The organism is Acinetobacter sp. OYA S30, assembly GCF_033599315.1.
Lineage (GTDB): Bacteria > Pseudomonadota > Gammaproteobacteria > Pseudomonadales > Moraxellaceae > Acinetobacter > Acinetobacter baumannii.
Genome location: NZ_JAWVAV010000002.1, coordinates 57,672 through 115,342, shown reverse-complemented (window position 1 = coordinate 115,342; position 57,671 = coordinate 57,672). Strand labels below are relative to the sequence as shown.

The following is a 57,671-nucleotide window of genomic DNA, read 5'->3' as shown; positions in this document are numbered from 1 at the left end:
GATTTTTTGTCCTTGTTGGGCACTTTTTACAGCAGCTTCAATATCTTGTTCAGATGCCTGTTGAAGAGTCGCGATAATTTCGCCGTTGGCAGGGTTAATACTATTAAATGTTTTACCACTGGTTGCTTCAACGTAGCGTCCATGGATATACAATTGATGAACTTGTACATCACTCATTTTGTCTCTCCTGCAAAGGCTTGTTCGCAAATTGCAATTGCGTTTTTACATAATCGTAAGCAATGGAACGGGCCAGTTCGCTGTCAAATTCATTGTGACGGCTTAAACTGCCACGTAGCCATAATCCATCAATCAATGCTGCCAGACCTCTTGCGGCAACACTGGCCTGTTGTTCATCCATTAACTTGAGAAAATAAAACTTCAAGTTGGAATACAGGCGTTGATCATTAATCTTTTGCAAACGGCTCAGGTCAGGTACATGCATGCTTGCAGACCAAAAGTCTAACCAGACCCGCATTGCTTTTTCATTTACCTGACTAATGTCAAAGTTAGAGTCAATAATTGCCTTAATCTGGCTTTCCGGATGCGAATCTGCTTCTGCTCTGTACTGTTCGGTTTTCCGACGCAAAACATTGAGCATTTCTTGCATACAGGTATTTATTAACCCTTGTTTGTCGCCAAAATAATGGCTGACAATACCGGTCGACAACTCGGCTTTTTTTGCAATTTGTGCAATGGTGGTATTGGATAACCCCACTTCATAAATTACGTCGAGTGCAGCGTTCATAATCTCTTCACGGCGCACATGCTCTGGTTTTACTCTGCGTTTTGTCATGATTGTCCACATCAGCACTTTTACGGGTGCTTTAAATTCAGCATGTTAACTTGCAGAGCATCATAGCACTTTTTTTATCATACTTGTTATTGATTGAACGTTCAATCAATAACAAGTATGATGTGTAAAAATCAATGAATTTTTGAATCTTACTTCGGGGTAGAAGAGATAGAATCAGAAGTTCTTACGGATAGGATGATGCGCATAAGTCCGGTACTTATCACGTTATTTTGGAAAAAATACACCGATTGCAAGGAGCAATAAGATGGTGTTGAAAAGTGATGGATATTCTTCAGACCATATTCGGTTAAATCGTTTTGTATTTTGGAGTTCGGCAGTCAGTATCGGCATTTTTGGCCTATTATTTGTGCTGTTTCCAGAAAAAAGTCAGTTTTGGCTGACCTATGTGCAAGAGCAGGTAAACCACTTTTTCGGGTGGTATTACATGTTGGTGATTGTGCTGTGTTTAGGCTTTGTGGCTTGGCTTGCCTTCTCAAAAGTGGGACAGATTCCTTTAGGAAAAGACCACGACAAACCTGAGTTTGGCTATTTGGCTTGGACCTCAATGCTGTTTTCGGCAGGTATTGGTATCGCGCTACTTTATTATGGTGTTGCTGAACCTGTTGACCATTTTCTAAGACCGCCAGAAGGTGAGGCAGGTACTATTCAGGCCGCCCGCAATGCCATGACCTATAGCTTTTTGCACTGGGGTATTCATGGCTGGGTGCTTTATGCCTTGCTGGGTGTGACATTAGGTTATTTTGCCTTTAGACAAGATTTACCACTCGCACTACGCTCGGCACTCTATCCAATTTTTGGAGAGCGAGTTCATGGCCTGGTAGGCGATTTTGTCGATGGCTTTGGTATTTTAGCAACCGTAATTTCTTTGGTGACCAACTTAGGTATTGGTGCTTTGGTATTGGTTTCAGGCATTTGTTATTTAATTCCTGAAATTCCCGATAACTCTGCAACTTTAATTACTGCAGTTTTAATCATGATGTTTGTGGCGACAGTTACTACAGTGGTCGGGATTGAAAAAGGCTTGGCATGGTTATCACGGATTAATTTACGTTTGCTCTATGCCTTACTTTTATTTGTATTTCTAACAGGACCGACGAACCATTTGTTAAATGGTCTTGTGCAAAATACGGGCGATTACCTTAATAATTTTATGGGTAAAAGTTTTGATATGTATTTATACAATCAAAAAGCCAGTGGCTGGTTGGGTTCATGGACTGTGTTTTATTGGGCATGGTGGATTGCTTGGGCACCTTTTGTAGGAATGTTTATTGCCCGCATTTCCAAAGGCCGAACTATTCGAGAAGTGGTTTTGGGTGTATGCCTCATTCCATTAGGTTTTACCTTGGCTTGGATCTCGATTTTTGGAAATACTGCAATTCATTTAATTCTCAATCAAAAACAGAAAGTTTTAGGTGATATGGTTTTAAGTGACCCTGCGTTGTCATTATTCAAATTACTCGAATATCTCCCGTTTAATCCGTATATTGCCGGGATTGTTGTTGTAATTTGTTTCGTTTTATTTTTGACACCGGTTGGGTCTGGTACACTAATGATCGCCAATTTGTCCTCGAAAGGGGGCACCAGTGATAGTGATTCACCGATCTGGTTACGCATCTTTTGGTCTGTGGTCATTACCATTGTAAGTATCGGCTTATTATTAGCAGGTAGTTTTAACTCCATGCAAAGTGCAGTGGTGTTATGTGGTTTACCATTTTCTGTGATTATTTTGCTTTATATGTTTGGTTTAGCCAAAGCCTTAAAGCAAGATGATTTTGACCCGAATGTTGCGAAAAAGCAGTTAGCTATTTCAAAAGACATTTCTATTCCATCGAATTGTGACCAGAACAAAGTGACCGAGGTTTTATAACCTTGGTTCATCACATTTATTTATATTTTTTGCGTTCAAAGCAGTCTTTTCATTATTGTTAAATAATGAAAAGACTAAATTGAATATTTTATTTTTCTTCTATTCCTTGAGGATTGTATGGCAACAGATAATCCAAGAGCAGTTGATGATTTAACATTATCTAAATCTAAAAAAGACCCGCTTAACCGTGTGGTTTTTTATATTTCAGCTCTAATCATTTTAATCTTTTCTCTCGTTACTTTTTTATTTAACGATTTCGCAAATCGAACCATTAACACCGTCCTTGCGTGGGTAACGTCAACCTTTGGCTGGTACTATTTACTGGCTGCAACGCTGTATATGGTGTTTGTAATTTTCATTGCCTGCTCACGGTATGGTGAGATTAAACTTGGCCCTAAACACTCAAAGCCTGAGTTTAGTTTACTGAGTTGGTCTGCCATGCTGTTTTCGGCAGGTATTGGTATCGATTTAATGTTCTTCTCGGTGGCTGAGCCATTATCTCATTATATGCAGCCGCCTGTCGGCGTAGGTCAGACCTATGAAGCGGCACGCCAAAGTATGGTGTGGACGCTGTTTCACTATGGTTTGACCGGTTGGTGTATGTATGCCTTGATTGGTATGGCACTTGGTTATTTCAGTTATCGTTATAACTTGCCGCTTACCATTCGTTCTGCACTTTACCCAATTTTTGGGAATAGGATTAATGGGGCCATTGGCCATAGTGTAGATACTGCCGCCGTCATTGGGACAATTTTTGGTATTGCGACCACCTGCGGGATTGGCGTGGTACAGCTGAATTATGGTTTACATGTTTTATTAGGACTGCCAGAGAATATCTGGATGCAGTTTGCACTCATTGCCATTGCAGTCGGTATTAGTATTATTTCAGTGACATCTGGGGTGAATAAAGGTCTTCGGATTTTGTCTGAAATCAATATTTATGTATCGATTGGTCTTTTACTGTTTATTTTGTTCTTGGGCAATACCGAGTTTTTACTCAATGCGCTAGTACAAAATATTGGTGATTATTTAACTCGCTTCCCAACCTTAGCCTTACAAAGTTTTGCTTTTGAGCAACCTAAAGATTGGATGAGCAGTTGGACCTTGTTCTTCTGGGCATGGTGGATTGCTTGGTCGCCATTTGTAGGTTTGTTTTTGGCCCGTATTTCTAGAGGCCGTACTATTCGTGAGTTTGTGTGCGGGACTTTAATTATTCCTCTATTATTTACCTTAACGTGGTTATCCATTTTTGGTAATAGCGCATTGCACAGTGTTATTTTTGAAGGCAACCAGACTTTAGCTGCAACGGTATTATCTAATCCGGCACATGGTTTTTATGACCTGTTAGCGCAGTACCCGGGTTTTACCTTTATTGCTTCAGTCGCAACAGTAACGGGCCTTTTATTCTATGTGACTTCTGCTGATTCGGGTGCATTGGTTTTAGGTAACTTCACGACCAAGCTTACCCATATTGATAATGATGCGCCGCGTTGGTTAAGCGTGTTTTGGGCAATTGCCATTGGGTTATTAACACTCGCTATGCTGATGACCAACGGGATTACCGCTTTGCAGAATGCAACCATTATTATGGGACTGCCGTTTAGTTTCGTGATGTTCCTTGTCATGGCGGGGCTTTATAAGTCGCTCAGACTTGAAGACTACAGGCATGCTAGTCGAAGTATGAACGCGGCACCTGTGGTGGGTAACGTCGACATTCTCAATTGGAAACAGCGTTTGACTCGGGTTATGCATCATCCGGGAACGACTGAAACCAGACGAATGCTCGATACCGTTTGCAAACCTGCCGTTCAAGCTGTTGCCGATGAACTCATTAAGCAAGGCATGAACGTAGATGTGCAACAAACACCACTTGAAGATGAAGAGGCGCTATATCACCTCGATATCACTATTCATTTGGAAGAAGAGCAAAACTTCGTTTATCAGATTTGGCCTGTCCGTTATAGCGCGCCTAACTTTAGTCAGCGTGTAAAACGAGGCAAACAGTTCTATTACCGTCTCGAAACCTATCTTTATGAAGGTTCTCAAGACAACGACCTTGTTGGTTACAGTAAAGAACAGGTTATTAATGACATTTTAGATAAATATGAAAGACATATGACGTTCTTGCATATTAATCGTATTAGCCCTGGGAACCGTCCATTATTCCCAGATCCACAAGCTTAAGGGGAATATGCATGGTTTCACCATATCTGCATTCTTTTGCTTTATTTTTCTCTTTGCTCAATCCTTTTTTAATGAGCATTTATATGATTGGCCTCATCCGCCATTCAGAAACCAAGGTATTTAACAAAGCTTTAATTCAGGGGAGCTTGATTGCTTATATCGTCTTTATGCTGTTTGCATGGGGCGGTGAAGCAATCTTTAGTAAATACCTGAATGTACGCTTTGAGGCTTTCCAGATTTTTGGTGGTCTTATCTTTTTGGTGATTGGTTACCGCTATGTGTTTCAGGGTGCAGATACCATTGGTGAAATGCGCGGTGCACCAGAACATTTGGCTGGCACCATCGCTATGCCTTTTATGATTGGGCCGGGTACCATTAGTGCAGCTGTGGTGACAGGTATTGAAATGTCGATTGGTGCTGCGGCACTTGTGATCGGGTTTACCATGTTTTTAACATGCAGTATTTTGATCTTGATGAAATTTTCACATGATCATTTGCGTTACAAACATGCAAAATATATCGATCGCTATTTCGATATTGTCGGGCGTTTATCTGCTTTATTAATCGGTACGATTGCTGTTGATATGATTATTAATGGTGTTACCGGACTGATCCATAAAGTATAAGGAACCTCATATAAAACGATGCTGTGTCATTTAAAATGGAACAAAATGGCATAGCATCTTTTGATTATTTTTGACCGCTCAATAACTGTTTATTTAAGAAAAACTAAAAAATTATTAAAAATAATAGCTTAAGAAATATTCGTTCAAAAAAAGAATTAACAATATTAAAAAATACGATGCTATGTTGTGGATTTAAGCATGTTTTTTTTGTGAATTATCAACCATAATGTTTTCTGAGCTTGTTTGAGACAGAGTTGAGTCATGCCTACATTAGATGAAATGACAACCGTAACTGATGATCAGTCAGAATTAACCATGTCAGTTTTAATGACACCGGACATGGCAAATTTTTCAGGTAATGTTCATGGTGGAACAATTCTAAAGTTGCTAGACCAAGTGGCCTATGCTTGTGCAAGTCGTTATTCAGGCAGCTATGTCGTAACGTTGTCTGTAGACAAAGTAAATTTTAAAGAACCTATTTATGTAGGTGAACTCGTTACATTTTTAGCGAGTGTGAACCATGTGGGACGTACTTCAATGGAAGTGGGTATCCGTGTGGAAGCTCAAAATATTCAAAAGCGTACCGTTCGTCATACCAATAGCTGTTATTTCACTATGGTTGCGGTTGATGAGCATGGTAAACCACGCGAAGTGCCTAAATTAAATTTAGATACCGAGTGGAAACGTTGCCGATTTGAAGCGGCTGAACATCGTAAGGTATTGCGCTTACAAGAGAATCATAACCCTTCTTGTAGCATGTATAAGAAAACTTCTTAAAAAAAAAGATCGAACCGCAGCATGGTTCGATCTTTTTTCTTCACCGAAATTTAACGTCCTGTTTCGTTTCAGTAAAATTATCTCTGAGCTTGGAGGAGAGTGCAGAGATAATTAACGAGTTGCAGGAGCAGCTTCAGAAGCAGAACCTACAGCGTCAGAAGCAGCATTTGCAGTGTTTGCTTGCTCTTGAGTTGAAACAACAACTTTTTCTTCACCAGCAGTGTTATGTGCTTGGTCGTGCTTAGAAGCAGCGAAAGTTGAAGCAGCAGTTAAAGCTAGTGTAGTAGCGAGTAAAGTTTTAGCTAATTTCATTTTATGGCATCCTTAAATTCATTAAAAAATAAATCAAACCTAATCGTTCTGACCTACATAGAACATATAGGGCTGAATGATTAAGCTAGGACACATGCTAAGCCGAGCTTGGGATTACATCAATTAACTTAACAATCTATTACGCCTATCTTAACAATATGAAATATAACGTCCGTTTATGTGCGTCTACTGTAAAATTAAAGCGCTACTTGAGCGCTAAAAATGTGAAAGAATATTTCGTATTGAGTAAAAAAAAAGCAAGTTAGTTACGTAAATAAAACACTCTGGCATGAATTGTGAATGTCCATAAATAGGATATTTCGTTTAATTATTATTTTTCTAAAGTTAATTTAGATAATTGATGAGATATATGTCACATATTTGGTGCTTTAGCCTGATAATTGAAAAGTATATCTTCAAAGTGAAAAATTATTTTCATGCTACTTAAACAGTGATATACCTTTCTTAGTTTTTAAACCTTGTTGATTTGAGCCGCTTGTGAAACTGATTGCCCAAAAAACTGTTCCTACCCATATTATTTCAGGGTTTTTAGGGGCAGGGAAAACGACATTATTGCAACATTTATTAAGTCAGAAACCGAAAGATGAAGTGTGGGCTGTCTTAATGAATGAATTTGGGCAAATCGGAGTCGATCAACAACTCCTACCTCAAGATCAAGGCTATGCAGTCAAAGAACTATTGGGTGGCTGTTTATGTTGTAGTAGCCAGCTCCCAATGCATATTGCTTTGGCTCGCTTGTTAAGTGAACAAAAGCCAGACCGACTCTTTATTGAACCTACAGGGCTTGGGCATCCTTCGCAATTATTTGATCAGTTAACGGAACCACATTGGCAAAACAGCTTAGCTATGCGTGCACTAGTGACTGTGGTTGATGGTAGTCGTCTGCATGACACCAATTGGGTCAAGCAAAACCTATATGAAGACCAATTAAAAGCTGCACAGATTGTGGTGGTCTCTCATGCCGATACCATGACTTTTGAAGATGAACAGGCACTTGTTGAGCTTAAAGAAGAGTACCAACCTTATCAACAACAATGGCTAAAGACTGAACATGGTCAACTTGAACTGTCGCAAATTGATGTGCCTGCGCGTTTAACTGCACGCTCTATACAGCCTTTACTCAAGCTGCAAAAGCAAATGGCTGAAGCCGAAGTTGCAAAAGAAATTCACCAACTGCCTTATCATTATGTCGAGTCGGCGCAGGGTTATATGGTCGCGGGTTGGAAATTTCCTAAGCGTTGGAAATTTGAGTTTTATGCTTTGCTCGATGTGTTGTGTGCACAGCAAGACTGGCTACGTATTAAGGGAATTTTTAATACAGATCAGGGATGGAAGACCTTTAACTTTAATCCTGAGCAGTTTAACTATAAGTCTGGTGAAGAGGGCATTGATAACCGCATTGAAATGATTAGCCAACATGAACATGACTGGCTGGCATTTGAAACTGAACTATTAGCTTGCAGAATTGAACAATAGAGAACATTAAAATACTTCAATATTCTCTATGAGAGATTTAATTTTTTATATTAAGTACTTGTTTCGCTTGTGCATGATCGATGTCTTTTTCCCAATGGGCAATGACTACGGTTGCGACACAGTTACCAATTAAGTTGGTGCAGGCACGGATAATTCCGATAAACCAGTCTACAGATAGTAAAAGTACCAAACCAATTGCAGGTAAACTTGGAATTACGGAAAGTGTTGCAGCAAGAATCACTAAGGCTGACCCCGGAATGCCGTGTGCGCCTTTCGATGTAATAAGCGAAACCAATAAAATAGCCAGTAAGTCGTGCATGGAGAGATTGATATTGCAGGCCTGTGCAATAAAGATCACGCCTAATGTTAAATAAATTGAAAAGCCATCTAAATTAAAAGAATAACCAGTAGGAATAACCAGACCGACTGTTGAATCTTTAATTCCCAAGTTTTTAAGCTTTTTCATGATTTGGGGTAAAACAGAATCAGAAGAGGCTGTCCCTAAAACAATAGCGAGTTCATCTTTAAAATAGCCGACAAATTTAAAGATATTCAGTCCGGTGAGTTTTAAAATTGAACCCAAAATAATGACAACAAATAAAATGCAAGTCGCATAAAAGAGTAAAACTAAATAACCGAGTTGCAGGAGTGAATCTAATCCAAATTTTGCAGTGGTATAAGCAACTGAACCAAATACACCAATTGGTGCCAAGCGAATAATGAGTCCCATAATTTTAAAGAAGACTTCCGAAAAAGCTTCAAGCGCTTGACGGACCAACTCTGCTAAATGTTTAGGAATTAACAGTAGAGAAACGCCAAATAAAATAGCGATGAGTAAAACTTGTAAAATATCTCCGTTAGCAAAAGCGGCAGTAAATGTTTTCGGAATAATATTGAGTAAAAACTCTGAACCTGTATGCATGTCATGAGCACGTTCGGTATAGGTACTTAAATCTTTAGCATCTAAATGAGTAATATCGATATTCATACCGACGCCCGGTTTAAAGACATAAGCAACAATAATTCCCAAAATTAAAGCAATACTCGTGGCCACTTCAAAATAAAGAATCGTTTTTGCACCGACTTTGCCCATTTTTTTAATATCGTTTGCACCATAGATTCCCAGTACCACTACACAGAATACAATCGGGGCAATCAACATTTTAATGAGGGAAATAAAACCATCACCAAGAGGTTTTAAAGCTAGGGAGAAATCATGAAAAGCAAGACCTACTGCAATACCGAGGAAGAGAGCGCAGAGGACTTGTAGAAATAAACTACGTTTAAGTTTTTGCCACATAAGTCATCAAATCAAGAGAGGAATACAACCCCTTTCAAGCAAAAAGCCCGCCAACTTTGAAAGTGGTTAGATGTTTTGAAATAAGATGCAAATGGAGAGGATAAGAAGTTTTACATTACTGAGTTTTTTCTATAATTTTTTAATTAAAATCGAGTATTCTTAGCGCCAAATTTTTGGACATATTAACTATGGCGCTTAAAGCAACAATTTATAAAGCAGATCTGAATATTGCCAATATGGATGACCATATTTATGGCGATTATCAACTGACGCTTGCCTTACATCCTTCTGAAACTTTAGAACGATTAATGGTTCGTGTCATAGCTTTTGCACGTTTCGCAAGTGATAGCCTTGAGTTTACCAAAGACCTTTTTGAAACCGATGAGCCTGCACTTTGGCAAAAAGACTTAACAGGACAGTTAGAAACCTGGATTGAAGTTGGTTTACCGTCTGAAGATAAAGTGAAAAAAGCCAGTGCCCGTTGTAAAACTGTGGCAATTGTCGCTTATGGTTCACAAGTTGAAGATTGGTGGAAGAGAAACAGTAAAATTAAAACATTGAGTAATGTTCAAGTTTGGCAGCTAGCACCTGAAAGTACAGCAGAGTTAGAGCAGCTTTGTGAACGTACCATGCAGCTTCAGTTAAATGTTATGGACAATGAATGGACTTTGTTAAGTGACAAGGGCCAAGCGAATGTCGTGTGGACCCAATTACAGTAAAACTGAAAAGCGCAACAAATTTTACAAATTCACTTGCTAGACTAAAGATCAAGTCTGAGCTGTGAAATTAAACGAACGGGAATATTATGATCACTGAATTAGAAATTATCGATTTAAAAGTAGGCGAAGGTAAAGAAGCGGTTAAAGGTGCCTTAATTACGACGCACTATACAGGTTGGTTAGAAGACGGCACTAAATTCGACTCTTCCCTTGACCGCGGAAATTATTTCGAGTGTGTCATTGGTACTGGCCGTGTGATTAAAGGTTGGGACCAAGGCATTATGGGAATGAAAGTTGGCGGAAAACGTAAACTTATGGTTCCTGCTCATTTGGCTTATGGTGAACGCAAAATGGGTAAAATTATTCCGGCAAACTCAAATTTGATTTTTGAAATTGAATTATTTGATGTAAAAACTCGCGATGATTGAAATCAAACCGTTTAGAGCTCGACTTTATCTATAAGCTTTAAATATAAATATATTCGATATTTATATTTTAGCTTTTTAAATATTTAAGATTATTTTCAGTTTATTTAATTATAAAGGTGAACTGAAAAACTGTTCTGTTAGGGCAGTTTGAACTTAAGGACTAAATAAATATGAATTTTAGTTCTTAAGTTTAAATTTCACATAAATAATCTATATTGCTATTGAGACGCTATTTCATGATTACCCGCTTTGCATCTCCTTTGTTGAACCTCACGCTTGGCTTGGCTCTAGCAGGCTTGTCAGGTATGGCATTAGCTAACCCACCTAAAATAGATGCTTCAACACTTACGGTCATTGGGTATCATGAAATTACCGATACTAAAAATGCCTTAATTCCTCAATATGCGGTCACCACTCAACAATTTACTGAACATGTCGATTGGTTGCAAAAAAATGGCTTCCATTTTATTACCGTAGACCAGTTGATCCGTGCTCATCAGGGCAAGGCGGCACTTCCAACCAAGCCCGTTTTATTAACTGTAGATGATGGTTATCAGTCTTTTTACCAAAATGCGTATCCTGTTATTAAGGCTAAAAAAATCCCAATGGTACTTGCGGTAGTGGGTTCATGGTTAGAGCCAAAAGCAGGGCAGAAAGTCGATTTTTCGGGTGAAGAAATTCCACGTGATAAAATCTTAAGCTGGGGTGAGCTCAAAGAAATGCAAGATAGCGGGTTTGTTGAAATCGCAAGCCATAGCTATCATTTACACCGCGGTATTACAGGCAACCCACAAGGGAACTCTGAACCAGCGGCAACGACACGTTTTTATGATGTAAAAACTAAAACTTATGAAAATGACAGCCAATATCAGGCTCGTATTTATAATGACTTAAAAAAGAATAATCAGCTACTTAAAGAGCATGGTATACGTTCACCACGTATTATGGTGTGGCCATATGGTCGCTATAATATGCAAACGGTCCAAATTGCTAAAAAGCTTGGTATGCCAATTACCATCACGCTTGATGATGGCGCAGATCATGCGAAACAATCTCTACAAAATATGAGCCGTATTTTGGTAGAGGGCGGAATGAGTACTAATGATTTGGCTCAAGAGATTAAGAACCGTGAATTAAACTTAACGGATAACAACCGTCCGCAAAAAATCATGCATATTGATCTCGACTATATTTATGATCCGGATCCGCAACAACAAGAACGAAATTTAGGTCACTTGTTAGATCGAATTAATGCGATGGGTGTAAATACAGTTTATTTGCAGGCATTTTCAGATCCGGATGCTAATGGTTCTGCCGATATGGTATATTTCCCGAACCGTCATATCCCAATGCGTGCGGACTTGTTTAACCGTGTAGCATGGCAAATTCAAACCCGTACGCCTGTAAGCCGTATTTATGCTTGGATGCCTTTATTGGCCTGGGAACTACCAAAAACTGATCCTGTTTCTAAGGATTTGGTGGTGACAGAGCAAGCAAAAACAGGTGAACACCTCAACATGGGGTATATCCGTTTAAGTCCGTTCTCACCTCAGGCTCGCCAAACTATTCGTGAGATTTATCAAGATTTGGCCAAGTCAGCGTCTTTCAATGGAATTTTATTCCATGACGATGTCACATTATCTGATTATGAAGATGCAAGCCCAGATGCATTAAAAGCTTATGCGAAACAAGGCTTACCAACAGATTTGGCAAAAATTCGTGAAAACGATCAAGATTTGCAAAAATGGACTGCATATAAGACAAAATATCTAGATGATTTTGCAATGCAACTTGTTGAAGACGTGCGACAATATGAACCGTTCTTGCTTACAGCTCGTAACTTATACGCGCAAGTTGCCTTAAAACCATATGCGGAAAACTGGTATTCACAATCGCTTGAAGAGTCATTAAGACGCTATGATTTTACGGCTATTATGGCAATGCCTTATATGGAACAGGTCGATAACGCCGATCAATTTTATAAAGACATGATTGATCGCGTGAAAAAATATCCAAATGGCATTAAGAAAACAGTTTTTGAGCTACAAGCAACAAACTGGCGTAACAACGAAAAGGTACCGTCAACTGAAATGGCAGCAACAATTCACTCACTCTATCAGCAAGGTGCAATGCACGTTGCATACTATCCAGATGACCCAATCAAAGATCATCCGGACGTGAACGTGATGCATAAAGCATTTGCTGAAAAATCATCTCGTCTTGTGCCATAGGCGAGGCTGAAACATGACAATCTTTGCTGCTATATGGTCGCATGCCTTAAAATTCGTTTTCTATTATCCATTATTCATGTCGTATTTATGGATGATTGGCGCGATCATTTTCTATTGGAAGGAACGTAAAGCTCCGCCTTATGATCAGCCAGCTCCATTAGAAAGCTATCCTAAAGTTGCTGTGCTTATTCCTTGTTTTAATGAAGGGGATAATGCAGAGGAAACGATTACTCATGCTTTAAAACTGGATTATCCTCATTTTGAAGTGATTGCGATTAATGATGGCAGTTCGGATAATACAGGTGAAGTGCTGGATCGGTTAGCTGAACAACATGAAAAACTCCGTGTTGTTCATCTTGCACAAAACCAAGGTAAAGCCATGGGGTTGCAAGCCGGAAGCTTAATGACCGATGCCGAGTTTTTAATTGGTATTGATGGTGATGCTTTACTTGACCCGCATGCAGCAAAGTGGATGGTTCGTCATTTTCTTCAAAATCCGACTGTTGCAGCCGTGACGGGTAACCCACGTATCCGTACCCGTTCAACTTTATTAGGTCGTATTCAGGTTGGTGAGTTTTCTTCGATTGTCGGCATGATTAAACGTGCTCAGCGTACCTTTGGCCGTTTATTCACCGTATCTGGTGTTATTACGGCTTTTCGTAAGAGCGCTGTTCACCAAGTGGACTATTGGTCACCTAATATGTTGACCGAAGACATCGATATTACTTGGAAATTGCAACGTGCCGGCTGGGACATTCGTTTTGAACCGAATGCCTTGGTTTGGATTTTAATGCCTGAAACTTTAAACGGTTTGTGGAAACAACGTTTACGTTGGGCAATGGGTGGAGCACAGGTATTAATTAAAAATATTGATGTGTTCACTAAACCAAAATTGAATTTTTTATGGCCTTTAATGTTTGAGCTTTGCTTAACTTTAGTCTGGTCATATTTAATGCTGGCGATGGCTTTGTTGTGGTTGGTACATTTTATTTTACCGGTCCCTGCATTAGCCGTTGTGAGCTCTCCATTTTTACCGTATGGTAGCGGTATTTTATTGGGGGCAACCTGTCTCATTCAGTTTGCTTTAAGCAAATGGATGGATAGTCGTTATGAACCGCATCTAGGAAAAAACTATTTCTGGATGATCTGGTATCCATTGGTCTTTTGGCTAATCACCATCTCGGCAACTATTGTGGCATTTCCAAAAGTCTTACGACGTGGAGATGAGAAACGTGCGCGTTGGGTGAGCCCGGATCGGGGCATTCGTGGATGAAATGCAAGAGTCATGAGATTTTAAAGATCGTGCTGTATTGATGTCTGGGGAAAACCACAGCACTTCGTTAGGTAAAGAGAAATGAAGACAAATTCGTTGATTATTGATTTACGCCGTCAATTGCCATGGCATAAACGCTATGCTTCTACAACAAGCACAGCCATGATGTGGGCGGCTTGGTTGTTGTTGTGGCGTCCATTCGTGTTTATCTGGGTATTGGCAGAGCTGCAAAAAACTCATTTAGTACATCGTTTGTTCAGTGCATTCGGTGTAGGAATTGAACATGGTATTACAGCGCTGATTGCTTGTGCAGTCGGGTTGCTACTCTGGAGTCATGTATTGCCTGAACGCCGTGTAGAAGGTAGTGAACTTAACATGAAACAGACAGATGACTATGCGCGCTATTTTGATTTGCCTGTGCAAGAAATTGAGCAGGGCCGTAGCCAAAAAATTACGGTCGTTCACCATAATGAATTTGGTAAAATCATTAGAGTTGAATAAAGTACATTTATAAAAGAAAGCCCCCATCGTGTGGGCTTTTTTTTACACTAATTTCGGTATATCCATAAGTTTTAAACTGTAGAGCGCAGTGCTTGAGTAGGACTTATTTACCTTTAAAAACAGGAGGTCTTTTTTGCAGCATGGCGAAAACACCTTCTTGAACATCTTCTGTTGTGAGTAAAGGTTGAAGATGGTTTTGCAGTTGGTTAAAAGCCACTTTGTAACCTTCATTGACTGCCTCACGAGCAGAGGCGAGGGTCGCTTTTACAGCAAGTGGTGCAGCTTGCGCGATATGTTCAGCAAGTTCTATGGCACGTTTAAGCTCTGTACCTTCTGGACATATTTCTGTAATAAGGTTCATGTCAAAAGCAGCTTTGGCATCGAAAGAGTCACCAGTGAGTAAATAGCGCATGGCTTTGGTCCAACCTGCGGCTTGAGTAAAACGTGCAGTTGCTCCGCCAAAAGGTAAGATGCCACGTTGAACTTCCATTTGAGCAAATTGGGTATTTTCACTCGCAATCGCAATATCAGCATTAAGAAAGAGTTCTATACCAGCGGTATAACAATAACCTTGTACTGCTACTATCAACGGTTTACTAAGCTTTCGGCCTACAGTGCCCCAAGGGTTAATTTCGTTTTCACTAAAGTCAAAAACACCTGTAGCGAGCTTGGGTTGTAACTCAACCAAATCTAAGCCAGCTGTAAAATGGTCACCGTGAGCAAAAACAATCGCACAGCGCAGGGCGTCATTATTTTCATATTCAGTGAGCGCTAGTGATAAGTCTTTGATCATGTGACTATCAAAAGCATTACGTTTTGCTGCCCGATCTAAGCCAATTAAAAAAATATGTCCGCGAGTTTCACGGCTGACTTTTCCTTCTTGATTTGACATATTTTCACGCTCTTTTATTTGTCTTTCATTATCTTTTAAACAATCATTGAAAAACTAGCAAATAGAAATTGTTAGCGACTCGATCAGTATTTCTTTTGTTTATCTATTGAAATAAATCAATTTCATGCGAAAAGGATAAATCCTTAGACATGTTATTTTCCATGATTTATTTAAATTAGCAGTTTGCTTCGCTTTATATTTTTCTCATAATACGCTGTCAAATTGATCTCAGTAAGCAGCTTCTATTATGTCACCTCTAGAAATTTTCGCGGTCTTAATTAGCCTCATTGGAGTTGGATTAACGGTAATCCGTAATATGTGGTGCTGGCTGTTTAATTTCTTTGCTTTTGTCCTATATGCTTATTTATTTTACGAATTTAAGCTTTATGGCGAAACGATTTTGCAATTCTTTTTTATGGCTGTAAATTTTTATGGTTTTTACTATTGGCTCAAAGGAAAGCAGCAAGATCATGACATTCGAATCGAGCCTATTGCAGTTCAAACAGCTATCATTCAAATGATTATTGCCGCGGTAGGTGGCTTAGTCTTTGGTTTGGTTCTTAAAAACTTTACCGATGCAGCGGTGCCGATGCTCGACTCACAGCTTGCAGCATTTAGCTTGCTTGCAACTTACTGGACCAGCCGAAAGCATATTGCGACATGGATCCTTTGGGTATTTGTCGATATTGTTTATGTCGGCATGTTTATCTATAAAGAGCTGTTTTTAACTTCAGCCTTATATGCAGCCTTTGTATTAATGGCAGCTTATGGTTGGTATCAATGGGAAAAGGTTAAAAGAAAGCAGAACTTAGGTGCTGGGCAGCTTTAATTGGGAGAATAAGCATGTTGTTGAGTTTAGATGCTTATAAACAACAACAGTTTGATCAAATTGCTGCAAAAATTATAGCTGAGCCTGCAAAATATATAGATTTTAATTCAGTATCGGATTTTTATAACGCTGCTTGGCTCAAGGACTTTCCGCAAGGGACCCAAGTCTCTGCGACAGGTTTAGATGATGGGGCTGAAGAGTTTTATGCCGTAGTACAGTTTAAACAGCAGTACTTAAAGTTTGATATTAAAGAAAATCATTCAACACTGAGTTTTCAGGATATGAATGGTGAAACTTTTGAGTGTAATTTTTAATTGAAGAAATAAGAGTACAAAAAAGCGACTTAACGTCGCTTTTTTTAATAGATAAATTTTGAAATTTTATCTGCCGTTGCGATGACTAGAGCGGCGATATCTTCTTTAAAGGTCTTCTCATCATAGGTGGTAATTGGACAACTGACTGAAAGGACAGCCACCATTTTTCCATTTGATTGTTTGAAAATCGGTGCAGCACAAGCAGCCATGTCATGGTTGTAATGCCCCCAGCTCACCATAGACTTTTGAGTTTTTACATAATTCAATTTTTGCAATAACGCTTTTAAACTGGTTGGGGTAAGTTCTGAGTAACTATCCCAGTCATTAAAATTGCGATAGCGTTGTCGTACTTCTGCCTCTGGTAAATCTGACAATAACATTTGACCAATAACTGTAGCATGGGCAGGCCAGCGAGTACCTAAACTAATATTGCTGGTAAACGTACCCATAGATTGAACGTTATTTACAAAAACAATGTGTGTACCTTCTAAAACGGTCAGGTGTACTGCAAGTTTGGTCTGGTCACGTAGTTCTTTCATTAAAGGCGTAGATAAATCAAGTAATGAAAGCTTTGATAAACTGTTAAAACCAAGCTCCATAACTTTTGAATCAAGCGCATATGTTTTTTGTGAAGCCTTTCTTAAGTAACCGCAAGCTTCAAGTGTATAGATAAGCCGAAATGCACTAGAACGGTTCACTTCCAAAATTTCGGCAATTTCTGTAATCGTCATTTCTTGTGCTTGTTGATTAAATGCTTGCAAGATGGCTAAACCACGCACAAGCCCTGGTACTAAATACCGATCATCATTTTTTGTTGTTTCTGATTCTTGCGAATCTTCTTCAATCTCTAGGCTCATTCGTGTCGTTTTCCTATAAATAAAACAGGGTTCGAATTGGGGCATTATGCTTTATTTTAGAACTATTGTAATTATAAAGATTACATAAAACAATTTTTATATTTAAAACATTGTTTCCAACTTGAAACGTAACAAATTATTTAAAAATAATTAATAAATTGATTTTACTATTTATTTTTACTTTGACAAAAATTAATCAAGAGGATTATGCTTAGCTTGTGTTTTGAAAATCAAATTATGTTTTGTATATAAAACAAAATGAGGACGCAAGGTATGAGTTGGATCTCAGTTTGTCAGCAGGGTGACGTTAGCGAAGATGAGCCGAAAGCCGTCGAAGTTGAAGGGAAAAAAATTGGTGTTTTTTTTGTCGATGAAAATTACTTCGCTATCGAAAATGTTTGCCCTCATGCGTATGCCTTATTAACGGAAGGATTTATCGAAGATCAAACTGTGGAATGTCCATTGCACGAAGCAATTTTTGACATTCAGACAGGTGAGCTAAAAAGTGGACCCGGGTGTAGAAACCTATGTACGTACCCAGTTCGTGTTGAAGGACAGGATATTCAAATTCAACTCTAGTCCTCACATGTACAAGGAAGCAGAACAATGAAGACATTTAATGAAAAGTTGGCAAGCTGGATTCATGCAACGCCAGCAACCGAAGCAGGTATCAACAATATTCAAGTTCCAGGTCAATCTGAATTGTTGGTTTGGCAAACACGTTATAAAGAACCGACTCTCTACGAACAAGACTTTGTAAAGAACTTGATTCAGGCATTTTCTGCGGGCGCAACAGAATTAGATGAGGTTGTTTCTGCACTTAATCAACAGGGTTTCCGTTGTGAATCTGGTGATGAATGGACTTCTGAGAGCTTTACAGAAGAAATGCAACGTTTAGGTTATTGATTCAGGGAAGAATAAAATGAACGCAATCGTATCAACTTCACAAAGCGCTGAAGAATATTTAGAACTTGGTTTACGTGACCAATGGCATCCGGTTTTAGCAAGTTGGGAAGTCGCTGCTAATCCGGTTGGGATTACCCGTTTAGGTGAAAACATTGTGGTTTGGCGTGATGCCGAAGGTCAGGTACATGCGCTTGAAGATCGCTGTCCACACCGCGGTGCTCGTCTTTCACTCGGCTGGAACTTGGGTGATCGAGTTGCTTGCTGGTATCACGGTGTTGAAGTTCGTGCTGATGGTGTGGTTGCCGATGTGCCAGCCGTTCATGAATGTCCAATGACTGGAACCAAGTGTTTAAAAAGCTATCCGGTCATTGAACAGCATGGTGCAATCTTCATCTGGTTTGGTATCGATGCAAATGAACAACCCGCACCGCTTGAGTTCCCAGAACAACTGGCAAGCGAAGAGTGGAGTTCATTCCTTTGCCAAGCAGACTGGAAAGTAAACCATCAATATGCCATTGATAACGTGATGGACCCAATGCACGGTACATATTTGCACTGTACTTCACACTCTATGGCAGAAGGTGAACGTACCGCAGAGATGAAACACCGCACAACTGAAAATGGTTTTGTTTTTGAAAAAGAAGGCCAAACAGGTGTGAACTTTGACTGGGTTGAATATGGTTCGACTGGTGCAAGTTGGTTACGTCTTTCAATTCCTTACCGTAAACAGTTTGGTCCGGGTGGTGAATTCTGGATTGTGGGTTACGCAACGCCAATTGATGCCAACAATACCCGTGTATTTTTCTGGCGCTGCCGTAAGGTGAGTGGTTGGCAACGTAATGTATGGCGCTTCTTATATCGCAATCATTTAGAACAATTGCATTGGGATGTATTGGAACAAGACCGCATTATTTTAGAAAACCTTGCGCCAAATGCACGTGCACGAGAATTCTTATATCAACACGATGTTGGACTTGCACGTTTACGCCGTTTAATGAAGAAAGAAGCTGAGAAGCAATTAAAGAAAATTGCTGCACTAAATGCATCAAACCGTATCGAGATGCAGGAAGAAGCTCATGGCTAATGTAGCGTTGTTGCAAGGCAAAAAAGTTTTAGTGACTGGTGCTGCACGTGGTTTAGGGCGGGATTTCGCTCAAGCCATTGCTGAGGCAGGCGCTGAAGTTGTAATGGCAGATATTTTATCTGACCTCGTGCAACAAGAAGCGCAAGTGTTACAGCAACAAGGGCTAAACGTTCATGCAGTAACAGTTGACCTTGCCAATGCAGACTCTATTGAAAATGCGGTTGCAAAAAGCGTGGAAGCATTACAAGGACTAGATGGCCTTGTGAACTGTGCAGCGCTTGCAACCAATGTCGGTGGAAAAAATATGATTGATTACGATCCTGAACTTTGGGATCGAGTCATGAATATTAATGTAAAAGGCACATGGTTAATTACAAAAGCGTGTATTCCACATTTAAAACAATCGGCTGCCGGCAAGATTATTAATGTTGCGTCAGATACAGCACTTTGGGGCGCACCGAACCTGATGGCTTATGTGGCGAGTAAAGGTGCAATTGTTGCCATGACGCGTTCAATGGCAAGAGAGTTGGGGCAGTTCAATATTTGTGTCAACACATTGTCTCCGGGGCTGACACTGGTTGAAGCAACCGAGTATGTGCCACAGGAACGTCATGATTTATATGTCAACGGAAGAGCGATTCAACGTCAGCAACTTCCACAAGATTTAAATGGAACAGCATTGTATCTACTGTCGGATTTGTCCTCTTTTGTGACAGGTCAAAATATTCCGGTCAATGGCGGTTTTGTCTTTAACTAAGGAGTAGTCAAATGATTACAGGGATCGAGATTTTAAAGTTTGGAGTTGAAGATAGAGCCGCTTCAAACAAGTTTTTGGTAGATTTTGGTTTAAGCCAAAGTACTTCTGATATTGAAGGTGCAGATTTATACCAGACTCAAAACGGCAGCAAAATTTATTTATTTAATTGTGATGATGACCGTTTGCCTGCTGCCATTGAACAAGGTTCAACTTTACGTGAAGTGACTTGGGGTGTTGAAAGCACACAAGATCTTGATGACTTGGCAGCTCGTTTGGCCGATGTAGAGGGTTTTAAACGTTCTGAAAATACAGTTCAGTGTCTTGACCCAAATGGCATGACCATTCGTTTTGAACAAAGTTTTGTAAAAGAAGTACCTGAACTTAAAACGGAAGGCATTAACCAATACGGCAATATTCAGCGTGTGAATGCAGCAAGTCCTGTTTATGAAAAAGGTCAACCTGTTGCGATTGGACATGTGGTGTTTTTCACACCGGATTTGGCAGCTACTGAAAACTTCTATATTGAAAAAGTAGGCTTTCATTTATCTGATGCTTACAAAAATCGCGGTGCATTCTTACGTTGCCGCGGTGAAGGTTATCACCACGATTTATTCTTACTTAGCGTTCCAAATAAACCTGCTGGTCTAAATCACGTTGCATTTGTTGTTCGTGATATTCATGAGGTGATTGGAGGCGGTTTACATATGAACCGTTCAGAGTGGTCAACCTTTATTGGACCGGGACGTCATCCAATTTCTTCTGCTTATTTCTGGTACGTCAACTCACCATTGGGTGGTGCATTTGAATATTACACCAACGATGATTATTTGACCGAAGAATGGCAGCCACGTGTAGAAGAACATCGTCTAGAGCTTTTCACCGAGTGGGCGATTGAAGGTGGTCTTGATGACAAAACCCGCCGTCAGGTGAAGCCTGTTTAACAGGCATTGCTTTACAAGGAAGAAAGGCTATGGAAAAGATTGTAATTGTAGGGGCGGGGCAGGCTGCAGGTTGGGCAGTTAGTACCTTACGTCAAAATGGATATGTGGGTGAAATTCATGTGGTCTCAAATGAAGATCAGGTGTTTTATGAGCGTCCGCCACTGTCTAAGCAAGTACTTTCAAAAGAAGCAACTTATGAAAGTTTGAATCTGTTCTCTCCAGAACAGGTTCAAGAGTTCAACATTCAATGGCACAAACCAGAAATTGCAACAAAAGTCGATCGCGAGCAAAAGCAGGTTCATTTAGAAAGTGGTCAGATTTTGCCGTATGACAAATTGTTGATTGCAACAGGAAGCCGCGCCCGTGTACCCGTCAATACATGGCAGTTCATTCCAAATGTTGTGACTTTACGAAATGTACGTGACTGTGAACGTCTGGCTGAAATTTTAAAGAATGCAAAAAATGTGGCTGTGATTGGCGGTGGCTGGATTGGTTTGGAAATCGCTGCAACTGCGCGTAAGCAAGGGAAAGATGTTCATATTTTTGAATATGGCGACCGCTTATGTGCAAGAAGTGTGAGTCCGGAAGTTTCTGCATTTTTAAAAAATATGCATGAGGCTCAAGGCACAAAAATTCATTTAGACAGCAAGAGCCTTCACTTAGTGGAAGCACCAGATCAAAAAGTTGAAGTGGTGAACCATCCTCAACATAGCCAGTTATTTGATTGTGTTGTAGTGGGTGCAGGTGCCGAAATTGCTAAAGAATTAGGCGTGCATGCTGGGCTTGATGTGAAAGATGGCATTGTGGTGAATTGTTTTGGGCAAACCTCAGATCAAGACATTTATGCCGCAGGTGATGTCGCGATTCATCCGGGTTTGGGGTATTGCATTCAGTCTTGGGCAAATGCACAAAATCAGGCGATTGCAGCTGCGAAATCAATGCTCGGAATTGAAACTGAATATACCGATATTCCTTGGCTTTGGTCTGATCAATATCACTTTAATATCCAGATTTTAGGAACATATCAACCTGAAAAAACCAAAGAAGTGGTGATTCGCCAAGGTGGTGAAGATCAGGTGAGCTATTTATATCTGGACCATGAAAATCGCTTGCTGAATATGATTGCCATTAATGACTCGAAGTTAATCAAGCTGGCAAAGCGTTGGATGCAAGCCAACACCGTTTTAGATCCAAAATTATTAGCAGATGCTGAATTTAATGTCATGAAGTTAAAACCGTAAACATTAAATCTGGTTCTCATTACCAAATCGAAGGAATGACACATGAGTAATGAAGAAAAAAGTGGATTAAAGCATTGGGTACCTGCTTTTGTCCTTATGGTGTGTGTAGTACTGGCATTTTTCGACAAGATCAGTATTGCGGTTTTATTTTCAGACCCACATTTTCAAAGCTCGATGGGAATTGCTGAAGATAAAGCCAAGCTCGGATGGCTCATGACAAGTTTTTTACTTGCTTATGGTTTTTCATCAGTCTTCCTAAGCTTTTTAGGCGACATTTTTAACCCAAAGAAAATGCTGTTCAGGAGTGTGACCTCTTGGGGCTTACTCATGCTTTGCATGGGCTTTACCACCAGCTACTCAGGCATGTTGATTTTACGGGTTCTACTCGGTTTGGCAGAAGGTCCGCTATTTGCTTTGGCGTACACCATTGTTAAGCAGACTTATACAGACCGTCAGCAGGCACGTGCCTCAACCATGTTCTTACTGGGTACACCGATTGGTGCATTCCTTGGGTTCCCAATTACGGCGGCCGTTCTGGCACACCACGACTGGCATACCACTTTTTTTGTGATGGCTGCGCTCACACTCATTGCAATTTTAAGCATTGTTTGTGGTCTGCGTAACTTACAACTCAAGAAAACTGTTGAGCTTGAAGGTGAAAGTAAACGTACTAACTTCAAAGGCCATATCGCCAACACCAAAGTACTTGTGAGCAATAGCGCGTTCTGGTTGGTGTGCTTATTCAATATTGCCTTAATGACTTATTTGTGGGGCCTAAACAGTTGGGTTCCTTCTTATCTCATGCAAGACAAAGGATTCAACCTCAAGGAGTTTGGGGTGTATTCAAGCTTTCCATTCATTGCCATGTTAATTGGCGAAGTGGTTGGTGCGTTTTTATCTGACAAATTAGGCCGCCGCGCAATTCAAGTATTCAGCGGTTTATTTCTCGCGGGCATCTTCATGTATGTGATGGTCATTATGACTGAGCCATTATTGATTATTGCTGCCATGTCTTTAAGTGCTATGGCGTGGGGCTTTGGAGTAGCTGCGGTATTTGCTCTGCTTGCCCGAGTAACCACCTCAAATGTAGGTGCGACAGCGGGTGGAATATTTAACGGTTTAGGTAATTTTGCAAGTGCAATTGCACCTGTACTGATCGGTTACATCGTGATGCAAACACATAGTTTTAATTTGGGAATTACCTTCTTGGCTGCAGTCGCTGTCATTGGGTCGTTGTTCTTGGTTCCTCTTTTAAAACGTTATTAATTCACTGTATAGGAGTTTAAAAAATGACTACACAACAATTCGAATCGTGGAAACAGCCGGAAGGCGCTTCTTTAGAAGATTGGTTAAACACACGTATTGCTCGCTTTGAGACTCGTAAATATGACTTTGAGGCTTTGAAGTTCCAAGCCGATTACGACCCGAAATATCGCCGTGCTCAAATGCGCTATATGGGTACGGGTGCAACTGGTGTTGCAAATGACAGCAATACTGTACCTGCAGAGAACTTTACGTTTTCGACTATGGTGCTACCACCACAGTGTGAAGGTCCTTTGCACATTCACCACGACGTTGAAGAAGTTTTCTTTATGCTCCGCGGCGAAATTGATTTGTTTATTGAGCACAACGGCGAGAAATTCCAGACCCGCTTAAAAGAGCGTGACCTGATTTCAATTCCACCGGGTATCTACCGTGGTTTATTTAACCCAGGTCAAGAAGATGCCTTGATGTGCGTGATGTTGGGAACAGGTAAACCAACAATTCCTAACTATCCACCAGAGCATCCATTGTCTCAAATCAAACGTTAATTGTTTGATGAAGTGAATGAAGGGAAGAATTAAAAATGATGACACTCATTGAAAAGTTAGCAGAATTTCCGGTGAAAACGGTCAATGTTCAAGGCCAGCAGCAAGCTTATCGGGAAGCTGGTCAGGGCGAATACCTTGTGCTGTTGCATGGCATCAGTTCCGGTTCTGCTTCATGGGTAAACCAACTTGAAGTGCTGTCTCATCATTTTCATGTCATTGCCTGGGACGCACCGGGCTATGGCAAATCAGATGAACTTTTAACGGATCAACCGAATGCGGCCGACTACGCAAAGCGTTTGGCAGGGTTGTTCGATGTTTTAAAAATTGAAAAAGCAATTGTCGTGGGACACTCCTTAGGTGCCTTACAGGGCAGTGCATTTGCTGCACTTTACCCAGAGCGAGTGAAACATTTGGTGGTCGCTAACTTGGCGCAAGGCTACCAACGCCACGATGAACAAACACAAATTCAGGTTTTTGAAAAAAGACCAAAAATGTTGAAAGAACTCGGCGCTAAAGGAATGGCCCAAAGTCGTGGACCTCATTTGATTTATAAACAAGAGCCACAGGCCTTAGCTTTAGTTTCAGAAGTGATGCAGCAGTTGACCTTACAAGGTTTCACACATGCATCGTACTTACTGGCATATGACGAAATACGTAATTATTTAACCGATTTAAAAGTCCCATGCACAGTCATTGCAGGGCAGCAAGATCAAATCACTCCTGCGTTAGGTATACAAGAGCTTGCTCAGGAATTGCAGTTGGAACAGCGCTTCGTCATAGAAGATGCAGGACATTTAAGTTATGTCGACCAACCGCAAGCATTTAACCAAATTATGTTGACGATTCAGGAACAATCGTAAGAGAGATTAAGGATTATGAGCTTCCAAGTTGAAGGAAAAGTTGCAGTTGTTACCGGTGGCTCATCTGGGATTGGGCTGGCTGCTGTTGAAATACTGGTTGCAGAGGGTGCAAAAGTTGCTTGGTGTGGTCGCGATGAAGAACGTTTAAATGCTTCTAAGCACTATATTTTAGAAAAATTTCCACATGCCAATATTTTTACCAAAGCATGTAATGTTTTGAAAAAAGAAGAAGTTCAGCAATTTGCCAAAGAGGTCAAACTCAATTTGGGCAATGTGGACATGCTTATTAACAATGCTGGACAAGGCCGTGTTTCAAATTTTGAAAATACGCAAGATGAAGACTGGATGAAAGAGATTGAGCTGAAATATTTCAGTGTTTTACATCCGGTACGGGCTTTTCTTGACGACTTAAAACAGTCGGCAAATGCCTCAATTACCAATGTGAACTCGTTACTGGCATTGCAACCGGAACCGCACATGATTGCGACTTCATCTGCACGCGCTGCACTGTTGAATTTAACTCATTCATTAGCGCATGAGTTTACTCAGTATGGCGTTCGTGTGAACTCGATTTTACTCGGAATGGTGGAATCTGCGCAGTGGAAACGCCGTTATGAAACCCGTTCAGATTTAAATCTGTCATGGGAAGAGTGGACCGGCAATATCGCAAAAAATCGTGGCATTCCTATGCAGCGTTTAGGCCGTCCAGAAGAGCCTGCACGTGCTTTAGTTTTCTTGGCATCACCATTGGCATCTTACACCACAGGTTCGGCAATAGATGTCTCGGGTGGTTTTAACAAACATTTATAAATATCAGGTGCTGTCATGAAAAAGTTGATGATGATTGGTTTTGGCGCAATGGCAGCAGAAGTGTATGCCCACTTGCCCCAAGATCTGCAACTCAAGTGGATTGTAGTGCCATCTCGCAGCATTGAAAAAGTGCAGTCACAAGTCTCTTCTGACATTCAAGTGATTTCAGATATTGAGCAATGTGATGGTACCCCAGACTATGTCATTGAGGTGGCAGGTCAAGCAGCAGTAAAAGAGCATGCTCAAAAAGTTTTAGCGAAAGGCTGGACCATTGGTCTGATTTCGGTGGGTACTTTGGCTGATAGTGAATTTTTGGTTCAGCTTAAGCAAACTGCCGAAAAAAATGATGCCCATCTGCATTTACTGGCAGGGGCTATCGCAGGCATTGACGGTATTTCTGCTGCTAAAGAAGGTGGCTTGCAAAAGGTCACTTATAAAGGCTGTAAAAGTCCAAAAAGCTGGAAGGGTAGTTATGCAGAGCAATTGGTCGATTTAGACCATGTTTCAGAACCTACGGTCTTTTTTACTGGAACTGCCCGTGAAGCTGCCATGAAATTTCCGGCCAATGCCAACGTTGCAGCAACGATTGCACTTGCAGGGCTTGGAATGGATGAAACCATGGTTGAGTTAACTGTTGATCCAACTATCAACAAGAACAAACACACCATTGTGGCGGAAGGTGGCTTTGGACAAATGACAATTGAACTGGTGGGTGTGCCGCTGCCAAGTAACCCGAAAACATCAACTTTGGCTGCGCTTAGCGTGATTCGTGCTTGTCGCAACAGTGTAGAAGCAATACAGATTTAAGAAGGATTTGATCATGGCAAAGGAAATTTATATTGCGGGTGAATGGCGATTAGGCCGTGGTGCAGTCATTCAAAGCCTGTTTCCGGCAGATCAGTCGGTAAACGCTGAGCTTTCAACAGCAACGCTTGAAGATGTAAATGAAGCAATTGAAAAAGCAGATCAGGCTTGGCGTCAATCGAGCTGGAGAAACAGCTTGCCGCATGAGCGCGCACGTATTCTCAACAAAGTTGCAGACATTATTGAAGCGCGTGTAGATGAATTATCAAAACTACAAACCCGCGATAATGGTAAGCCTTTAACCGAAACTCGTGGCTTGGTGATGAGTGCTGCGGCAACTGCACGTTATGTTGCAGCTGCATGTGAAACACTAAATGATGAACTCACCACTCAACGTGCTCCAGACTTTATGACCATGAGTGTGCATGAACCTGTAGGGGTTGTGGCAGCTATTACTCCTTGGAACTCTCCAATTGCGAGTGAAGTTCAAAAGCTTGCTCCAGCTTTGGCAGCAGGAAATGCCGTAGTGTTAAAACCAGCAGAAGCAACTTTACTCATTGCTTTAGAGCTTGCCAAAATTTTTGAAGAGGCTGGTTTACCAAAAGGCTTACTTAGTGTGTTAGTGGGGCGTGGTTCTATCATTGGTGATGCCATTGCTCAGCACCCATTGGTTCGTAAAATTTCTTTTACAGGTGGAACAACCACGGGTCGTCATTTGGCACATATTGCTGCAGATAAACTGATTACCACTTCGCTTGAGTTAGGTGGTAAGTCACCAACCATCGTTTTACCGGATGCAGATGTCGAACTGGCTGCTAAAGGTGTGGCTTACGGTATTTTTAGCTCGGCAGGCCAAGCGTGTATTGCAGGTTCTCGCTTGTTTATTCATAGCAGTCTTTACGATCAGTTTTTAACGCGTTTGGTTGAAATTACCAAAGGTTTACGTGTGGGCCATCCGGAACAGGCAGGCGTGCATTTAGGACCACTGGTCAATGACAAACATTTGCAGTCAGTTGATCGCTATGTGCAACTTGCTAAAAGCGAAGGTGGTCAGGTTCTGATTGGTGGTGAGGCACTTACGACTGGTGACTATGCCAAAGGAAGCTATTACTTACCGACCATTATTACGGGCTTAAATAACAGTGCTCAAACCTGTCAGGAAGAAATTTTTGGTCCTGTTTTAGTCGTTATGAAATACGACAACGAGCAAGATTTAATTGCCCAAGCCAATGACAGTTGTTTTGGTCTTGCTGCAGGTATCTGGACTGAAAGCTATCGCAAAGCTTGGCGCATCGCACGTGCCTTAGAAGTAGGAACAGTATGGATTAATACCTACAAAAAATTCTCGATTAGTGCACCGTTTGGTGGCTTTAAAGACAGTGGGATTGGGCGCGAAAAAGGCCGTTTGGGCATTTTATCGTACATGCAACAAAAGAGTATTTATATGGGGCTGAATGAACAGCCTAACCCTTGGTGCGATTAATAAATTCAAGGACTGAAAACAAATTTTGAGGAACAGACATGACTGAACGTGTAAATGTAGGCGAAGCAATCGCAAGAGTTTTAGAAGCGCACCAAGTTGATAGTATTTATGGTGTTATTTCCATCCACAATTTACCTATTGCCGATGCGGTAGGGCGCCGTGAAAAAATGCGCTTTGTTGCAGCACGTGGTGAAGCGGGTGCGGTTACTATGGCAGATGCACACTCACGCTTTAAAGGCTTAGGTGTAGCGTTGACCAGTACAGGTGCTGGCGCTGGTAATGCAGTGGGTTCACTGATTGAAGCAATGAATGCGGGTAGCCCTGTATTGCATTTAACGGGTCAAGTTGAGCGTGAATATCTCGACCGTGATGCAAGCTTCATCCATGAAACCAAAGACCAACTTACATTCTTGCGCGCATCAAGCAAAGCAGCGTTCCGTATCACCAGTCCAGACAATGCTGTTGGCGTGATTCGTGAAGCTATTCGTGTTGCAACCACAGTTCCAATGGGACCTGTCAGTGTTGAATTACCCATTGATGTACAAGCAGCAGAAATTGATTTACCACTTAATCTTGGGCCAGTGAAAGCACTTGAATTGCCACAGGCAGAGCAAGCTGAAATTGATCTTCTTGTAAGCGAGATCAAAAAAGCAAAACGCCCGATTTTCTGGATTGGTGGTGGAACTTTAAATAGCATTGCCGAAGTTAAAGCAATTGCAGATTTAGGTATTCCGGTTGTTTCATCGACTCATGCTCGTGGGGTGTTGCCAGATGACCATCCACGTAGCTTAGGTGCGTTCCATAACTCGGCAGGTGTTGAGCAATTATTAAAAGATGCCGACCTGATGGTGGTAGTGGGTTCTCGTTTACGTAGTAATGAAACCAAAACTTATTCGGTTGAATTCCCTGAAAACATTATTCAGGTAGATGCAAACCCGGTAGCTCAGCAACGTAATTACAAAATCCGTAACTTCATTTGTGGCGATGCCAAAGATGTCTTAACACGTGTGTTAGAACAGCTTCAAGGGACTTCAAAAATCGATGCCGATTACGATGCTGCTGTAGTGGCTGCTAAACAGGCTGCAATTGATGCACTGCGTAAACAAATCGACCAATACGCTTTAATTTGTGACTACTTACGTGCAGCTTTACCTCAAGACGGTATTTTTGTACGTGACATCACCATGTCGGGTAGTACATGGGGCAGTCGTTTATTCCCGGTACAAGCGCCAAACCAAAACATCCACTCACTTGCGGGTGCAATTGGTTTAGGCCTTGCAACAGCAATCGGTGCTTCGGTTGCTAACCCTGACAAAAAAGTAATTGGTTTAGTCGGTGATGGCGGCTTAATGCTTGGTATTGGTGAGATTGCAACTATGGTGCAAGAAAACACTAATATGGTCCTAATGATTATGAATGACGGTGGTTATGGCGTAATGCGTGGCATTCAAAATAATTACTTCGGTGGTCGTCAGTATTTCAATGAATTACATACACCTGACTACAAACTTCTTGGCGAATCAATGGGTGTGAAAAGCTGGAAAGTGGGTAGTGCAGAAGAGTTTAAAACGGTTATTCAAGAGGCTGTCGCTTTTGAAGGGCCAACCGTGATCGAGCTCGATATGAAATCGATTGGACCATTAAACTTCGCGGGTCCACCGCAAAAGAAACTGTATTAACCAGTTTGGATGGTTTAGTACATATGCGATGGGAGCTGCTAAGCCATCCTTTTTTTAGATAAATTTTTTTGTCTAAAAAACAATAAAAACGAAGTTTTACAGGTAAAACAAATAAAGTTCCAGCAGGATGCTGGAACTCAATCAAGGATGTAGAGATGAAAAAGACTTCATTGATCGTGGCATTCATTGCACCGCTTACGCTAGGGGTAAGCGTCAATGCATTTGCAAAAGACTCATTGCTTGAATGGAAAAGTGATGATGGCACGGATTCATTAAAGTTAGGTGGGGTGGTTCGGTTAAATCAACGTTATGAAGATTGGGAAGGGCCAAACCGGGGTTTCGGTAAGCTCTATTTTGATATTTTCAGGGTAGATCTCAAAGGTAAGTTTGATGATGCCTATATCAACGCCAGCTATCTATTTCAAGACCAACAGAAAACGTCCATTGAAAAAGCGTATGTGGGCTATAACCTAGATGCCAATAACAGCATTGAAGCGGGCCTGGTTTATAAACCATTTACGATTTATCCCTATCCGCAAAATGGCTGGACCTATCACATTCCATTCTTTTTAGGATATGGCAATAACATTGCACCGGGGCTTAACTGGAATTATCACGACAAAGATTGGGATGTAAAACTCGGTTATTACCCGCAAATGTTAGAAACCAACTTGCGTTATTCACCTGAAAGTGCAACTTATGATGACTTGCAAGAAAATGCATTTCCATCTCAAAAAGCTTATCAGAATGAAAAACGTCATCAGTTTAATACCCGCATTGTGCGCAAGTTAGAAACTGATTTCGGTAAGCAAGAGTTTGGTGTCTCGGGTGCAATCGCTCAGCTACATAACAAAGTGACTGATAAAGACGGTAAATATTATGCAGTCGGTTTGCATACCGAAAACAACTACAAACGCTTTAACTTACAAAGTTCGGTCATCCACTATCAGTACGATGCTAAAAATCCGGATGGTGTAAATAGTGACATGACCTTAATGGGCAATAATGGTTTTACACCTGCTTATTTCATTGCTTCGGAAGGAACCATTGCCAGTTTAAACCTTGCCTATACGTTGCCTGTGACCAATATGGGCAAGCTAAAAGCCATTAAGTTTTATAATGACTATAGTTATCTCGATAAAAAACGTGATGATTGGTCAGATTCGCAAATGAACACTACAGGAATGATGTTTATTGCTTCACCATTTATGGTTTGGGCAGATTATACCTGGGGTAAAAACTCTAACATTATTGGTGGGGCAACCAACTCAACAGGGTATACCTCTGCAACTTCACCAAACAGTGATAAATGGCTATACCGTATTAACTTTAATATTGGGTTTACTTTCTAAAATAAGCAGCATTAAAAAAACCACGCAATCGGCGTGGTTTTTTATTTAATAAGTGAAAATTTTTAATACCTGTTTTTTTCAAACTTATTCCAAAACACAAAGGCAGTTACAAAGGCCAAAATGGTTAGCGCGAAAATATAATACATCGCACCAATATCACTATATTGACTGAGCCAATGCACTAAAGGCAGCGTCATACCGCCAACAATTGCATACGATAAATTATAAGAAAATGAAATGCCTGAGAAGCGAACAGGCGCGGGGAACATTTTAACCATACTGCTCGACACCATGCCGACGGTACCAGAGCATAGACCCAACAACATATATAAACCAAAAATGGTTGAATGTGCCGCGTGCCCCAAACTGTTATAAAAAACTGCTGCTGTAAGTGCCACAGCAAGCGCACCGACCATCATGACTTTGCCACAGCCAAAACGGTCAGCAAAATAGCCTGCCAAAATACAGCCCACCATTTGCATGACAATGGCTGCACTTTGCATTTCAAAAGTCTGTGCGCGCTCAAAGCCAAATGAACCAATCAACAAATTTGGCATGGCTAAAATCACCACCACCACACATCCCGTTAAAAACCATGTAAATAACATGCCAGTTGCAACGGCTGTTTTATGTGTTTTTAAGACTTGCTTCACTGGCATTTCTTTAGAAATTTCTTTACGGGCCTGCATGGCTTTAAACACAGGGGTTTCTTTCAAATACGTTCTTAAATAAAGTGCAACGAGTCCAAAAATACCACCCACAATGAAAGGAATACGCCATGCCCAGTCATGGATTTGTCCTTCACTAAAATTCAGTGAAATCCATAGAGACATCAGTGCGCCTAGTAAAATTCCTAAAGACAGCCCAGCGGTGAGTAAACCATTTGCCAGTCCGATTTTTCTTTCAGGTACATGTTCAGACACAAATGTCCACGCGGCTGGAATTTCCCCCCCAATTGCAATACCTTGCACCACACGCATGAGTAATAAAAGTAGCGGTGCCAAATATCCGATATTTTCAAAAGTGGGCAAAATCCCGATAAACAGGGTAGGCAGCGCCATCAGCAAAATAGAAAGTGAAAATAGTTTTTTACGCCCCACCAAATCACCAAAATGGGCCATGACAACCCCGCCTAAGGGCCTAAAAAAATAACCTGCTGCAAAAATGCCGTAAGTATTGAGCATGGCCCAAAACGGACTAAGCGTACTTGGGAAAAAGAGGTCGGAAATGATCTTGGCGTAAAACACATAAATCACAAAATCGTAAAACTCTAAAGCTCCACCCAATGAAGAAAGGGCAAGGGTTCGTTTATCTTCTTTATTAAGATAGTTCGCGTCCTGCAAAGTTAATTCCTGATCCATTTTTTACTTAATTGTTGTAATTGAAGTTTGGATATTAATGGAAAAGTGAAATAAAAGTAAATGGAGGAAATTTGTTCTATAGGGTAACGCCGATTGGGCTTACTCAGATGAAAAAGCTTTAAAACAAAAAACACTTTAGATAAAACAAAAACAGATGTAGGAATGACTTTTCTTTTGGGGCGTTCAGCGACACAATAAAACTAGTCATAGCCAGTTTAATAAGAGATTCAAAGGATGAGTGTGGTTTTACCTGTCGCGAAGCGTGGTGAAGATATTTTAAAATTAATTGCGGCTCCCGTTTCGGCAAATGAGTTAAACAGTAATTGGCTTTATCAGCTTGCTGATGCTATGCATGCAACCATGCTTGAGCGCAATGGAGTAGGGATTGCTGCACCGCAAGTTTATATCTCTAAACGCGTTATTATTGTGGCTTCTCGACCAAATCCACGCTATCCGGATGCGCCTGAAATGAATGCTGTGGTCATGGTAAATCCAGAAATTTTAGAATTTTCGAGTGAAACGTGTTTGGGCGAAGAAGGCTGCTTAAGTGTACCGGATGAGCGTGGACAAGTTGAACGTGCAGAAATGGTTAAGGTGAAATACTTAACACTTCAAGGTGAAACAGTTGAAACAATTTTTCAAGGTTTTCCTGCTCGTATTGTTCAACACGAGGTCGATCATTTAAATGGAATCTTGTTTGTAGAAAGAATAAGCTAATCTTCAGTTTAAAGTTTTGAAAAACCTATAATGAGCTTGAAATAAATAAGAGAACAGAATTAAAATATTTATATCGTGATTTTTAACTCATTACAAAAGATATAATTTTAATATTATCAGCAGGTTGTGCTGAAATTTTGCGCGATGTTGTAAATCTCCTCATTTAAGGTTACTGACCATGAAAACCCCTCTCCCAGATTATTTGGCAAATGTTATAGAAGCCTGTGACATCGATATCAGCGGTCATCTCGCCGATTATATTCCTGAGTTGGCCAATGCAAACCCAAATCGATTAGCTCTAGCAATGTCTATGGTAGATGGTGAAATTTATTCGGTCGGCGATGATGATGTTGAATTCACCATACAATCGATTTCTAAACCTTTTGTGTATGCTTATGTTTTACAACAACTTGGCATTGATGCGGTACTTGCGAAAGTAGGGGTAGAGCCTTCGGGAGAAGCCTTCAATGAAATTTCATTAGGTAAAGACGGACGTCCGAAAAACCCGATGATTAACTCTGGCGCAATTACTGTACATTCCTTGATTCAGGTCAAGCATGGTTTACATAGCGCAGAAATTCTACGCCGTTTTATGAGCGAGCTTGCTGGTCGTGAATTAAGTTTTGATGAGTCTGTTTATGATTCGGAAGTCAAAACCGCCTACCGTAATCTTTCGATCGGTTATATGTTGCGAACGGTGGGGATTTTAGAAACTGACCCAGTCGATATTGTGAATGGTTACATTCGTCAATGTGCGATCATGGTTACAGTTAAAGATTTGGTACGTATGGGCAGTGTACTTGCCAACGGCGGCGTCGACCCTAAAACTGGAAAGCGTTTGTTAAACCGATCTGTAGTTAGACAAGTACTCAGTGTTATGATGAGCTGTGGTATGTATGATGCCGCGGGTGACTGGCTTTCAACTGTCGGTATTCCTGCTAAAAGTGGTGTAGCAGGCGGTATTTTGGGTGTGCTGCCGGGGCAGGTCAGTATTGCTGCTTTTTCACCTCGACTAGATGAGCACGGTCATAGCGTTCGAGGAATCGATATTTTAGAGCGATTATCTCGTGACATGGGATTACATCTCATGGAAGGTACGCCTTCTGCACAAACGATTGTACAAAGTCATTACCGTACAGGAAAAGATGCATCGTTAAGTGTGTATGTGCTTCGAGGGGTATTGAAATTTACCGAAGCTGAAATGTTGTTGCGTATTTTACAAGACGAGACCACTGACCAAAGCACAATCGTGATTGATTTAACCCAGATTTCACTTATACACGATGTGGGTAAACGTATGTTCTTAGAAGGTGTAGATCGTCTGATTGATGATGGCCATACTCTTGTTTTAGTCGATCCTGAACAACGATTAGATCATGCAAGAACAGCTAAAGATCGAGAACTTCATGTTTATCATGATTTCGATGATTTGCTTGAAAAGCATGAGATCCCTGCAAAAAAAAAGACTTATAGCGACATCGCAGCACTTCTAAACTGCTGAGGTGTTTTACCTAGATGTCGCTTAAACATCGCACTGAACGCGCTGGGGTTGGTATACCCCAGTGACTCTGAAATTTGAGCAATAGATTCGCCATTCGCAATTTTACTCAAGGCAAGTGCAATATGCATTTGCTGTACCCATGCCCGATAAGATAGCCCCGTTTCTTTCTGGAACATACGCATTAAAGTTCTAGAACTCGCGCCAATATCATCAGCCCAATCTGTTAAATCTCTTGAATGGTTAGGCGTATGTAATAACTCTTGGCAAATTTTTAAGAGTCTTTTGTCTTTCGGCCACGGTATCTGGATAGGCAATAAATTGGCTCGCTGTATTTCTTCAAAGATCAAAATTTGTAAAGAACGGGAAAGCTCTTGAGAGGTTGCTGTATTTGGCGTTTCCTCTCGTTCAATTTCATTTAAACGTATTAAAAGTTCATGCAGCAGGTTACTCACCCGAATAATAAAGCAATGTTGTCCCATTCGAGCGGCTGCATTTACTTCAACCAGTGCCGTATTTAACTTAACGTGACTCAGTGAAATCACACTGTGCTCTACATTTGCCGGAATCCATAACGCACACATGGGTGGCACAATCCACACATGATTAGGTGTAAACACCTGAATGTTGCCAGTGGACGCATATAAAAACTGAGCACGCGTATGTGTATGAGTAGGCGTGATTTCTCGGTAAGAATGTTCGGAAGAGAGTCCAATTACTAGTTCAGACAAATCGGACTGAATAAGAGAATCGGACATAAACTATCCTAAAAATTGTCACTTATACAATGATTATTGGAAGATAACTTTATAAGCGACAATTTACAATAAGCATCTCATTTAAAAATATTGGAGTTTTTCAGGTATGACGTCTTCAATACAATTGAAAGATGGTATTGCCAATACCGTTGCAAATGATCAGTCTCAAGGAATGATTATTAAAATTGTAGGCGCCGTGGCGGTTGCACATTTACTGAACGATTTAATTCAGGCAGTGTTACCAGCCATCTATCCAATGCTAAAAGCAAACTTTTCGCTGAGTTTTGCGGAGGTTGGCCTGATTTCGTTTGTATATCAAATTACAGGTTCGCTGCTACAGCCTTGGATTGGACTTTATACCGATAAACATCCAAAACCGTATCTTCTCCCACTTGGAATGGTCGTCACATTCTGCGGCATTATCTTGTTAGCCTTTTCACCAAGTTTTGCCGTGTTGTTATGTGCATCTGCACTGATTGGGGTAGGGTCTGCCACCTTTCATCCAGAAGCTTCGCGTGTGGCGCGTATGGCATCGGGTGGGCGCTTCGGTACAGCTCAGTCGACTTTCCAAGTGGGCGGAAACACAGGTACTGCCATTGGCCCATTATTAGCAGCGTTATTAATTGTTCCATTTGGACAGCATGCAGTTGCGGGCTTGGTGATATTTGCACTTTTAGCGATTTGGGTTTTATTTGGTGTAAGCCGCTGGACAGTAAACCATGCTAAAAGTCAGGTGGTTACACATGCTACGCAAGCACATACCAAATTGCATGGCCGTAAGCTCATTATCGCCTTAGGCACAATTAGTGTATTAATGTTTGCTAAATTTACTTACATTGCCAGCATTAGTAACTATTTTACTTTTTATTTAATTCAAAAGTTCCATATCAGCATTCAAACAGCTCAATTACACTTATTTGCCTTTTTGGCAGCTGTGGCTGTAGGTACATTTGCGGGTGGCCCAATTGGCGATAAGATTGGCCGTAAAGCTGTGATCTGGGTTTCATTTGTTGGCATGGCGCCGTTTGCATTAATGATGCCGTATGCAAACTTGTTTTGGACGACGGTTTTCTCAATTATTGCAGGTTTGGTGTTGTCATCTGCTTTTGCAGCGATGGTGGTTTATGCACAAGAAGCTGTTCCGGGCCGTGTAGGCATGATTGCAGGTTTAATGTTTGGCCTTATGTTTGGGGTAAGTGGTATTGCCGCAGCGGGGCTAGGGCATTTAGCGGATATTAACGGCATTGAATGGGTATTTAGTTTATGTTCATTGTTGCCATTACTTGGTTTTGCAACGGCACTTTTACCAAACACAAAAGTTAAATAAATGAAAAGACTCTCAGCCATATTCAGCTGAGAGTCTTTTTAATATGAACATAGCCTCATTAGAAAGACTATTTTTGAACACCAAACTTAAATACGGTAACACTGTTATAAGTTTGATTTGGGTTTAAACGTGTAGACGGGAAAGCTGGTTGATTCGGGCTGTCTGGAAAATGCTGTGTTTCTAACGCTAGTGCGTCTGCTTGTCGGTAGAGTACGCCATTTGCGCCAACAATATTTCCTAATAAATGATTGGCTGTATACATTTGGACACTTGGTTCAGTGGTTAAAACCTGCATTGTTCGTTTAGATTTTGGATCAACTACAACAGCCGCAAGATTGAGTTTCCCTTGAGACTTTTGATTAATTACCCAAGTTTGGTCATAGCCATATCCATAGGCCAATTGCTGATTATTCGCTCGAATATCTTTCACAATCGCCTTAGGCGTCCGAAAATCAAAAGGTGTACCTGCAACTGAAGCAATTTCACCTGTTGGTAAAGAGTTTTGATCGGTCACCAATACACGGTCTGAATTGAGTTGTACCACATGATCCAGCACACCATAAGGATTATTACCAGCTCCTGACAAGTTGAAATAACTGTGGTTGGTGAGGTTGACGACTGTAGGCTGATCAGTTTCGGCTTTATATTCAATCTTAAATTCATTTTGATCTGAAAGACTGTAGATTACTTCCACATCTAACTTTCCGGGAAAACCTTGATCACCATTTGGACTGGTTAACTTAAGAGAAGCTTTAACGGTTTCACCTTGAGAAACGAGGGGCTTAACTTGCCAAACACGTTTATCAAAACCAGGATTGCCGCTATGTAATGAGTTCGGGCCATTATTTTTTTCGAGGTTATACGTTTTTCCATCTAAGCTAAATTTAGCATTGCCAATCCGGTTCGCATAACGACCAATTAATCCGCCAAAATGAATACCTTCCTTGGTATCAGTGACTTCATAGCCTTTTAGGTCATCAAAGCCCAAAACAATATTATTTTGTTTGCCTTGGGCATCGGGAGTCAAGATTTGTGTAATTACACCACCAAAACTAATAAAAGATACCGAGACTCCATTGTTATTACTCATGGTGTATAGATCAACTTTTTGGCCATTTTGAGTCGTACCATATGGTTTTACATTTAACGTTGCTGCATTTGCCAGTTGTGCAAAGCTATAAACCGTAACACCTAAAATTGCTAATTTTTTCATGCTTATACTCTATTTTGTAATAGTAAGACTGGATGAATATAAGATTGATTTTTCATCTTTTTAAAGAGGTTTTTATTATATATAGTGTTAATAATATTCGATCAGTTAATGCTGAGTATTGAACAGCCGATACCATTTAGGGTTATAAACAAATTAACTTTATTAGCAAACTTCAGCAGTAAGCTATTTTTATGAATCATCCTAATTCAATTTTAAAATTTTCACTTGGTCTAAATAGTCTCTGGTTTGATGTAGACAGCCAACATATTCACCTTGAGCAGGGCCTAGGTTTTATTAATTCAAAAAGTATCAGCAAGGGTGTGATTGATGAGCTGGCTATCGAAAAGATGATCTATTTCATTGAAGAAATCATCGAGTCTCAGCCACTCAGAAATTTAAATATAGGTGGTGTAGCGGTTACGGCTGATACCGCCATGGCACAACTCAGTGAGTTATTTTTTAGTGCTAAAAAGCAAATCAGCCGTATCGAGCTTGAGCATGGATTTAATGATTTTATTGAGCGTTTGAGCTACTACACAAATCAAATGGCTCCAAATCAGCTTTATGTTTTTACCTACTTTGTATTTGTTCGAGAGATGATGCATCACTTAAGAGTTGAAGAAATTCAAATCATTTAAGAAATGATTTCTCAGCCTGCCAATTCATCATGAATCCAGTTTAAAAATAGCTCAATTTTAGGAATAAATTGGTGGGTTCGTGGATATACCAAATGATGAGCAGAGATAGGAATCGATAGCTCATCTGCAAAAACTCTAACCAACTTTCCGGATTCCAAATAATTTTGAGTAAGCAAATTACTTTCTAAAACAAAACCTAGCCCGTGTGTGGCCGCCTCAAGTGACATATAAGAGCGGTCAAAACTCAAAGTGTAGGGAAACTCAGGAATGCTTAAACCCTGATGGGCAAACCATTGGGGCCAAGTAACTAAAGTTGAACGCGATAAAATTAGTTCTTTCTTTAATAAATCTTGAGGTTTATTTACTGGACTACGTTCCAGTAGCTTAGGGGACGCAAGCACTTCAAGCTTTTCATTACGAATGGTTCTGATTTCTACCCCTGTCCAGTTGGGTAAACCATGACGAATATCAATGTCGATCTTATCGCGGGTAAAGTGCAAATTTTCATACGAACACGATAGGTTAACCTGAATCATGGGGAAATTTTCTTTAAATGATTCAAGGCGAGGGAGTAACCAAAGTAAACCAAAACTTGGGGATGAATGAATATATAAACTGTCTTTAGGGCTTTTATCGGCAGCTTTTTCTGTGGCTAACATCAGATTATGCAAAATGGTGGTGACATCTTGAAAATAGCGTTCACCTGAAGGAGTAAGTGTCACACCACGGGCACCACGAATAAATAAACTTTGCCCAATCATTTCTTCAAGCTTAGCAATTTGATGGCTCACTGCCGAAGGGGTGAGATTTAAATTCTCTGCTGCCTTAGCAACATTGCCGAAACGGGCGGTTTGTTCAAAAGCCTGTAATGTTTTAATTGAGGGCATTTGGTTGAAATTGTTTTCACTACTATCCATGAAATGATCCGTTTTTATCCCTAAAACTTATTTGAAAATAGCATAGGCATGAATTTTTTTCATGCCTTGTTGAATTCGACATGATTGCTGGGCTTTGTGAAAAAAGGGATTCTAAGTCAGAACTCAGGAAATAAAGGGTAAAAGAGGATTGAACATGTTACTACAAGGAAAAGTGGCATTAATTACCGGTGCAGCATCAGAACGTGGAATTGGGCGAGCAACCGCAGAAACCTTTGCACAACAAGGTGCCAAAGTCATTATTGTTGATTTAGATCTTGTTCAAAGCCAAAACGCTGCAAAGGCACTTGGTGAAGGACATTTAGGTCTTGCTGCCAATGTTGCAAATGAAGAGCAGGTCAAAGCTGCTGTTGAACAAGCGCTACAGCACTATGGAAAGATTGATATTTTAATTAACAATGCGGGCATTACTCAGCCTATCAAAACACTTGATATTCAACGCAATGACTATGACCGTGTTTTAGATGTCAGCCTGCGCGGAACACTGATTATGTCGCAAGCGGTTATTCCATCTATGAAAGCAAACGGTGGTGGAAGCATTGTGTGCCTATCTTCAGTTTCAGCACAACGCGGCGGTGGTATTTTTGGCGGGCCACACTATAGCGCTGCTAAAGCAGGCGTGTTAGGTCTGGCAAAAGCGATGGCTCGTGAGTTTGGTGGTGACCAGATTCGTGTAAATTCTCTTACTCCTGGTCTAATTCAGACTGATATTACTGGCGGTTTAATGAATGATGACCGTCGTCACGACATTCTGGCTGGTATTCCGCTTGGCCGTTTAGGTAAAGCACAAGACGTTGCAAATGCAGCACTATTTTTGGCAAGTGACCTGTCAGCTTATTTGACTGGTGTAACACTCGATGTAAATGGTGGCATGCTTATTCATTAATCGCTCACCATTTAAATAAAAATAGAATGATGGTCACAAGAGGATACTGTGGCCAAATGTAAAGGGATTCGCATGATGGATACAGTATTTTCATCTGAAGTAGATACAACGATTCGTAAATCGGCGTATCGAAAAATTGCATTTCGGCTCATGCCATTTTTAATGCTTTGTTATTTTTGTGCCTATTTAGATCGAGTAAATGTGGGTTTTGCCAAACTCCAAATGATGAGCGATTTACAGTTTAGTGAAGCTGTATATGGGCTAGGCGCAGGGATTTTCTTTATTGGTTATTTTCTTTGTGAAGTACCAAGTAACATTGTACTTCACAAGGTAGGCGCAAGACGTTGGGTTGCCCGTATCATGATTACATGGGGCATTTTGTCAGGCTGTTTTGCCTTTGTTCAAACCGAATGGCAATTTTACACCTTACGTTTTTTGCTTGGTGTTGCTGAAGCCGGCTTGGCTCCGGGATTATTGCTTTACCTCACTTATTGGTTCCCATCTTACCGCCGCGCGCGCATGACCGTACTTTGGTTTATCGCGATTCCAATTTCAGGAATGATTGGTGGACCACTTTCAGGCTTAATCATGGACCGAATGAGCGGTGTACATGGCTGGTTTGGCTGGCAGTGGATGTTTGTGATCGAAGCTATTCCCACAGTGATTGTCGGCTTACTTGTACTAGCTGTTTTAAAAGATTCAGTTCAAGACGCCAACTGGTTAACCCAAGACGAAAAGAACTTGGTGAAGCAAGAGCTTGCTCAGGATAACCAGCACAAAGAAGGTCATGCTAGCGTCAAAGAGTTCATCGCGGATAAACGCTTATGGCTACTGGCAGGTATTTACTTTTGTGTCGTGATGGGGCAATACGCCATTACATTTTGGCTACCAACTCTTATTCGTAATTCGGGCATTAGTGATAACTGGCATATCGGTTTGCTCACAAGCCTGCCTTATATGTGTGCCATTGTGGTCATGATTTTGGCGGGGCGTAGTGGTGACCATTTTCAAGAGCGCCGCTGGCACTTAATTATTCCGATGTGTGCAGGCGCTATAGCACTCACATTTGCGACTTTATTCGCTTCAAATCTAACGCTCTCTTTAATTTGCCTTTGCATCGCAGCCTCAGGTGTGCTGACGGCATCCTCTTTATTCTGGATGTTACCGACCAACTTTTTGGGTGGTGTTTCCGCAGCGGCAGGTATTGCAGCAGTGAATAGCTTCGCCAATCTTGCAGGATTTTGCTCACCTTATTTAATTGGTTGGGTCACTACCAACACAGGTTCAAATGCAATCGGCATGTTCTTAATTACAGCAGTATTAATTTTCGGTGCCAGTCTGGTTCTGCGTGTTCCGGCAAAACTGGTCAATCGTTAATAAGGAATAGTAAATGACAATGTTAAATATTGATAAAGCAGGCCAAATTGCCGAGTTGCAACAACGTGCCTACCACATTCGCCAACATGCTTTACGTATGGGGCAAGTACAAGGCCAAGGCTATGTTGGACAAGCCTTGGGTGCAGCAGATTTGCTCGCAGTATCTTATTTCCATGCCATGAAATATCAGCCAGAAAACCCTGAATGGGAAGGCCGTGACCGTTTTTATCTTTCTATTGGACACTATGCAATTGCACTCTATGCAGCCTTAATTGAAGCAAAAATTATCCCACTTGAAGAACTTGAAACCTATGGTGCAGATGACAGTCGTCTACCGATGTCGGGTATGGCTTCTTACACACCGGGTATGGAAATTACAGGTGGCTCATTGGGTCATGGTCTTGGAATTGCAGTCGGTGCATGTCTAGGGCTGAAACAGAAAAAATTAGATGCTTTTGTCTATAACTTACTTTCTGATGGAGAGTTAAATGAAGGTTCAACATGGGAGGCAGTGATGTCTGCTTCGCATTGGAAACTAGATAACTTGATTGCCATTATTGATGTGAATAATCAGCAGGCAGATGGGCACTCCAGCGAAATTTTAGCATTTGAGCCAATTGTTGATCGTTGGCAGTCATTTGGTTGGTACACCCAGCGTGTAGATGGCAACAACATGGAAGCTCTGCTTGAGGCATTCGATCAGGCACGAAACCATGAGGGAGCATGCCCAAGAGTCATTATTTGTGACACCAAAATGGGTAAAGGCGTGTCGTTCTTGGAAAGCCGCGAAAAAACACACTTCATTCGTGTTGATGAACATGAATGGGACGACGCTTTAAATATTTTGACCCACTACGGACAGTAAGGAATACACCATGAGCCAGTTAGCCAATCCCCCTAAGAAAAAACTAACCACTTCGGCAATGATTGCTTCTATTGCTGCCGAAGGCCAACCGACCAAACCAGCTCCATTTGGACATGCACTCAATGCCTTGGCAAAAGAGCGTGATGATATTGTGGGCTTATCAGCAGATTTATCAAAATATACAGACCTGCATATTTTTGCTAAAGAAAATCCAGACAAGTTTTTCCAAATGGGCATGGCAGAACAACTTTTGATGAGCGCAGCAGCAGGACTTGCTCGTGAAGGATTTGTTCCTTTTGCGACCACCTATGCCGTGTTTGCATCACGTCGTGCCTATGACTTTATTTGTATGGCAATTGCAGAGGATAACCTGAATGTCAAAATTGTGGCGGCACTTCCGGGGTTAACCACGGGCTACGGCCCAAGTCATCAAGCGACAGATGATATTGCGATTTTCCGCGCTATGCCGAACTTGATGGTTATTGATCCATGTGATGCCTTGGAAATAGAACAGGCGATTCCTCAGATTGCCGCGCATAATGGTCCGGTATATATGCGTTTATTACGCGGTCAGGTTCCATTAGTACTCGATAAATACAATTATCAGTTTAAATTGGGTAAGGCACAGGTGATTAAACCGGGTAAAGACTTGCTCATTATCTCGACTGGTCTATTGACCATGCGTGCGCTTGAGGCAGCTGAAGAACTTGAAAAAGAGGGCATTGAGGTTTCAGTGCTGCATGTGCCTACCATTAAGCCTTTAGATGAACAAACTATTTTGGATGAAGTCGCAAAAGGTGGCCGACCTGTTTTAACTGCCGAAAATCATTCAGTCATTGGTGGGTTAGGAGAAGCTGTCGGCTCACTACTTTTAAGAAATGGTCAACATCCTCGTTTTGATATGATTGGTTTGCCAGATGCATTTTTAGATGCAGGCGCATTACCCACTTTGCATGATCGATATGGTATTTCAACTGAAGCAGTTAAAGAGAAGATTAAGGCACATTTGAAGTAGAAAGATTAAACTTTCAAATTGAAAAGGGCGTGATGGGGAATTCCTTCACGCCCTATTTTTAAACAGGTTTATTTAAGAACTTAAGCAATCGAATCATCTAAATTTGGTGCTAACCAACGCTTCGCTTCATCCAGTGTCCAACCTTTACGTTTCGCATAATCTTCAAGTTGGTCTTGAGAGATTTTACCCACGTTAAAGTATTCACTTTGAGGATGAGAATAATAGAAACCACTTACCGAAGATGGTGGCATCATTGCAAAGTGTTCAGTGAGTTTAGTACCGATTTTGTCGGTAGAACCTAACCAGTCGAACAACACTGCTTTTTCAGAGTGCTCTGGGCAAGCAGGGTAACCTGGTGCAGGACGAATACCGACGTATTTCTCTTTAATCAGTTCTTCATTGCTGAGCTGCTCATCCGCTTTATAGCCCCAGAACTCTTTACGAATACGTTCATGTAAATGTTCTGCAAAGGCTTCAGCAAAACGGTCAGCTAATGACTGCACTAAAATTGCAGAGTAGTCATCACCTTTGGCTTTGTATTCATTGGCCAGTTCTTCTGCACCAAAAATCGATACAGTGAATCCGCCCAAGTAGTCTTGCTGCTCGCGGTCAGCACGAATGTAATCTGCCAAGGATAAATTTGGTTTGCCTGTCACCTTGTCAGATTGCTGGCGTAAGTGCTCAAAAGTATGCGTAACATTTTGACCAGCTTCATCAAATACGCTGACGGTATCTGCATCTGTACGCTGAGCAGGGAACATACCAAATACAGCACGAGCATCAAAACGGTTGTTGTCGATAATATCTTTCAACATTGCTTGTGCTTGGTTGTACAGGTCAGTTGCTGCTTCGCCGACCACTTCATCTTCTAAAATTTTCGGGAATTTGCCAGTTAAACTCCAAGAAATAAAGAATGGCGTCCAGTCAAAATAATCCACGAGTGTAGCAAGCGGATAATTCTTTAAAACTTGTGTTCCCAAAAGATTTGGTTTTGGTGGCACGTAGCTTTCATCAATTTTAAAACCATTTTTAACCGACTCTTTATAAGTCAGTTTGGCCGCTTTTGGTTGTTTGTTGGCTAAACGCTCACGAATTTTGGCATATTCAGCACGATGCTCTTCAATAAATGCACCACGCATTTCTTTCGAAAGCAAGGTTGTCGCTACACCAACAGCACGTGAAGCATCGGCAACATAAATTACTGCATCGTTTTGATACTGAGGGTCAATTTTTACTGCTGTGTGGGCTTTAGAAGTGGTTGCACCACCAATCAATAAAGGAATGTTAAAGCCTTTACGCTGCATTTCTTTAGCAACAAATACCATTTCATCTAAAGATGGGGTGATCAGACCAGACAATCCGATGATGTCACATTTTTCATCAATCGCAGTTTGCAAGATTTTCTCGCAAGGGACCATTACGCCAAGGTCAACAATGTCATAGCCATTACAGCCAAGTACTACGCCTACAATATTTTTACCAATATCGTGTACGTCACCTTTAACCGTTGCCATTAGGACTTTACCTTTAGACTGTCCTTCGGTCTTTTCAGCTTCGATGTACGGGTTGAGCCATGCCACTGCTTGTTTCATGACACGGGCAGATTTTACAACTTGTGGCAAGAACATTTTGCCTGAACCGAATAAGTCACCGACGACGTTCATGCCGTCCATTAGTGGTCCTTCAATCACATCTAAAGGACGTTTTGATTTTAAGCGGGCTTCTTCGGTGTCTTGGTCAATATAAGTCGTAATACCTTTAACCAAGGCATATTCAAGACGTTTTTCAACTGACTCATTACGCCATTCAAGGTTTTCGGCTTCTTTTGTTGCACCACCTTGTCCACGGTATTTTTCTGCAACTTCAAGTAATTTTTCAGTCGCAGCCTGACCAGACTCACCTTGATTCTGATTTAAAATGACATCTTCAACCGCTTCTTTTAGCTCGGTAGGAATATCATCATAAATAGCCATTTGACCTGCGTTCACAATACCCATGGTCATGCCTTGCTTGATGGCATGGTACAAGAATACAGAGTGAATGGCTTCACGAACTGGCTCATTACCACGGAATGAGAACGAAACGTTAGACACACCACCAGAAATCATGGCGTGCGGTAAGTTCTGTTTAATCCAGCCCGTTGCTTCAATAAAATCGACTGCGTAGTTGTTGTGTTCTTCAATACCAGTCGCAACTGCAAACACGTTCGGGTCAAAAATAATATCTTCAGCAGGGAAGCCTACTTCGTTTACTAAAATGTCATAAGAGCGCTTACAGATTTCACGTTTACGTTCAGCAGTGTCGGCCTGACCTACTTCGTCAAAGGCCATCACAATGATTGCAGCACCATATTGACGGCAGAGGCGGGCCTTTTCAACAAACTCGTCATAACCTTCTTTTAAGGAAATTGAGTTAACAACCGGTTTACCTTGTACGCATTTTAAGCCGGCTTCAATGATTTCCCATTTCGATGAGTCAATCATGATCGGTACACGTGAAATGTCAGGTTCGGATGCTACAAGGTTTAAGAAATGCACCATCGCATTTTGCGAATCGAGCATCCCTTCATCCATGTTAATGTCAATAATCTGTGCGCCAGCTTCAACCTGTTGCTGTGCAACTTCTAAAGCTTCGGCAAAGTTCTCTTCACGAATGAGACGTAAGAATTTTTTAGAACCGGTAACGTTAGTACGTTCACCAACATTTACAAACAATGAATCATCATAAATATTAAATGGTTCTAAACCACTTAAGCGACAAGCAGGTACCGTTTCAGGCACTTGGCGAGGCGCAATGTCTTTTACCGCATTGGCAATAGCTCGAATATGGTCTGGTGTCGTACCACAGCAGCCACCCGTAATGTTAATCAAACCGCTTTCAGCAAACTCTTTTAAGAAAGCTGCAGTTTGCTCTGGAGTTTCGTCATATTCACCAAATGCGTTTGGTAAGCCTGCATTTGGGTGCGCTGAAACAAAGGTATCTGCGACATCGGAAATAGTTTTTACGTGAGGGCGCATGGCATCTGCACCAAGGGCACAGTTAAAACCGATTGAAAGCAAATCGCCATGACGAACCGAGTTCCAGAAAGCTTCCGCTGTCTGTCCTGTTAAAGTACGGCCTGATGCATCGGTAATGGTCCCTGAAATCATAATTGGTAATTCGCGACCAATTTGTTTGAATACTTCTTTGACTGCAAAAATCGCTGCTTTACAATTTAAAGTATCAAATACAGTTTCAATCAGGATAATGTCTGCACCACCTTCAATTAGTGCATGAGTCGCTTCAATATAATTTTCTTTTAGTTCATCAAAGCTAATGTTACGAAAAGCAGGGTTGTTCACATCTGGAGAGATTGAACATGTACGAGATGTTGGCCCCAGTACACCTGCCACAAAACGCGGTTTGTCTGGAGTCGAATATTTTTCGCAAGCTGCTTTGGCTAAACGTGCTGCTTCACGGTTAATCTCTGGAACAAGATCTTCCATGTGATAGTCAGACATTGAAACACGTGTGCCGTTAAAGCTGTTGGTTTCAATAATATCTGCACCAGCATCGAGGTAGGCTTCATGAATACCTTGAATGATTTGAGGCTGTGTTAAAACCAAAAGGTCATTGTTACCTTTTAAGTCATGTGCCCAATCAGCAAAACGCTCACCACGGTAGTCAGCTTCTTCCAATTTATGGCGCTGGATCATGGTTCCCATTGCACCATCAATAATCAGAATGCGTTTAGCAAGAAGCGCTTTTAGGGTGGCAAGCGTAGACATAGAAAACCCCGATCTTTATATGAATTTAAAAATGCGGCGCTATTGTAACAGAATAGCAGCACAAATGATGATCTACGAAGGTCAGGTGTAGCTGACTAAAAAGTTAAAAAAAGAGATCGCTTTATGTTAAAAACAAAAGAATTTTCATGAAATATTCATCAAATGATCATGATATTGAAATATTTCATGCTCAATATGCCGAAATATTACAGTTGCTTTGTATGAAAAATAGACACATGGGTCATTTTATTTATTTTTTTGCTGTAAAAATAAGCACAAAAGGAGCTCATAATTAATGGTTTAAATTATTGTATTTTAATAGAAAAATAAAAACAGTCGGGGAAAGGTGCATCAAATGAGGTCAAAATATAAAAAATTGACTTCATCAGGCGCCTCTTTGTCATATAATTGTCATAATTTAATTTAAGAATACAGAGGATTTTATTATCCTCTTACCGTCTGCATGAATTCTAATCTACCCCCTGTTTCGGATTCAAAACTTGCGGCAAACCTGCAAGCAAAATCGACGAATGTACATGTCCCGACACCTAAGTTTTTTATGCCGGTGTTTCTGACGATTATTATTGCAACACTTATTTATATTGGGTTTCAGGTCAGTGCTGATTTAGCGCATGTTCCACCTTTAAGCCTTTATTCAGTTATTCTTTTATCTACTGCACTCTTGATTGCACTAGGCTTTGAATTTGTAAACGGTTTCCATGACACTGCTAATGCAGTTGCAACGGTTATTTATACAAATGCTTTGCCTGCACCGGTTGCAGTCATGTGGGCAGGTTTTTGTAATTTCCTTGGGGTAATGGTCGCAAGTGGTGCTGTTGCGTATGGCATTATTGCATTGCTTCCAGTTGAACTTATTATGAACATGGGCAGTGGTGCTGGCTTTGCAATGGTTTTTGCATTGTTGATCGCTGCAATTCTTTGGAATCTTGGTACTTGGTTCTTGGGAATTCCTGCTTCTAGCTCTCATACCTTGATTGGTTCAATCTTAGGTGTGGGTATTATGAATCATCTGTTGAGTGCATCGACTGGCGTAACGACCAGTGGTGTTGATATGGATCAGGTGATTAAAGTAGGTAAGGCATTATTATTTTCTCCTTTAATTGGTTTTGCTTTTGCGGCAATTGTATTCTTGTTGGTTAAAACTATTTTCAAACGCCAATTAGAATTATTCCAGCCACCTGAAGGGAATAAGCCACCACCAGCAATCATTCGCGCAATTCTTATCTTTACCTGTACAGGTGTGAGTTTTGCACATGGTTCTAATGATGGCCAAAAAGGTATGGGTCTTATCATGCTGATTTTGGTTGGTTTGGTGCCATTAGCTTATTCATTAAATAAAAACCTCGATACACAGCAGGTTCAATCATTCCATCAGCTTTCTTCTCAAACTGCGGTTTTGTTAAACCAAAATCAACCAGAATTGACTGACGAAAAAGCGCGTGCGGTTTTAACTAAATACATTCAAACCAAGCAACAAACGCCTGAAGTTGTGCCTGCATTGGCAAGCATGACTGACCATTTGGGTGAGCGTGTTTCTAGCTATAGCAACTTAAAAGATATTCCAGAAGCTGCAATTAGCGAAATCCGTAATGACATGTATTTGAGCACAACGACGTTTAAGCGTTTGGATAAGGCAGATGCTTTACCAAAAATGGATGACTCACAGAAAAAGCTTGTGAAAGATTATCGTAGTAGCTTGGATTCATTCTTACAATACATTCCAAACTGGGTGAAAGTGGCAGTCGCATTAGCGCTTGGACTTGGTACTATGGTTGGCTGGAAACGTATTGTGGTAACTGTCGGTGAGCGTATTGGTAAGCATCACATGACTTATGGTCAAGGGATGTCTGCTGAACTTGTTGCAATGAGTACAATTGCTGCAGCAGATGGTTTAGGTATGCCGGTTTCAACAACACACGTTTTAAACAGTGCTGTTGCAGGTACTATGGTTGCCAATAAATCAGGCCTGAATTTCAATACTGTAAAAACAATTCTCTCTGCATGGGTATTTACCCTTCCTGCCACCATCTGTTTGTCTGGTGGTCTATACTGGTTGTTCTTACAGTTTGTATAAGCTGTCTGTTTGAATAAAAAAAGCCACTAGCATGAGTGGCTTTTTTTATTTCTATATTTCAAAAAAAATCTTTTTTTAGGGTAAATTCTCTAACAAGTTAATGACTATCTAGAACGCCTATATTAAACACTTTAGCTTAAAATTTTTATGAAAGGATATAAGATGAAAACGGTTCAACTCGACCAATTAAAACAACAATTTCCAATCATTCAAACATTACAAGACTATCAAGAAACATTTTGGTTTAATCCTCACCGTTATCCTTTAAATGAAGCACTAGCGAAAGTGGGTCTTACAGAACAGGATGTAAAAGAAACAGAAGCAAGGCTAGCGCGTTTCGCACCTTATTTGGCAAAAGTCTTTCCTGAAACTCAAGCCCAGCATGGAAAAATTGAATCAGCGCTAGTAAAAATTGCGGACATGCAACAAGCTCTATCGCTACAAAAGCATAAGACACTTACAGGGAAACTTTGGCTGAAAAAAGATAGCCATTTACCTATTTCGGGTTCAATCAAGGCACGTGGCGGTATTTATGAAGTATTGGCCCATGCTGAAAAATTAGCCATTGAGGCAGGGCTTCTCAAGCTAGAAGATGATTACAGTAAATTAGACCAAGGCTCATTTCGAACATTTTTTTCCAAATATCAAATTGCAGTAGGTTCTACCGGTAACCTTGGTTTATCAATCGGTATTATGAGCGCGAAGCTTGGGTTTAGAGTGTCGGTACACATGTCTGCCGATGCAAGGCAATGGAAGAAAGATAAGCTACGTTCACTTGGTGTAAATGTGGTGGAATATGCCAGTGATTACGGAGTTGCTGTAGAAGAAGGGCGTAAGGCAGCCGAACAGGACCCATTTTGTTTTTTTATTGATGATGAGAATTCGACTACTTTATTTTTAGGTTATGCAGTTGCAGGTTTGCGTTTAAAACAGCAGTTTGAACAAAAGCAAATTAAAGTCGATGCAGATCATCCCTTATTTGTATATTTACCATGCGGAGTAGGAGGCGGTCCTGGTGGCGTAAGTTTTGGATTAAAACTCGCTTTTGGTGAGCATGTACATTGTATATTTGCAGAGCCTACCCATTCTCCGTGTATGTTACTTGGTGTTTATACAGGCCTGCATGATCAGATTTCAGTAAATGACATTGGTTTAGATAACATCACTGCGGCAGATGGGTTAGCTGTTGGCCGTGCTTCTGGTTTTGTCGGACGTGCTATGCAGCAGTTAATTGACGGTTACTACACCATTCATGATGAATGTTTATATGAACTCATTGCGCTTTTAAATCAAACTGAAAATATTCAAGTTGAGCCCTCGGCGGCGGCAGGCATGATGGGGCCATATTATGTGCAAACTACTCCTGATTATTTGGCTTTGCATCAATTGTCAGCTGAAAAGTTACAGCATGCGACACATGTGGTATGGGCGACAGGAGGAGGAATGGTTCCACCTGATGAAATGCAGAAGTATTTAACGCATAGCCAACGCAATTAATTGCACAAAAAAGCCCAATTCTAAAATTGGGCTTTCAACGTTATTATTTTTTAGAAAATTTCCTAAATGGAAGTTTCTCGGCTGCAAAGCCATAGATGGCAGCAAAAGGAAGAGCTGTACGCGCTAAATAAGCTACACGCCATAAACCGCCATGGTTAGCCCCCTCCATCATCAACTCTAGAGGGTGATCGAGTACAGTTTCAGGGTTTGCAACAGAAGAATCATTTCTTAAGTCATGAATCCATAACGCCGCCATAATGGCATTCGTGGTTTCTGGACTAAATGCTTCTACATCAAAAAGTTCTGCGCCATTAAAAGCAGCTTTAAGAAGTGGATTCTTTGTGACCGAATGAGTTGTGGTAGATGGTGCGATATTAATACTTACACGTTGACCTTGATGACGGGCAAGTGTTGCACGCCATTGTTGAATACGTTTTGCCAAAGCATAGTTCGGTCCTTGTTCAACTACCAAACAGTCTGCAATACCATAAGTTTTGCCATTTTCGCTAGTAATCAAATCTTGATAAGGTGCTTGGAAAAAACGTTTGAGTGAGAGTGTAGAAACACCTTTCACAGCCATTTTTTGTAGTTGTGAACGAGATTTAAATTTCTCTTGAGCAGCTTCCGCAACTTCTTTAGGTACTGCATAAACATCGGTTGGCGTACACATAAACATTAAGCTTGTATCAGGTTTATGTTCACTCACATATTGCATAATACTGTCCATTGCCATAGAAACACGGACATGTTTTTCGCCGTCTAAATAAGCAATAGCAGCCAAGTCTAATTTTTGAGGAAATTGAACTAACCACTGGGCAATTTCTGGTATTTGCGTTAATAAATTGGCACCCAATTTATCTCTCAATGCTGAAGCTTTTGCCGAAGACTCAATTTTTTCAATACTTGGTGCAATAAGCGTTGCGTTTCCTTGCTGGATTGTATTTAGAATTTTCCCCCAAACTCGTGGGTTTGGTAAATCTATTGCAACAATATTCGCTTTCCATTTTGCTAGCCAAGGTAATGGTCCTGCTTCTGAGGCTGCACCAAATAACACCATCGTACGGTCAGATAAATCAAACCATTCAGGATGAGCAGCAGCTTCACGTAAAGCCTTAGCATGGCTTGGTTCAATAATACCTGCATTTTCCCATTTTTGAATTTGGTCAAGTAAGCTTTGCCCGCTCAGTTTTTGGCCTTTATATGGAACATACCATTCTGGTGCAGCTTCACTTTCGCCTTTAAATTTTACTGTATTTAAAGGTGTAGAAGTGGGGATGTGTAGAGCATCTTTTAAAAGATAGTGTTTACCATCGCGGTAATAATCAAAAAGATGATGAGCCTTATGCAATCCCTGTTTTGCAATGGTAATTGGATTATTGCTGTTAGTAATTCCGTGCTTAACAAGTGCCTTAAAGTAAATAGGATAATTTTTTCGCCAATTTTTTTCAGCCAAAATCTGTTGAGCAGTTTTATTATCTACAATAGATAAAGCTTCTGACAAAATCTCTTGGCCTGTAAGAGACGTGCTTTGCTTTTTGATCGAGGCGTGAATCGGAAATTGTAGACCTTCGGCTGAACTCTGGCTGGACATAAAATATCTCGCTTGTACGATAAGGTTAATATACAGGTGTATACATTATCTATGCCAACGAAAAGAAACGTGTGGCAATAACTGCCAAAATAAAATTCAATATTTTTGTGATGAATATAAGATGAGTCATTTTTTATGATAATTACATCGCATTTTACCTTCATTTTTTTTCACATTTTTAGAACATTTTTATAGACTTACGTTACATAAATAGTTATTTTGTATAGAGCGAATTCATCAGGTTTGACCTGAAGGTAAAATGATCAAAATGTATCAATAAAAAGATACAACGATGAGTAAAAACTAGACTTTTTTATTAAATGATCAGAAAAGTCAAACGAAATAAGAAAGAATTGGGGTGAAACTAGATAGAAGACAACGTAAGATTGTCTTTTAAAAATCTTGGGGATATGGTGATTTTTTACACCATAATTTTCTAGTTTCATCCCATCTAATTTTGGGCTGGAACCCTCCATTTCGGTATTCAGTTCATCATTTAATAGAAGTCTCTATCTAATGACTTTAAAAGAGTACTTCTAACAACGTCCTTTTTTCGCCTGTCCAGGTGGGCAAAAACCTCCTGGGTGTCCGTAATATGGTGAATCTGGGTCAATCACAATACTACCCTCAGGTGTATGTACTGCACAGGCTGATAATGACATTGTGAAAATTGCTGCGGCACAAAGAAGTAATGTTTTCATGTTGTTCTCGCTTTTTTATCATTCTCCCTTTTACTATAGAAATGTTTTGATTATATTTCGATCGGTTTTTGGTTAAAAAATATCTTTTAGCAGCTAAATTAAGAAGAAATTAAGGAGAGCGTAAAATCGTTCTAAAACCCACATGGGTAGCGGCTAAATCAAAATCTTGGGGATAGCGGCTACTATTACGATAACGTGAACAGTAATTTTCAGCACATAAAAACGATCCACCTTTAATCACATATTGAGTACTGCTCATTTCTTGTTGTCTTAAAGCAGAATAATTACCCATGTGCTGGTCATGCGCACCTTGATAAGGAGAAGATGTCCATTCCCAAACATTTCCAATCATATCGAATAGTTTAAAACCGTTAGGTTTAAAACATCCGACAGGCGCAATACCAGTAAAATGATCTTGGTTCAGATTTTCAAAGGGAAATGCACCTTGCCAGTAATTCGCTTGTGGATGCTGGTGCTCATCGGTAGGTGCTTGATGTAAAGGAGTATCAGTTGGTGAGTTTGCTTTAGCGGCATATTCCCATTCAAGTTCTGTGGGTAAATCACGTCCTAGCCAAACTGCATAATGTTCAGCATCATTTTTAGTTACGTAGCGTACAGGTTCATGAGGGTTAGGAAGTGCACCATTTTTGCCGTTTGGTGTTTTCCATGTATATCCTGTCTTAAGTTGCCACCATTGCTGAGGGTGATGGGGGTCTGGAGAAAAAACAGCAGCTTGTTTTTGTTTTTCAGCATCGGTGATATAACCAGTTGCCTTCACAAAACTCGCGAACTGAGCAACAGTGACTTCAGTTTGATCAATCCAGAAACCTTTAACTTCCCGCTGTTTTTTTCCAAAGTTAAGTTCATCTGGATAAGCTTTTTCAGAACCAAAATTAAAATGCCCATCTGGAATGAATACCATGCCTGCGGTTGTATTTTTAAGCCAGTCTGTAGGAAGTCCTGTATAGCTCTTACACTGTTCGATGGAACCCAAAGCAGCCGATTGAATGGCATGCTTTGGTAAAACCGTTTTAGCGTCAGCGTTATGTTCAGACTTGCTACAACCTGTGATGAACAACAGGCCGATTGTAGTACTTAAAACCAATTTCAATTTCATTTGGCGTTATATTCCTGTACGCCATTTTGTTCAGTGTATTTTTGATAAACCGCTAATAGCTCTTGAACTTTTGCAGGGTATAGCTGCGCAACATTGTGATTTTCTCCACGATCAGTGGCAATGTTATAGAGCTCCCAAGAACCTGTTCCTAATTCAGGGCGACCTTGAAGTGCAATTTTCCATTCGCCTTGTTTTGCATATTTACTACCATGCAATTCATCAGCAAAACTGAAATTGGCAGGGCGTATCGTTTGTGATTTATTTTCAAGTACAGACTTCCAAGAATAACCGCTTGGCGTATTAATGGTTCGGCCTTTATATTGCCCTTGAGGTACTGGAATATGAGCATAATCTAATAATGTTGGAAAAACGTCGAGTACCGATGCAAAGCTATGATTGGTTTCTTCAGCTTTCTTTTGGTTTGGTAATTTCACAATAGCAGGAGCGGTAGTTGCACCTTCACCAGCTGTATCTTTCCATAAATGGAAAGGTGCTGCACTGACCTCGGCCCAACGTGGACCAATGTAATGATAAGAAGTAGGGGTACCTACATTTGCTACAGAATTATCAAAGCCTGATTCACTACCATAGCTTCCGCGAACAAAACCTTCTGCGCCATTATCAGAAACAAAGAAAATTAAAGTGTTGTCATAAAGATTATTTTGTTTGAGATATTGAATAATTCGGCCTACATTGGCGTCGAGATTTTCTACCATGCCTGCGTAGATTTCCATTTTGCGTGCTTCAAGCGCTTTTTGTTCAGCTGTTAACTCATTCCACTTGCCATATTTTTGTGGAGCATTTTGAGTCGCAATTGGTTCGGCAGCCTCAAAATTTACTGGAATAATTCCAAGTTGCTTTTGGCGTGCAATACGGGCATTACGGATAGCATCGTAACCAACGTCATAAACGCCACGATATTTTTCACGGTATTCTGCTGGCGCTTGTATAGGCCAGTGGGGTGCTGTATAGGCTGCATAGGCAAAAAATGGTTTGCCACTATTTTTACCTGACTCTAAATAGCTAAGTAATTTGTCGGTAAAATAATTGGTCGAGAAAAAGTCATCAGGCAATGCTGAAATAGGAATAATTTGCCCATCTTCGGTATAGGTTGAATTTCGCTTAAACGCACTTGGAGCTTGTTTAAAGTGGTGGTCTAAACCTTGTAATAAGGTAAATGAATGATCAAAACCTTTAGCATGTGCATTGGTTTCAGGTGTTAATCCCAAATGCCATTTACCGCTAATATAAGTTCGATAACCATTATCTTTGAGCACCTGAGCAATCGATAGTGAGCGTTCATTTAAATAGCCTTCGTAGCCAGGCTGTCCTTTTAAATGATCAGGGGTAAGCTCTGCCATAGCACCTATGCCTGCCAAGTGATGATCAGTACCAGAAATGAGTTGTGAACGAGTAGGCGAGCATGTAGGTGCAGTGTGATAGTCAGTTAAAATTCGACCTTCTTGAGCTAAACTATCAATGTTTGGGGTATGAATTTCGCCACCAAAAGCTCCTAAATCTGAATAGCCTAAGTCATCGGCCATAATGAATAAAATATTCGGCTGCTTTGGTGTACTTACTGCAGTTTCTTGTGAATCATTATCGTTACATCCAGCTAAAGATAAGCTAAATAAAGCAATGGAAAGACTAGATAGAAGAGCTTTGTACTTCATTGTATCATCTGAATTATTAAAAGAATTGTGCTTGAGTTTAATCAGATGGTTTTTGCAATCAAAACAAGGAATTGATCAAAGAAAATCAGAAAAATATCTGAGAATTTATCTTGATAAATAAATGAGAAAAAAAGAAAAGCCCATATTGGGCTTTTCTCAAAAATATGGATTTAAAAAGGTAGGCGAGTAAGTTGATCTAAGAAATGAGGAATCACTCTTGGCTCAATCAAAATCGTTACAATTACGCCGTAAGCTGCCCCCCATAAATGTGCACTATGGTTAATATGACTATTACCACGTTTACCTGCCCAAATACTATAAGCAACATAGAGAACTGCAAAAATAATAGCTGGCACAGGGATGAAAAATACAAAAATCAGCTTCCACGGCTGAAATAAAATATACGCAAACAGAACAGCAGATACGGCTCCTGAAGCACCTAGACTTGCCCAGTTTGCATCATTTTTATGTTGTAGGTAGCTTGGCAAGATCGCAAAAATTAATCCGCCTAAATAGAACAGCACAAAACCCATGTCATAAAAATATTGGCGATAAAAACTTTCGATGATGCTGCCAAAGAAAAACAGGGTAATCATATTAAAGAGCAAATGTGTACCATCTGCATGGATAAAACCATGAGTAATGAATCGATCAAATTGTCCACGTTGCATTGCAGGCGGCCAGAAGATCAAACGGTTCATGACATTTTGATTGCTAAAAGCAAGTAAAGACACAATGACCGTAATAATAATAAGAGTAATGGTGTGATTAAACGGCAAATGCAACATAAGAAATATTTAAAAATGATCAATACTGATGGCAATAATGCCATTAAAAACACAACTTGAAACCCTGTTGTGTATAAATCCGACAAATTTAGTTGATTTTTTTTAAATCCACCTCATCTTCGGTTAATATAAAGGCATCAGCTTGAGGAATATTGTTATGTCGACTGAGAACACCAACACTGCTGTTGCAGAAGAAATTCCGAACCTTTTGATTACACCATCTGCACAAGAGTATTTGCACGAATTATTGGCGAAGCAAAATACTCCGGGAATTGGCGTTCGAATTTTTGTTGAACATCCGGGTACACCACGTGCAGAGTGCTGTATGGCATATAGTGCACCAGAAGAAGTGGTGCCGACGGATTATAAACAGGACTATCCTGATTTCCCTGCATATATTGATGCGCCGTCTATCCCTTATCTTTTAGACGCTGTTATTGACTACAACAAAGATCGTTTTGGTGGTCAGTTAACTTTCCGTGCACCAAACTCTAAAGTGCCGCGCGTAGGGCCAGATGCATCAATTGAAGAGCGTATTACCTATGTACTTCAAGCAGAAATTAACCCGGGTCTTGCAGGACACGGTGGTAACTGTAGCTTAGTTGAAGTGCAAGATGACCCTGAACATGGTCTTACTGCTGTATTGAAATTTGGTGGCGGTTGCCAAGGTTGCTCAGCAATTGATGTGACTTTAAAACAAGGT

General features: G+C 40.6%; 53 protein-coding genes (2 of these 53 cut by a window edge). 37 read left to right on the top strand and 16 right to left on the bottom strand.

Going from position 1 to position 57,671, the window contains the following annotated elements:
• Together betB and betI are read right to left on the bottom strand one after the other, a co-directional pair.
• Nucleotides 1–177, bottom strand: the beginning of a protein-coding gene (gene betB / locus R5R67_RS01820) for a betaine-aldehyde dehydrogenase (protein ID WP_001286297.1). 1,296 nt of this gene lie to the left of the window's left edge; the window shows 177 of its 1,473 coding nt (coding positions 1–177); its start codon is at nucleotides 175–177; its stop codon lies beyond the left edge, outside the window.
• Complete coding sequence (gene betI, locus R5R67_RS01815; RefSeq protein WP_000166965.1) at nucleotides 170–793, bottom strand: transcriptional regulator BetI; 624 nt, start codon at nucleotides 791–793, stop codon at nucleotides 170–172. The genes betB and betI overlap by 8 nt, the downstream gene beginning before the upstream one ends.
• Before the next feature lie 265 nt (nucleotides 794–1,058).
• Between betI and R5R67_RS01810 the strand changes: the two genes are divergently transcribed.
• From R5R67_RS01810 to R5R67_RS01795, 4 genes are all read left to right on the top strand, one after another.
• On the top strand, nucleotides 1,059–2,681 hold the full coding sequence (locus tag R5R67_RS01810) for a BCCT family transporter (protein WP_000243373.1): 1,623 nt from the start codon (nucleotides 1,059–1,061) through the stop codon (nucleotides 2,679–2,681).
• 117 nt (nucleotides 2,682–2,798) lie between these two features.
• Nucleotides 2,799–4,865, top strand: coding sequence for a choline transporter (locus R5R67_RS01805; RefSeq protein WP_000179784.1), 2,067 nt, complete (start codon nucleotides 2,799–2,801; stop codon nucleotides 4,863–4,865).
• Between the two features lie 11 nt (nucleotides 4,866–4,876).
• Nucleotides 4,877–5,491, top strand: a complete 615-nt coding sequence (locus R5R67_RS01800; RefSeq protein ID WP_000254582.1) for a MarC family protein — start codon at nucleotides 4,877–4,879, stop codon at nucleotides 5,489–5,491.
• 261 nt (nucleotides 5,492–5,752) lie between these two features.
• The gene (locus tag R5R67_RS01795; RefSeq protein WP_001142469.1) at nucleotides 5,753–6,268 is read left to right on the top strand and encodes an acyl-CoA thioesterase; all 516 of its coding nucleotides are present in this window, start codon (nucleotides 5,753–5,755) and stop codon (nucleotides 6,266–6,268) included.
• A 111-nt stretch (nucleotides 6,269–6,379) separates the two neighbouring features.
• On the opposite strand, the gene R5R67_RS01790 is transcribed toward R5R67_RS01795, so the two are convergent.
• Entirely contained in the window at nucleotides 6,380–6,580 is a 201-nt protein-coding gene (locus R5R67_RS01790) for a hypothetical protein (protein ID WP_000761577.1), read from the bottom strand.
• A gap of 498 nt (nucleotides 6,581–7,078) precedes the next feature.
• Between R5R67_RS01790 and R5R67_RS01785 the strand changes: the two genes are divergently transcribed.
• Complete coding sequence (locus R5R67_RS01785) at nucleotides 7,079–8,077, top strand: GTP-binding protein (RefSeq protein WP_318754739.1); 999 nt, start codon at nucleotides 7,079–7,081, stop codon at nucleotides 8,075–8,077.
• Between the two features lie 37 nt (nucleotides 8,078–8,114).
• Here R5R67_RS01785 and dctA read toward each other — a convergent pair whose 3' ends face one another.
• Nucleotides 8,115–9,377: a C4-dicarboxylate transporter DctA gene (gene dctA, locus R5R67_RS01780; RefSeq protein ID WP_000267731.1), complete on the bottom strand. Its 1,263-nt coding sequence runs from the start codon at nucleotides 9,375–9,377 to the stop codon at nucleotides 8,115–8,117.
• Between the two features lie 188 nt (nucleotides 9,378–9,565).
• Here dctA and R5R67_RS01775 point away from each other — a divergent pair, with 188 nt between their 5' ends.
• The 5 genes from R5R67_RS01775 (at nucleotide 9,566) to pgaD (ending at nucleotide 14,529) form a co-directional block, all read left to right on the top strand.
• Nucleotides 9,566–10,096, top strand: coding sequence for a YaeQ family protein (locus tag R5R67_RS01775; protein WP_001185265.1), 531 nt, complete (start codon nucleotides 9,566–9,568; stop codon nucleotides 10,094–10,096).
• 86 nt (nucleotides 10,097–10,182) lie between these two features.
• A complete protein-coding gene (locus tag R5R67_RS01770; RefSeq protein WP_000627259.1) occupies nucleotides 10,183–10,524 on the top strand; it encodes an FKBP-type peptidyl-prolyl cis-trans isomerase in 342 nt (113 codons plus the stop codon).
• A 236-nt stretch (nucleotides 10,525–10,760) separates the two neighbouring features.
• The gene (gene pgaB / locus R5R67_RS01765; protein ID WP_000632815.1) at nucleotides 10,761–12,755 is read left to right on the top strand and encodes a poly-beta-1,6-N-acetyl-D-glucosamine N-deacetylase PgaB; all 1,995 of its coding nucleotides are present in this window, start codon (nucleotides 10,761–10,763) and stop codon (nucleotides 12,753–12,755) included.
• Nucleotides 12,756–12,768: 13 nt separating this feature from the next.
• Nucleotides 12,769–14,028, top strand: a complete 1,260-nt coding sequence (gene pgaC / locus R5R67_RS01760) for a poly-beta-1,6-N-acetyl-D-glucosamine synthase (RefSeq protein ID WP_000151613.1) — start codon at nucleotides 12,769–12,771, stop codon at nucleotides 14,026–14,028.
• Between the two features lie 81 nt (nucleotides 14,029–14,109).
• Nucleotides 14,110–14,529 carry a poly-beta-1,6-N-acetyl-D-glucosamine biosynthesis protein PgaD gene (gene pgaD / locus R5R67_RS01755; protein ID WP_000856365.1) on the top strand — a complete coding sequence of 140 codons (420 nt, stop codon included), beginning with the start codon at nucleotides 14,110–14,112 and terminating at the stop codon, nucleotides 14,527–14,529.
• 103 nt (nucleotides 14,530–14,632) lie between these two features.
• Here the strand turns inward: pgaD and R5R67_RS01750 are convergent, their stop codons facing one another.
• Nucleotides 14,633–15,421, bottom strand: a complete 789-nt coding sequence (locus tag R5R67_RS01750) for a crotonase/enoyl-CoA hydratase family protein (RefSeq protein ID WP_000070462.1) — start codon at nucleotides 15,419–15,421, stop codon at nucleotides 14,633–14,635.
• 247 nt (nucleotides 15,422–15,668) lie between these two features.
• On the opposite strand from R5R67_RS01750, the gene pnuC reads away from it, so the two are divergent.
• Nucleotides 15,669–16,250 (top strand): nicotinamide riboside transporter PnuC, encoded by a 582-nt coding sequence (pnuC, locus tag R5R67_RS01745; RefSeq protein WP_000074689.1) that lies wholly within the window; start codon nucleotides 15,669–15,671, stop codon nucleotides 16,248–16,250.
• Between the two features lie 14 nt (nucleotides 16,251–16,264).
• Complete coding sequence (locus R5R67_RS01740; protein WP_000927113.1) at nucleotides 16,265–16,564, top strand: hypothetical protein; 300 nt, start codon at nucleotides 16,265–16,267, stop codon at nucleotides 16,562–16,564.
• Between the two features lie 44 nt (nucleotides 16,565–16,608).
• On the opposite strand, the gene R5R67_RS01735 is transcribed toward R5R67_RS01740, so the two are convergent.
• The gene (locus R5R67_RS01735; protein ID WP_000051057.1) at nucleotides 16,609–17,421 is read right to left on the bottom strand and encodes an IclR family transcriptional regulator; all 813 of its coding nucleotides are present in this window, start codon (nucleotides 17,419–17,421) and stop codon (nucleotides 16,609–16,611) included.
• A gap of 273 nt (nucleotides 17,422–17,694) precedes the next feature.
• On the opposite strand from R5R67_RS01735, the gene R5R67_RS01730 reads away from it, so the two are divergent.
• The 14 genes from R5R67_RS01730 to R5R67_RS01665 all read left to right on the top strand — a co-directional run bounded on the left by R5R67_RS01730 (nucleotide 17,695) and on the right by R5R67_RS01665 (nucleotide 31,149).
• Complete coding sequence (locus R5R67_RS01730; protein ID WP_000118514.1) at nucleotides 17,695–18,000, top strand: non-heme iron oxygenase ferredoxin subunit; 306 nt, start codon at nucleotides 17,695–17,697, stop codon at nucleotides 17,998–18,000.
• Nucleotides 18,001–18,027: 27 nt separating this feature from the next.
• A complete protein-coding gene (locus tag R5R67_RS01725; RefSeq protein ID WP_000847096.1) occupies nucleotides 18,028–18,327 on the top strand; it encodes a recombinase-like helix-turn-helix domain-containing protein in 300 nt (99 codons plus the stop codon).
• A 16-nt stretch (nucleotides 18,328–18,343) separates the two neighbouring features.
• A complete protein-coding gene (locus R5R67_RS01720; RefSeq protein WP_000991783.1) occupies nucleotides 18,344–19,411 on the top strand; it encodes an aromatic ring-hydroxylating oxygenase subunit alpha in 1,068 nt (355 codons plus the stop codon).
• A complete protein-coding gene (locus tag R5R67_RS01715) occupies nucleotides 19,404–20,168 on the top strand; it encodes an SDR family oxidoreductase (RefSeq protein WP_000024376.1) in 765 nt (254 codons plus the stop codon). Before R5R67_RS01720 ends, R5R67_RS01715 begins: the two co-directional genes overlap by 8 nt.
• An 11-nt stretch (nucleotides 20,169–20,179) precedes the next feature.
• A complete protein-coding gene (locus R5R67_RS01710) occupies nucleotides 20,180–21,109 on the top strand; it encodes a VOC family protein (protein WP_000627796.1) in 930 nt (309 codons plus the stop codon).
• A gap of 29 nt (nucleotides 21,110–21,138) precedes the next feature.
• Nucleotides 21,139–22,350 (top strand): NAD(P)/FAD-dependent oxidoreductase, encoded by a 1,212-nt coding sequence (locus R5R67_RS01705; RefSeq protein WP_000411886.1) that lies wholly within the window; start codon nucleotides 21,139–21,141, stop codon nucleotides 22,348–22,350.
• A 42-nt stretch (nucleotides 22,351–22,392) separates the two neighbouring features.
• The gene (locus R5R67_RS01700; RefSeq protein ID WP_318754738.1) at nucleotides 22,393–23,616 is read left to right on the top strand and encodes an MFS transporter; all 1,224 of its coding nucleotides are present in this window, start codon (nucleotides 22,393–22,395) and stop codon (nucleotides 23,614–23,616) included.
• 23 nt (nucleotides 23,617–23,639) lie between these two features.
• Nucleotides 23,640–24,161, top strand: a complete 522-nt coding sequence (locus R5R67_RS01695; RefSeq protein ID WP_000211626.1) for a cupin domain-containing protein — start codon at nucleotides 23,640–23,642, stop codon at nucleotides 24,159–24,161.
• Between the two features lie 35 nt (nucleotides 24,162–24,196).
• Complete coding sequence (locus R5R67_RS01690; RefSeq protein ID WP_002061302.1) at nucleotides 24,197–25,021, top strand: alpha/beta fold hydrolase; 825 nt, start codon at nucleotides 24,197–24,199, stop codon at nucleotides 25,019–25,021.
• Between the two features lie 15 nt (nucleotides 25,022–25,036).
• On the top strand, nucleotides 25,037–25,831 hold the full coding sequence (locus R5R67_RS01685; RefSeq protein WP_000009973.1) for an SDR family oxidoreductase: 795 nt from the start codon (nucleotides 25,037–25,039) through the stop codon (nucleotides 25,829–25,831).
• Nucleotides 25,832–25,846: 15 nt separating this feature from the next.
• Complete coding sequence (locus tag R5R67_RS01680; protein ID WP_000735778.1) at nucleotides 25,847–26,638, top strand: aspartate dehydrogenase; 792 nt, start codon at nucleotides 25,847–25,849, stop codon at nucleotides 26,636–26,638.
• Nucleotides 26,639–26,651: 13 nt separating this feature from the next.
• Entirely contained in the window at nucleotides 26,652–28,118 is a 1,467-nt protein-coding gene (locus tag R5R67_RS01675; RefSeq protein ID WP_318754737.1) for an aldehyde dehydrogenase, read from the top strand.
• A 38-nt stretch (nucleotides 28,119–28,156) separates the two neighbouring features.
• Complete coding sequence (locus R5R67_RS01670) at nucleotides 28,157–29,797, top strand: thiamine pyrophosphate-binding protein (RefSeq protein WP_000140220.1); 1,641 nt, start codon at nucleotides 28,157–28,159, stop codon at nucleotides 29,795–29,797.
• A gap of 155 nt (nucleotides 29,798–29,952) precedes the next feature.
• A complete protein-coding gene (locus R5R67_RS01665) occupies nucleotides 29,953–31,149 on the top strand; it encodes a hypothetical protein (RefSeq protein WP_000753778.1) in 1,197 nt (398 codons plus the stop codon).
• A gap of 62 nt (nucleotides 31,150–31,211) precedes the next feature.
• Here R5R67_RS01665 and R5R67_RS01660 read toward each other — a convergent pair whose 3' ends face one another.
• Entirely contained in the window at nucleotides 31,212–32,510 is a 1,299-nt protein-coding gene (locus R5R67_RS01660; protein ID WP_000371878.1) for an MFS transporter, read from the bottom strand.
• A gap of 234 nt (nucleotides 32,511–32,744) precedes the next feature.
• Between R5R67_RS01660 and def the strand changes: the two genes are divergently transcribed.
• Nucleotides 32,745–33,227 carry a peptide deformylase gene (gene def, locus R5R67_RS01655; RefSeq protein ID WP_000117818.1) on the top strand — a complete coding sequence of 161 codons (483 nt, stop codon included), beginning with the start codon at nucleotides 32,745–32,747 and terminating at the stop codon, nucleotides 33,225–33,227.
• 178 nt (nucleotides 33,228–33,405) lie between these two features.
• Nucleotides 33,406–34,728, top strand: coding sequence for a glutaminase (locus R5R67_RS01650; RefSeq protein WP_000856705.1), 1,323 nt, complete (start codon nucleotides 33,406–33,408; stop codon nucleotides 34,726–34,728).
• Here the strand turns inward: R5R67_RS01650 and R5R67_RS01645 are convergent.
• Nucleotides 34,695–35,483 (bottom strand): AraC family transcriptional regulator, encoded by a 789-nt coding sequence (locus R5R67_RS01645; RefSeq protein WP_001285132.1) that lies wholly within the window; start codon nucleotides 35,481–35,483, stop codon nucleotides 34,695–34,697. The genes R5R67_RS01650 and R5R67_RS01645 overlap by 34 nt on opposite strands.
• 106 nt (nucleotides 35,484–35,589) lie before the next feature.
• Here R5R67_RS01645 and R5R67_RS01640 point away from each other — a divergent pair, with 106 nt between their 5' ends.
• Nucleotides 35,590–36,810 (top strand): MFS transporter, encoded by a 1,221-nt coding sequence (locus tag R5R67_RS01640; RefSeq protein ID WP_000204262.1) that lies wholly within the window; start codon nucleotides 35,590–35,592, stop codon nucleotides 36,808–36,810.
• 67 nt (nucleotides 36,811–36,877) lie between these two features.
• On the opposite strand, the gene R5R67_RS01635 is transcribed toward R5R67_RS01640, so the two are convergent.
• Nucleotides 36,878–38,023, bottom strand: coding sequence for an aldose epimerase family protein (locus tag R5R67_RS01635; protein ID WP_000731766.1), 1,146 nt, complete (start codon nucleotides 38,021–38,023; stop codon nucleotides 36,878–36,880).
• Between the two features lie 191 nt (nucleotides 38,024–38,214).
• On the opposite strand from R5R67_RS01635, the gene R5R67_RS01630 reads away from it, so the two are divergent.
• Nucleotides 38,215–38,661 (top strand): hypothetical protein, encoded by a 447-nt coding sequence (locus tag R5R67_RS01630; RefSeq protein WP_001016331.1) that lies wholly within the window; start codon nucleotides 38,215–38,217, stop codon nucleotides 38,659–38,661.
• An 11-nt stretch (nucleotides 38,662–38,672) separates the two neighbouring features.
• Here the strand turns inward: R5R67_RS01630 and R5R67_RS01625 are convergent, their stop codons facing one another.
• Nucleotides 38,673–39,548 (bottom strand): LysR substrate-binding domain-containing protein, encoded by an 876-nt coding sequence (locus R5R67_RS01625; protein WP_085943424.1) that lies wholly within the window; start codon nucleotides 39,546–39,548, stop codon nucleotides 38,673–38,675.
• 184 nt (nucleotides 39,549–39,732) lie between these two features.
• Here R5R67_RS01625 and R5R67_RS01620 point away from each other — a divergent pair, with 184 nt between their 5' ends.
• The 4 genes from R5R67_RS01620 to R5R67_RS01605 all read left to right on the top strand — a co-directional run bounded on the left by R5R67_RS01620 (nucleotide 39,733) and on the right by R5R67_RS01605 (nucleotide 43,739).
• Nucleotides 39,733–40,482 carry an SDR family NAD(P)-dependent oxidoreductase gene (locus R5R67_RS01620; RefSeq protein WP_000926511.1) on the top strand — a complete coding sequence of 250 codons (750 nt, stop codon included), beginning with the start codon at nucleotides 39,733–39,735 and terminating at the stop codon, nucleotides 40,480–40,482.
• Between the two features lie 75 nt (nucleotides 40,483–40,557).
• The gene (locus tag R5R67_RS01615) at nucleotides 40,558–41,859 is read left to right on the top strand and encodes an MFS transporter (protein WP_000381870.1); all 1,302 of its coding nucleotides are present in this window, start codon (nucleotides 40,558–40,560) and stop codon (nucleotides 41,857–41,859) included.
• Between the two features lie 19 nt (nucleotides 41,860–41,878).
• The gene (locus R5R67_RS01610; RefSeq protein WP_085943425.1) at nucleotides 41,879–42,724 is read left to right on the top strand and encodes a transketolase; all 846 of its coding nucleotides are present in this window, start codon (nucleotides 41,879–41,881) and stop codon (nucleotides 42,722–42,724) included.
• Nucleotides 42,725–42,734: 10 nt separating this feature from the next.
• Entirely contained in the window at nucleotides 42,735–43,739 is a 1,005-nt protein-coding gene (locus R5R67_RS01605; protein ID WP_000080242.1) for a transketolase family protein, read from the top strand.
• Between the two features lie 80 nt (nucleotides 43,740–43,819).
• On the opposite strand, the gene metH is transcribed toward R5R67_RS01605, so the two are convergent.
• Nucleotides 43,820–47,506: a methionine synthase gene (metH, locus tag R5R67_RS01600; RefSeq protein WP_000105330.1), complete on the bottom strand. Its 3,687-nt coding sequence runs from the start codon at nucleotides 47,504–47,506 to the stop codon at nucleotides 43,820–43,822.
• A gap of 463 nt (nucleotides 47,507–47,969) precedes the next feature.
• Here metH and R5R67_RS01595 point away from each other — a divergent pair, with 463 nt between their 5' ends.
• Together R5R67_RS01595 and R5R67_RS01590 are read left to right on the top strand one after the other, a co-directional pair.
• Nucleotides 47,970–49,601, top strand: coding sequence for an inorganic phosphate transporter (locus R5R67_RS01595; protein WP_001087641.1), 1,632 nt, complete (start codon nucleotides 47,970–47,972; stop codon nucleotides 49,599–49,601).
• A gap of 162 nt (nucleotides 49,602–49,763) precedes the next feature.
• Nucleotides 49,764–51,098, top strand: coding sequence for a D-serine ammonia-lyase (locus R5R67_RS01590; protein ID WP_000859890.1), 1,335 nt, complete (start codon nucleotides 49,764–49,766; stop codon nucleotides 51,096–51,098).
• A 43-nt stretch (nucleotides 51,099–51,141) separates the two neighbouring features.
• On the opposite strand, the gene R5R67_RS01585 is transcribed toward R5R67_RS01590, so the two are convergent.
• The 5 genes from R5R67_RS01585 to R5R67_RS01565 all read right to left on the bottom strand — a co-directional run bounded on the left by R5R67_RS01585 (nucleotide 51,142) and on the right by R5R67_RS01565 (nucleotide 56,968).
• Nucleotides 51,142–52,689: a hypothetical protein gene (locus R5R67_RS01585; RefSeq protein WP_000098372.1), complete on the bottom strand. Its 1,548-nt coding sequence runs from the start codon at nucleotides 52,687–52,689 to the stop codon at nucleotides 51,142–51,144.
• 536 nt (nucleotides 52,690–53,225) lie between these two features.
• Nucleotides 53,226–53,390 carry a hypothetical protein gene (locus R5R67_RS01580; protein ID WP_000854552.1) on the bottom strand — a complete coding sequence of 55 codons (165 nt, stop codon included), beginning with the start codon at nucleotides 53,388–53,390 and terminating at the stop codon, nucleotides 53,226–53,228.
• A gap of 109 nt (nucleotides 53,391–53,499) precedes the next feature.
• On the bottom strand, nucleotides 53,500–54,507 hold the full coding sequence (locus tag R5R67_RS01575; RefSeq protein ID WP_000769049.1) for a formylglycine-generating enzyme family protein: 1,008 nt from the start codon (nucleotides 54,505–54,507) through the stop codon (nucleotides 53,500–53,502).
• Nucleotides 54,504–56,180: an arylsulfatase gene (locus R5R67_RS01570; RefSeq protein ID WP_000875353.1), complete on the bottom strand. Its 1,677-nt coding sequence runs from the start codon at nucleotides 56,178–56,180 to the stop codon at nucleotides 54,504–54,506. The genes R5R67_RS01575 and R5R67_RS01570 overlap by 4 nt, the downstream gene beginning before the upstream one ends.
• A 170-nt stretch (nucleotides 56,181–56,350) precedes the next feature.
• A complete protein-coding gene (locus tag R5R67_RS01565) occupies nucleotides 56,351–56,968 on the bottom strand; it encodes a rhomboid family intramembrane serine protease (protein WP_000902940.1) in 618 nt (205 codons plus the stop codon).
• A gap of 157 nt (nucleotides 56,969–57,125) precedes the next feature.
• Here R5R67_RS01565 and nfuA point away from each other — a divergent pair, with 157 nt between their 5' ends.
• On the top strand, nucleotides 57,126–57,671 hold the 5' portion of the coding sequence (nfuA, locus tag R5R67_RS01560) for a Fe-S biogenesis protein NfuA (protein WP_000102721.1). The gene runs 93 nt beyond the window's last position; the window shows 546 of its 639 coding nt (coding positions 1–546); its start codon is at nucleotides 57,126–57,128; its stop codon lies off the right edge, out of view.

Excerpts from the sequence above, each read along its gene's own strand:
- pgaC (WP_000151613.1), top strand. The coding sequence starts at position 12,769 with ATGACAATCTTTGCTGCTATATGGTCGCATGCCTTAAAATTCGTTTTC.
- dctA (WP_000267731.1), bottom strand. The coding sequence starts at position 9,377 with ATGTGGCAAAAACTTAAACGTAGTTTATTTCTACAAGTCCTCTGCGCT.
- R5R67_RS01610 (WP_085943425.1), top strand. The coding sequence starts at position 41,879 with ATGTTAAATATTGATAAAGCAGGCCAAATTGCCGAGTTGCAACAACGT.
- R5R67_RS01770 (WP_000627259.1), top strand. The coding sequence starts at position 10,183 with ATGATCACTGAATTAGAAATTATCGATTTAAAAGTAGGCGAAGGTAAA.
- R5R67_RS01620 (WP_000926511.1), top strand. The coding sequence starts at position 39,733 with ATGTTACTACAAGGAAAAGTGGCATTAATTACCGGTGCAGCATCAGAA.
- pnuC (WP_000074689.1), top strand. The coding sequence starts at position 15,669 with ATGTCACCTCTAGAAATTTTCGCGGTCTTAATTAGCCTCATTGGAGTT.
- R5R67_RS01665 (WP_000753778.1), top strand. The coding sequence starts at position 29,953 with ATGAAAAAGACTTCATTGATCGTGGCATTCATTGCACCGCTTACGCTA.
- betI (WP_000166965.1), bottom strand. The coding sequence starts at position 793 with ATGACAAAACGCAGAGTAAAACCAGAGCATGTGCGCCGTGAAGAGATT.
- R5R67_RS01650 (WP_000856705.1), top strand. The coding sequence starts at position 33,406 with ATGAAAACCCCTCTCCCAGATTATTTGGCAAATGTTATAGAAGCCTGT.
- pgaB (WP_000632815.1), top strand. The coding sequence starts at position 10,761 with ATGATTACCCGCTTTGCATCTCCTTTGTTGAACCTCACGCTTGGCTTG.
- R5R67_RS01710 (WP_000627796.1), top strand. The coding sequence starts at position 20,180 with ATGATTACAGGGATCGAGATTTTAAAGTTTGGAGTTGAAGATAGAGCC.
- R5R67_RS01580 (WP_000854552.1), bottom strand. The coding sequence starts at position 53,390 with ATGAAAACATTACTTCTTTGTGCCGCAGCAATTTTCACAATGTCATTA.
- R5R67_RS01690 (WP_002061302.1), top strand. The coding sequence starts at position 24,197 with ATGATGACACTCATTGAAAAGTTAGCAGAATTTCCGGTGAAAACGGTC.
- R5R67_RS01790 (WP_000761577.1), bottom strand. The coding sequence starts at position 6,580 with ATGAAATTAGCTAAAACTTTACTCGCTACTACACTAGCTTTAACTGCT.
- R5R67_RS01700 (WP_318754738.1), top strand. The coding sequence starts at position 22,393 with ATGAGTAATGAAGAAAAAAGTGGATTAAAGCATTGGGTACCTGCTTTT.
- R5R67_RS01570 (WP_000875353.1), bottom strand. The coding sequence starts at position 56,180 with ATGAAGTACAAAGCTCTTCTATCTAGTCTTTCCATTGCTTTATTTAGC.
- R5R67_RS01680 (WP_000735778.1), top strand. The coding sequence starts at position 25,847 with ATGAAAAAGTTGATGATGATTGGTTTTGGCGCAATGGCAGCAGAAGTG.
- R5R67_RS01795 (WP_001142469.1), top strand. The coding sequence starts at position 5,753 with ATGCCTACATTAGATGAAATGACAACCGTAACTGATGATCAGTCAGAA.
- R5R67_RS01645 (WP_001285132.1), bottom strand. The coding sequence starts at position 35,483 with ATGTCCGATTCTCTTATTCAGTCCGATTTGTCTGAACTAGTAATTGGA.
- R5R67_RS01730 (WP_000118514.1), top strand. The coding sequence starts at position 17,695 with ATGAGTTGGATCTCAGTTTGTCAGCAGGGTGACGTTAGCGAAGATGAG.
- R5R67_RS01635 (WP_000731766.1), bottom strand. The coding sequence starts at position 38,023 with ATGAAAAAATTAGCAATTTTAGGTGTTACGGTTTATAGCTTTGCACAA.
- R5R67_RS01750 (WP_000070462.1), bottom strand. The coding sequence starts at position 15,421 with ATGTCAAATCAAGAAGGAAAAGTCAGCCGTGAAACTCGCGGACATATT.
- R5R67_RS01615 (WP_000381870.1), top strand. The coding sequence starts at position 40,558 with ATGGATACAGTATTTTCATCTGAAGTAGATACAACGATTCGTAAATCG.
- R5R67_RS01720 (WP_000991783.1), top strand. The coding sequence starts at position 18,344 with ATGAACGCAATCGTATCAACTTCACAAAGCGCTGAAGAATATTTAGAA.
- metH (WP_000105330.1), bottom strand. The coding sequence starts at position 47,506 with ATGTCTACGCTTGCCACCCTAAAAGCGCTTCTTGCTAAACGCATTCTG.
- R5R67_RS01575 (WP_000769049.1), bottom strand. The coding sequence starts at position 54,507 with ATGAAATTGAAATTGGTTTTAAGTACTACAATCGGCCTGTTGTTCATC.
- R5R67_RS01740 (WP_000927113.1), top strand. The coding sequence starts at position 16,265 with ATGTTGTTGAGTTTAGATGCTTATAAACAACAACAGTTTGATCAAATT.
- R5R67_RS01725 (WP_000847096.1), top strand. The coding sequence starts at position 18,028 with ATGAAGACATTTAATGAAAAGTTGGCAAGCTGGATTCATGCAACGCCA.
- R5R67_RS01685 (WP_000009973.1), top strand. The coding sequence starts at position 25,037 with ATGAGCTTCCAAGTTGAAGGAAAAGTTGCAGTTGTTACCGGTGGCTCA.
- R5R67_RS01705 (WP_000411886.1), top strand. The coding sequence starts at position 21,139 with ATGGAAAAGATTGTAATTGTAGGGGCGGGGCAGGCTGCAGGTTGGGCA.
- R5R67_RS01670 (WP_000140220.1), top strand. The coding sequence starts at position 28,157 with ATGACTGAACGTGTAAATGTAGGCGAAGCAATCGCAAGAGTTTTAGAA.
- R5R67_RS01595 (WP_001087641.1), top strand. The coding sequence starts at position 47,970 with ATGAATTCTAATCTACCCCCTGTTTCGGATTCAAAACTTGCGGCAAAC.
- R5R67_RS01590 (WP_000859890.1), top strand. The coding sequence starts at position 49,764 with ATGAAAACGGTTCAACTCGACCAATTAAAACAACAATTTCCAATCATT.
- def (WP_000117818.1), top strand. The coding sequence starts at position 32,745 with ATGAGTGTGGTTTTACCTGTCGCGAAGCGTGGTGAAGATATTTTAAAA.
- R5R67_RS01605 (WP_000080242.1), top strand. The coding sequence starts at position 42,735 with ATGAGCCAGTTAGCCAATCCCCCTAAGAAAAAACTAACCACTTCGGCA.
- R5R67_RS01585 (WP_000098372.1), bottom strand. The coding sequence starts at position 52,689 with ATGTCCAGCCAGAGTTCAGCCGAAGGTCTACAATTTCCGATTCACGCC.
- R5R67_RS01800 (WP_000254582.1), top strand. The coding sequence starts at position 4,877 with ATGGTTTCACCATATCTGCATTCTTTTGCTTTATTTTTCTCTTTGCTC.
- pgaD (WP_000856365.1), top strand. The coding sequence starts at position 14,110 with ATGAAGACAAATTCGTTGATTATTGATTTACGCCGTCAATTGCCATGG.
- R5R67_RS01715 (WP_000024376.1), top strand. The coding sequence starts at position 19,404 with ATGGCTAATGTAGCGTTGTTGCAAGGCAAAAAAGTTTTAGTGACTGGT.
- R5R67_RS01675 (WP_318754737.1), top strand. The coding sequence starts at position 26,652 with ATGGCAAAGGAAATTTATATTGCGGGTGAATGGCGATTAGGCCGTGGT.
- R5R67_RS01625 (WP_085943424.1), bottom strand. The coding sequence starts at position 39,548 with ATGCCCTCAATTAAAACATTACAGGCTTTTGAACAAACCGCCCGTTTC.
- R5R67_RS01640 (WP_000204262.1), top strand. The coding sequence starts at position 35,590 with ATGACGTCTTCAATACAATTGAAAGATGGTATTGCCAATACCGTTGCA.
- R5R67_RS01660 (WP_000371878.1), bottom strand. The coding sequence starts at position 32,510 with ATGGATCAGGAATTAACTTTGCAGGACGCGAACTATCTTAATAAAGAA.
- R5R67_RS01805 (WP_000179784.1), top strand. The coding sequence starts at position 2,799 with ATGGCAACAGATAATCCAAGAGCAGTTGATGATTTAACATTATCTAAA.
- R5R67_RS01810 (WP_000243373.1), top strand. The coding sequence starts at position 1,059 with ATGGTGTTGAAAAGTGATGGATATTCTTCAGACCATATTCGGTTAAAT.
- R5R67_RS01565 (WP_000902940.1), bottom strand. The coding sequence starts at position 56,968 with ATGTTGCATTTGCCGTTTAATCACACCATTACTCTTATTATTATTACG.
- R5R67_RS01775 (WP_001185265.1), top strand. The coding sequence starts at position 9,566 with ATGGCGCTTAAAGCAACAATTTATAAAGCAGATCTGAATATTGCCAAT.
- R5R67_RS01630 (WP_001016331.1), top strand. The coding sequence starts at position 38,215 with ATGAATCATCCTAATTCAATTTTAAAATTTTCACTTGGTCTAAATAGT.
- R5R67_RS01695 (WP_000211626.1), top strand. The coding sequence starts at position 23,640 with ATGACTACACAACAATTCGAATCGTGGAAACAGCCGGAAGGCGCTTCT.
- R5R67_RS01735 (WP_000051057.1), bottom strand. The coding sequence starts at position 17,421 with ATGAGCCTAGAGATTGAAGAAGATTCGCAAGAATCAGAAACAACAAAA.